Annotated in this window: 48 protein-coding genes and 2 pseudogenes (2 of these 50 only partly in view); 19 read left to right on the forward strand and 31 right to left on the reverse strand. The window is 69.8% G+C overall.

What is annotated here, in order from left to right; genetic code table 11:
* On the forward strand, positions 1–44 hold the 3' portion of the coding sequence (locus ACZ4UV_RS30470) for a hypothetical protein (RefSeq protein ID WP_390035952.1). It extends 208 nt beyond the left edge of the window; only the last 44 of its 252 coding nucleotides appear in the window; its start codon lies beyond the left edge, outside the window; it ends in the stop codon at positions 42–44.
* A 151-nt stretch (positions 45–195) separates the two neighbouring features.
* On the opposite strand, the gene ACZ4UV_RS30475 is transcribed toward ACZ4UV_RS30470, so the two are convergent.
* Positions 196–870, reverse strand: coding sequence for an ATP-binding protein (locus tag ACZ4UV_RS30475; RefSeq protein ID WP_451021023.1), 675 nt, complete (start codon positions 868–870; stop codon positions 196–198).
* A 327-nt stretch (positions 871–1197) separates the two neighbouring features.
* Here ACZ4UV_RS30475 and ACZ4UV_RS30480 point away from each other — a divergent pair, with 327 nt between their 5' ends.
* From ACZ4UV_RS30480 to ACZ4UV_RS30490, 3 genes are all read left to right on the forward strand, one after another.
* Positions 1198–2073, forward strand: coding sequence for a helix-turn-helix domain-containing protein (locus ACZ4UV_RS30480; RefSeq protein ID WP_390035948.1), 876 nt, complete (start codon positions 1198–1200; stop codon positions 2071–2073).
* Between the two features lies 1 nt (position 2074).
* Positions 2075–2311, forward strand: coding sequence for a DUF397 domain-containing protein (locus tag ACZ4UV_RS30485; RefSeq protein ID WP_177233215.1), 237 nt, complete (start codon positions 2075–2077; stop codon positions 2309–2311).
* Positions 2312–2431: 120 nt separating this feature from the next.
* Entirely contained in the window at positions 2432–3247 is an 816-nt protein-coding gene (locus ACZ4UV_RS30490; protein ID WP_390035946.1) for an SAM-dependent methyltransferase, read from the forward strand.
* Between the two features lie 168 nt (positions 3248–3415).
* Here the strand turns inward: ACZ4UV_RS30490 and ACZ4UV_RS30495 are convergent, their stop codons facing one another.
* Positions 3416–4201: an NPP1 family protein gene (locus ACZ4UV_RS30495; protein ID WP_467842166.1), complete on the reverse strand. Its 786-nt coding sequence runs from the start codon at positions 4199–4201 to the stop codon at positions 3416–3418.
* A 232-nt stretch (positions 4202–4433) separates the two neighbouring features.
* On the opposite strand from ACZ4UV_RS30495, the gene ACZ4UV_RS30500 reads away from it, so the two are divergent.
* On the forward strand, positions 4434–6083 hold the full coding sequence (locus tag ACZ4UV_RS30500; RefSeq protein WP_467842169.1) for a carboxylesterase/lipase family protein: 1650 nt from the start codon (positions 4434–4436) through the stop codon (positions 6081–6083).
* Between the two features lie 6 nt (positions 6084–6089).
* On the opposite strand, the gene ACZ4UV_RS30505 is transcribed toward ACZ4UV_RS30500, so the two are convergent.
* Positions 6090–7259 (reverse strand): PP2C family protein-serine/threonine phosphatase, encoded by a 1170-nt coding sequence (locus ACZ4UV_RS30505; RefSeq protein WP_467842172.1) that lies wholly within the window; start codon positions 7257–7259, stop codon positions 6090–6092.
* Between the two features lie 92 nt (positions 7260–7351).
* Complete coding sequence (locus ACZ4UV_RS30510) at positions 7352–8341, reverse strand: aldo/keto reductase (RefSeq protein WP_390035938.1); 990 nt, start codon at positions 8339–8341, stop codon at positions 7352–7354.
* Between the two features lie 148 nt (positions 8342–8489).
* On the opposite strand from ACZ4UV_RS30510, the pseudogene ACZ4UV_RS30515 reads away from it, so the two are divergent.
* Positions 8490–8582, forward strand: a pseudogene (locus ACZ4UV_RS30515) (LysR family transcriptional regulator); the annotation flags it as partial.
* A 241-nt stretch (positions 8583–8823) separates the two neighbouring features.
* On the opposite strand, the gene ACZ4UV_RS30520 reads toward ACZ4UV_RS30515, so the two are convergent.
* The 6 genes from ACZ4UV_RS30520 to ACZ4UV_RS30545 form a co-directional block, all read right to left on the reverse strand.
* Positions 8824–10050 carry a cytochrome P450 family protein gene (locus tag ACZ4UV_RS30520; protein WP_467842175.1) on the reverse strand — a complete coding sequence of 409 codons (1227 nt, stop codon included), beginning with the start codon at positions 10048–10050 and terminating at the stop codon, positions 8824–8826.
* Positions 10051–10130: 80 nt separating this feature from the next.
* Positions 10131–11339, reverse strand: coding sequence for a cytochrome P450 (locus tag ACZ4UV_RS30525; protein ID WP_451022267.1), 1209 nt, complete (start codon positions 11337–11339; stop codon positions 10131–10133).
* Positions 11336–11962 carry a GTP-binding protein gene (locus ACZ4UV_RS30530; protein ID WP_390035930.1) on the reverse strand — a complete coding sequence of 209 codons (627 nt, stop codon included), beginning with the start codon at positions 11960–11962 and terminating at the stop codon, positions 11336–11338. Before ACZ4UV_RS30530 ends, ACZ4UV_RS30525 begins: the two co-directional genes overlap by 4 nt.
* The gene (locus ACZ4UV_RS30535; protein WP_390035928.1) at positions 11943–12290 is read right to left on the reverse strand and encodes a DUF742 domain-containing protein; all 348 of its coding nucleotides are present in this window, start codon (positions 12288–12290) and stop codon (positions 11943–11945) included. Before ACZ4UV_RS30535 ends, ACZ4UV_RS30530 begins: the two co-directional genes overlap by 20 nt.
* Positions 12287–12694, reverse strand: a complete 408-nt coding sequence (locus tag ACZ4UV_RS30540) for a roadblock/LC7 domain-containing protein (protein ID WP_451022266.1) — start codon at positions 12692–12694, stop codon at positions 12287–12289. The genes ACZ4UV_RS30535 and ACZ4UV_RS30540 overlap by 4 nt, the downstream gene beginning before the upstream one ends.
* Positions 12691–14262 (reverse strand): sensor histidine kinase, encoded by a 1572-nt coding sequence (locus ACZ4UV_RS30545; protein ID WP_467842182.1) that lies wholly within the window; start codon positions 14260–14262, stop codon positions 12691–12693. Before ACZ4UV_RS30545 ends, ACZ4UV_RS30540 begins: the two co-directional genes overlap by 4 nt.
* Before the next feature lie 690 nt (positions 14263–14952).
* Between ACZ4UV_RS30545 and ACZ4UV_RS30550 the strand changes: the two genes are divergently transcribed.
* Positions 14953–15600 (forward strand): cysteine hydrolase family protein, encoded by a 648-nt coding sequence (locus tag ACZ4UV_RS30550; RefSeq protein ID WP_467842184.1) that lies wholly within the window; start codon positions 14953–14955, stop codon positions 15598–15600.
* Between the two features lie 103 nt (positions 15601–15703).
* Here ACZ4UV_RS30550 and ACZ4UV_RS30555 read toward each other — a convergent pair whose 3' ends face one another.
* The 4 genes from ACZ4UV_RS30555 to ACZ4UV_RS30570 form a co-directional block, all read right to left on the reverse strand.
* Positions 15704–16024, reverse strand: coding sequence for a hypothetical protein (locus tag ACZ4UV_RS30555; protein WP_451022263.1), 321 nt, complete (start codon positions 16022–16024; stop codon positions 15704–15706).
* Complete coding sequence (locus ACZ4UV_RS30560; protein WP_467842187.1) at positions 16021–16701, reverse strand: MBL fold metallo-hydrolase; 681 nt, start codon at positions 16699–16701, stop codon at positions 16021–16023. Before ACZ4UV_RS30560 ends, ACZ4UV_RS30555 begins: the two co-directional genes overlap by 4 nt.
* 586 nt (positions 16702–17287) lie before the next feature.
* On the reverse strand, positions 17288–17863 hold the full coding sequence (locus ACZ4UV_RS30565; RefSeq protein WP_467842190.1) for a TetR/AcrR family transcriptional regulator: 576 nt from the start codon (positions 17861–17863) through the stop codon (positions 17288–17290).
* Between the two features lie 119 nt (positions 17864–17982).
* Positions 17983–18696, reverse strand: coding sequence for an MBL fold metallo-hydrolase (locus ACZ4UV_RS30570; RefSeq protein ID WP_451021649.1), 714 nt, complete (start codon positions 18694–18696; stop codon positions 17983–17985).
* Between the two features lie 515 nt (positions 18697–19211).
* Between ACZ4UV_RS30570 and ACZ4UV_RS30575 the strand changes: the two genes are divergently transcribed.
* Positions 19212–19346, forward strand: coding sequence for a hypothetical protein (locus ACZ4UV_RS30575; protein ID WP_451021650.1), 135 nt, complete (start codon positions 19212–19214; stop codon positions 19344–19346).
* A gap of 12 nt (positions 19347–19358) precedes the next feature.
* Positions 19359–19556, forward strand: a complete 198-nt coding sequence (locus ACZ4UV_RS30580; RefSeq protein ID WP_467842194.1) for a hypothetical protein — start codon at positions 19359–19361, stop codon at positions 19554–19556.
* Between the two features lie 799 nt (positions 19557–20355).
* Here ACZ4UV_RS30580 and ACZ4UV_RS30585 read toward each other — a convergent pair.
* From ACZ4UV_RS30585 to ACZ4UV_RS30615, 7 genes are all read right to left on the reverse strand, one after another.
* A complete protein-coding gene (locus ACZ4UV_RS30585; RefSeq protein ID WP_467842895.1) occupies positions 20356–25962 on the reverse strand; it encodes a DNRLRE domain-containing protein in 5607 nt (1868 codons plus the stop codon).
* Positions 25844–26575 (reverse strand): hypothetical protein, encoded by a 732-nt coding sequence (locus tag ACZ4UV_RS30590; protein ID WP_467842197.1) that lies wholly within the window; start codon positions 26573–26575, stop codon positions 25844–25846. Before ACZ4UV_RS30590 ends, ACZ4UV_RS30585 begins: the two co-directional genes overlap by 119 nt.
* A 576-nt stretch (positions 26576–27151) precedes the next feature.
* A complete protein-coding gene (locus ACZ4UV_RS30595) occupies positions 27152–27655 on the reverse strand; it encodes a hypothetical protein (protein WP_467842199.1) in 504 nt (167 codons plus the stop codon).
* Positions 27652–28176 carry a hypothetical protein gene (locus ACZ4UV_RS30600; RefSeq protein WP_467842202.1) on the reverse strand — a complete coding sequence of 175 codons (525 nt, stop codon included), beginning with the start codon at positions 28174–28176 and terminating at the stop codon, positions 27652–27654. The genes ACZ4UV_RS30595 and ACZ4UV_RS30600 overlap by 4 nt, the downstream gene beginning before the upstream one ends.
* 32 nt (positions 28177–28208) lie before the next feature.
* Positions 28209–29825 (reverse strand): hypothetical protein, encoded by a 1617-nt coding sequence (locus ACZ4UV_RS30605; protein WP_467842205.1) that lies wholly within the window; start codon positions 29823–29825, stop codon positions 28209–28211.
* Entirely contained in the window at positions 29822–31618 is a 1797-nt protein-coding gene (locus tag ACZ4UV_RS30610) for a hypothetical protein (RefSeq protein ID WP_467842207.1), read from the reverse strand. The genes ACZ4UV_RS30605 and ACZ4UV_RS30610 overlap by 4 nt, the downstream gene beginning before the upstream one ends.
* The gene (locus ACZ4UV_RS30615; RefSeq protein ID WP_467842210.1) at positions 31615–33075 is read right to left on the reverse strand and encodes a site-specific integrase; all 1461 of its coding nucleotides are present in this window, start codon (positions 33073–33075) and stop codon (positions 31615–31617) included. The genes ACZ4UV_RS30610 and ACZ4UV_RS30615 overlap by 4 nt, the downstream gene beginning before the upstream one ends.
* 58 nt (positions 33076–33133) lie before the next feature.
* Here ACZ4UV_RS30615 and ACZ4UV_RS30620 point away from each other — a divergent pair.
* Positions 33134–33421 (forward strand): annotated as a pseudogene (locus ACZ4UV_RS30620) (LexA family protein); the annotation flags it as partial.
* Positions 33422–33777: 356 nt separating this feature from the next.
* Positions 33778–35223: an aldehyde dehydrogenase family protein gene (locus ACZ4UV_RS30625; RefSeq protein ID WP_467842213.1), complete on the forward strand. Its 1446-nt coding sequence runs from the start codon at positions 33778–33780 to the stop codon at positions 35221–35223.
* A gap of 705 nt (positions 35224–35928) precedes the next feature.
* On the opposite strand, the gene ACZ4UV_RS30630 is transcribed toward ACZ4UV_RS30625, so the two are convergent.
* Positions 35929–36678 carry a glucose 1-dehydrogenase gene (locus tag ACZ4UV_RS30630; protein ID WP_467842216.1) on the reverse strand — a complete coding sequence of 250 codons (750 nt, stop codon included), beginning with the start codon at positions 36676–36678 and terminating at the stop codon, positions 35929–35931.
* A 235-nt stretch (positions 36679–36913) separates the two neighbouring features.
* Between ACZ4UV_RS30630 and ACZ4UV_RS30635 the strand changes: the two genes are divergently transcribed.
* Together ACZ4UV_RS30635 and ACZ4UV_RS30640 are read left to right on the forward strand one after the other, a co-directional pair.
* Positions 36914–37501, forward strand: a complete 588-nt coding sequence (locus tag ACZ4UV_RS30635) for a TetR/AcrR family transcriptional regulator (RefSeq protein ID WP_451017664.1) — start codon at positions 36914–36916, stop codon at positions 37499–37501.
* A gap of 508 nt (positions 37502–38009) precedes the next feature.
* A complete protein-coding gene (locus tag ACZ4UV_RS30640; RefSeq protein WP_190172138.1) occupies positions 38010–38453 on the forward strand; it encodes a VOC family protein in 444 nt (147 codons plus the stop codon).
* Positions 38454–38623: 170 nt separating this feature from the next.
* On the opposite strand, the gene ACZ4UV_RS30645 is transcribed toward ACZ4UV_RS30640, so the two are convergent.
* Positions 38624–39451 (reverse strand): alpha/beta fold hydrolase, encoded by an 828-nt coding sequence (locus ACZ4UV_RS30645; protein WP_451017665.1) that lies wholly within the window; start codon positions 39449–39451, stop codon positions 38624–38626.
* Positions 39452–39794: 343 nt separating this feature from the next.
* On the opposite strand from ACZ4UV_RS30645, the gene ACZ4UV_RS30650 reads away from it, so the two are divergent.
* From ACZ4UV_RS30650 to ACZ4UV_RS30660, 3 genes are all read left to right on the forward strand, one after another.
* Positions 39795–41282, forward strand: a complete 1488-nt coding sequence (locus ACZ4UV_RS30650) for an FAD-dependent monooxygenase (RefSeq protein WP_451017666.1) — start codon at positions 39795–39797, stop codon at positions 41280–41282.
* A gap of 773 nt (positions 41283–42055) precedes the next feature.
* Complete coding sequence (locus ACZ4UV_RS30655) at positions 42056–42865, forward strand: hypothetical protein (RefSeq protein ID WP_451017667.1); 810 nt, start codon at positions 42056–42058, stop codon at positions 42863–42865.
* Between the two features lie 192 nt (positions 42866–43057).
* The gene (locus ACZ4UV_RS30660; RefSeq protein ID WP_467842222.1) at positions 43058–46432 is read left to right on the forward strand and encodes a pyruvate carboxylase; all 3375 of its coding nucleotides are present in this window, start codon (positions 43058–43060) and stop codon (positions 46430–46432) included.
* 54 nt (positions 46433–46486) lie between these two features.
* On the opposite strand, the gene ACZ4UV_RS30665 is transcribed toward ACZ4UV_RS30660, so the two are convergent.
* The 6 genes from ACZ4UV_RS30665 to ACZ4UV_RS30690 all read right to left on the reverse strand — a co-directional run bounded on the left by ACZ4UV_RS30665 (position 46487) and on the right by ACZ4UV_RS30690 (position 51987).
* Entirely contained in the window at positions 46487–47461 is a 975-nt protein-coding gene (locus tag ACZ4UV_RS30665; protein WP_467842225.1) for an SMP-30/gluconolactonase/LRE family protein, read from the reverse strand.
* A 163-nt stretch (positions 47462–47624) separates the two neighbouring features.
* Complete coding sequence (locus ACZ4UV_RS30670; RefSeq protein WP_390035917.1) at positions 47625–48080, reverse strand: hypothetical protein; 456 nt, start codon at positions 48078–48080, stop codon at positions 47625–47627.
* Between the two features lie 41 nt (positions 48081–48121).
* Positions 48122–48919, reverse strand: coding sequence for a DUF4389 domain-containing protein (locus tag ACZ4UV_RS30675; protein WP_467842229.1), 798 nt, complete (start codon positions 48917–48919; stop codon positions 48122–48124).
* 85 nt (positions 48920–49004) lie between these two features.
* On the reverse strand, positions 49005–49781 hold the full coding sequence (locus ACZ4UV_RS30680; RefSeq protein ID WP_390035914.1) for a polysaccharide lyase family 7 protein: 777 nt from the start codon (positions 49779–49781) through the stop codon (positions 49005–49007).
* 131 nt (positions 49782–49912) lie between these two features.
* Positions 49913–51127 carry a carbohydrate-binding protein gene (locus ACZ4UV_RS30685; protein ID WP_467842233.1) on the reverse strand — a complete coding sequence of 405 codons (1215 nt, stop codon included), beginning with the start codon at positions 51125–51127 and terminating at the stop codon, positions 49913–49915.
* A gap of 116 nt (positions 51128–51243) precedes the next feature.
* On the reverse strand, positions 51244–51987 hold the full coding sequence (locus tag ACZ4UV_RS30690; protein WP_467842236.1) for a YqjF family protein: 744 nt from the start codon (positions 51985–51987) through the stop codon (positions 51244–51246).
* Positions 51988–52601: 614 nt separating this feature from the next.
* Here ACZ4UV_RS30690 and ACZ4UV_RS30695 point away from each other — a divergent pair.
* The 3 genes from ACZ4UV_RS30695 (at position 52602) to ACZ4UV_RS30705 (ending at position 55762) form a co-directional block, all read left to right on the forward strand.
* Positions 52602–53705: a GNAT family N-acetyltransferase gene (locus ACZ4UV_RS30695; RefSeq protein WP_451017672.1), complete on the forward strand. Its 1104-nt coding sequence runs from the start codon at positions 52602–52604 to the stop codon at positions 53703–53705.
* 141 nt (positions 53706–53846) lie between these two features.
* A complete protein-coding gene (locus tag ACZ4UV_RS30700) occupies positions 53847–54674 on the forward strand; it encodes a PP2C family protein-serine/threonine phosphatase (protein ID WP_451017673.1) in 828 nt (275 codons plus the stop codon).
* 86 nt (positions 54675–54760) lie between these two features.
* The gene (locus ACZ4UV_RS30705; protein WP_451017674.1) at positions 54761–55762 is read left to right on the forward strand and encodes an MASE1 domain-containing protein; all 1002 of its coding nucleotides are present in this window, start codon (positions 54761–54763) and stop codon (positions 55760–55762) included.
* Positions 55763–55823: 61 nt separating this feature from the next.
* On the opposite strand, the gene ACZ4UV_RS30710 is transcribed toward ACZ4UV_RS30705, so the two are convergent.
* Both ACZ4UV_RS30710 and ACZ4UV_RS30715 read right to left on the reverse strand, forming a co-directional pair.
* On the reverse strand, positions 55824–56315 hold the full coding sequence (locus ACZ4UV_RS30710; protein WP_451017675.1) for a peptidylprolyl isomerase: 492 nt from the start codon (positions 56313–56315) through the stop codon (positions 55824–55826).
* A gap of 80 nt (positions 56316–56395) precedes the next feature.
* A protein-coding gene (locus ACZ4UV_RS30715; RefSeq protein WP_390035900.1) for an RBBP9/YdeN family alpha/beta hydrolase crosses the window boundary here: on the reverse strand, positions 56396–56849 show its 3' portion. 92 nt of this gene lie beyond the right edge of the window; the window shows 454 of its 546 coding nt (coding positions 93–546); the start codon falls outside the window, past its right edge; its stop codon occupies positions 56396–56398.

A 56849-nucleotide genomic window follows, 5' to 3' on the forward strand; every position in this document is an offset into this window, starting at 1 on the left:
TGCGGGCGGCCGCGACCGCGTTGCTGGCCCACGCGGCGGAGTGAACGGCGGGCCTCGACCGGAGACGCGGCGCGGCCGGGACGCGTCCGTCCCGGCCGCGCCGTGGTGTCGGCGGCTCAGCAGGCCGGAGCGGCGTGGGGTTGTTCCGGGCCGGGCTTGGGGCGGGTGCGGGTCCAGGACGGGTCGGCGGCGGGGTCAGGAGTGGGGGGACGGTCCATGGGGCGGGGGGCCTCCTGGGGCGTGGGGGGAGGTGAGCGGTGTGTCCGGTGCCGTCGACAGCTCGGCCCAGACGACGCGGGCGGTGGGCCGCCCTTCCGGCGCGGCCGTGACGCCCCAGTCGAGACTGAGCGCGTCGACCAGGAACAGGCCGCGCCCGTTCTGCTCGTCGGGTCTGGCCCGCCGGGGTGCCGGCAGCGTGATGCTGCCGTTCTGGTCCTCGACCTCGATGCGGATCCGGTCGGCGCCGGCGTGCACCCGGCAGACGATCCGCCGGCCGGCCGAGTGCACGATCGCGTTGGTGACCAGTTCCGAGGTCACCAGGACCGCGTTGTCGCGGGCCTCCTCGCCCACGCCCCACGAGCCGAGCAACTCGCCCACGCTCCGGCGGGCGTTGCCCACCGCGCGCGGCGTCGGCGCCAGGTCGAAGACCCGGCTGCGCGGGGCGGGCCGGTCCCCGGAGGCGAACCGGTCGAGGCCTTGCGGCCCAGGGAGTCGACCGAGGCGTTCGCCTCCGGGTGGTCTGGGGATGCCCGTCACGTCCGACGGGCGGTACGGGCCCTCGGCGGCGGCCGCCAGGGCCGGCCGGGGCAGGCCGGGTATGTGGTCCTCGGGCAGTCGGTCGAGCGGCTGGGGGAGAGAGGGCGGGGCCATCGCCGTGCGCCTTTCGTCCGGCTTCGCAGCGTGGGGGCTGAGCTGTCGCGTCCGCTCCGGGCCACGCGGGGGCAGACGACGACCCGTGCCTGGGCGGCGCCGGGCCGCAGCTCAGTCTCCCCCAACTGGACTGCTTCGCCTGCTCCTTGGTCGGTCGGAGCAGTGAGTCCACTCTGGCATCTGCCAACATCGCCTCGCAACCAGCAAGTTGAAAATTGCAAGAAGTGAAGTGCATGCTGCTCCCGACAAGAAGTGATCGAACCCGTGCGTGAACGATCACGAGTACGTGAGACGGTGACCCTGAAACCTGGTGCGAGGGGGTAGGGCGTGACCTCGGAGACCGACTGGGGCGGAGCCCCTTCCGTCCTGCGGATGATCCTCGGCCGGCAGCTGGAGGAGATGCGCACCCGGGCCGGCCTGAGCTACGAGCAGGCGGCCGCCGCGATCGGGGTCAGCCACTCCACGATCCGCCGGATGGAGGCCGCCAAGGTGGCCCGGCTCCGGCTGGCCGACGCCGAGAAGCTCCTGCAGGTCTACGGCGTGACGGACCGCCAGGAGGTCGACACCTTCCTCCAGTCGGTGCGCGAGGCCAACAAGCGCGGCTGGTGGCACACCTACCGCGACGTGATGCCGGACTGGTTCGCCGCGTATCTGAGCCTGGAGCAGGCGGCGTTGCAGATCCGCGCCTACGAGAACGAGTTCGTGCACGGCCTGTTGCAGACCCGCGAGTACGCGGCCGCCCTGCTCGGCGCCGGCAACCCGCACGCGCCGACCGAGGCCACCGAGCGCATGGTCGCGCTCCGCATGCGCCGCCAGGAGCTGATCACCCGGGAGGCGCCGCCGCGGCTGTGGGTCGTGATGGACGAGACGGTGCTGCGCTGGCCGGTCGGCGGCTCCGGGGTCATGCGGGCCCAGGTCGACCACCTGATCGAGATCAACCGGCTGCCCAACGTCACCTTGCAGATCATGCCGTTCGCCAACGGCCCGCACCCCGCCATGCGCGCGGGTGCGTACCACCTCTTCCGGTTCAAGGCTCCGGAGCTGCCCGACATCGTCTATCTCAACGGCCTGGTGGGCGCCGTCTACCTGGACAAGAGCGACGACGTCGTGGTCTATCGCGAGGCCCTGGACCGGCTGGGCGCCCAGGCGGCGCCCGCCAGAAAGACCGAGGCCCTCCTCGGTGCGATTCGCAAGGAGCTCTGACGTGCACCACCCCATACGCAACGGCATCCCGTCCCGGCAACTCGGCGCTCGCGGCTGGTCCAAGCCGTGGAGCGACGACGCCGGCGGCGCCTGCGTCGAAGTGAAGAAGCTCGCCGACGGCCGGGTCGCGGTACGCCAGTCGACCGACCCCGACGGACCGGCGCTGGTCTTCACGCCCCGTGAGATGACGAGTTTCCTGTCCGGAGTGAAGGCGGGTGACGCCGACTTCCTGATGTGATCGGATCTCCCGGAACTTCCTTGCTATGGCTGATCGTTCAACCAACCCCCCACCCCCGACGCACCACAGCGCAGCCCCCCGAACACCCCCGCATCCCTCACCTGAATGGGAGACACGGCGTTGCCCGACAACGGATGGCCGGCCGACCGCATCGACACCGAGAACGCGCACTCCGCACGGATCTACGACTACATCCTGGGCGGCAAGGACTACTACCCCGCCGACCAGGAGGCGGGCGACGCGATGTCCCGGGAGTGGCCCGCGCTCCCGATCCACATGCGCGCCAACCGCGACTGGATGAACCGCGCCGTACGCTGGCTCGCCGAAGAGGCGGGGATGCGCCAGTTCCTGGACGTCGGGACCGGCATCCCCACCTCCCCGAACCTCCACGAGATAGCCCAGTCGGTGTCCCCGGACTCCCGGGTCGTCTACGTGGACAACGACCCCATCGTCCTCACCCTGTCCCAGGGCCTGCTCTCCAGCACGCCCGAGGGCCGGACGGCGTACATCGAGGCCGACTTCCGGGACCTGGCGGACCTCTTCGACGCCCCCGAGCTCCGCGAGACCCTGGACCTGGACAAGCCGGTCGCCCTCACGGTGATCGCCATCGTCCACTTCATGCTCGACGCGGACGACGCCGTGGGTGTCGTACGGCGGCTGCTCGAACCGCTGCCGTCCGGCAGCTACCTGGCGATGTCCATCGGCACCGCCGAGTTCGCGCCCGAGGAGGTGGGCCGGGTCGCCCGCGAGTACGCGGCCCGCAACATGCCGATGCGGCTGCGCACCATCGACGAGGCCCACGAGTTCTTCGAGGGCCTGGAGCTGGTCGAGCCGGGCATCGTCCAGGTCCACAAGTGGCACCCGGACGGCACCGGCGAACAGGGCATCCGCGACGAGGACATCGCGATGTACGGAGCGGTCGCCCGCAAGCCGTAGCACGGGTTCCGTGCCGGGGCCCGGCTCACCTTCCGGGCCCCGGCACGGTCGTTCCACGGGGTACCGGTGACGGTCACCCGTACCGGGGCGGACGGCGCCACGGAGGTCGGGGTCCCGCACGAGGACCTTCCCGAAGGCATCCGCCCCGAGGGCCGGGCCCCGCCCTGCTCAGGCGTTCGGGTCGAACGAGATGCCGGACGGCATGGAGTACCCCAGGTTGGCGTTGAACGAGCCGTCCTTGATCTTGATGGTGGCCTCGCCGAAGTCCGCGTTCATCAGCTTGTCGCGGTAGCCCGCCGGGTAGCCGTCCCAGCCCACCAGGCGCGGGAAGAACCAGCCGCCGGTCACGTTCTCCGGCGGGTCGTCGTTGGAGTTGGCGAACCGGAAGTCGTGGGTGGACAGGCCGTCCTTGTGGTAGACGATCTTCGGGTGGGTGCCGTCGAACCGGATCGCCGAGGCCGGCTGCACCAGGTAGCTGCTGTGCTGGGACACCGAGACGTACTGCACCTGGTTGTTCTGGGTCCACACGATCACGTGTTCCCAGTCGTGCCGGTGCCCGATGGCCAACGGCCCGTACGTCGCCTGGTCCTTCTCGAAGTAGCTGGCGTACATCACTGCGCACCAGCCGTTGTTGCACTTCTCGCGCGAGTAGGTGTTGGCGTTGGCGAGCTGCGCGTAGTCGTGGCAGTGGCCGTTGACGTCGCCGCCGAGCTTCAGACCGGGGTTGATGGTGCCGTCGGCGCCGATGGCCGCGGTGGCGTAGCAGCCGTCGCCGTCGTAGTCGTAGGCCGGGGAGAACGTCTGCTCCAAACCGTCGGCGTTCTGCGGCAGCAGCGTCAGGACGTCGGCGTGCGCGGTGGCGGGCACGGCGACGACCAGCGCGAGCGCGCCGAAAGCTGCGGCGAGGGCCTTGCGGAGCGGCCGTCTGCGGGTGGGGGACTGCAGTTCGGTCATGGGGACTCCCTGTCGGTGGAAGGCGCAGCGGAGTCTCGCAGTCGGCTCCTGCCGACGACCACCCTTACGACTTAACTTTGACCCAAAGACAATTGAACAGCTCGCCCGACTCGGTTGCTGTCAGACGCTGTTGACGTGCTGTGAGTCCCCCGGATGTGGTTGCCGCAGGGTGTGACCGGGGCCAGGCTGCTCGTCGGTCCTTCCGCCCCCCACCACCCGAGAGGGAACCCCCGTGAGCGACACAGACATGCCTTCGGCCCCGTTGAACCGGCGCGGCTTCCTCGGCGCCGCCGCCGCGGCCGGGCTGCTCGGCACGCTGCCCACACCAGCGGAAGCGAAGACCGCGGCCGCCACAGTGATATCCACGGAGTCCGGCCAGGTCACCGGAGTCCAGGGCGGCCTGCGCGGCGTCACCGTCTACAAGGGCATCCCGTACGCGGACACCACCGCCGGCGCCAACCGCTGGCGCCCGCCGCAGCCGGCCCCCGCCTGGGACGGCGTCCGCGCCGCCGACTCCTGGGGCCCCGCCTGCCCGCAGCCGGTCACGGGCGTCCCCGCCGACCAGGTGCCCGCGTTCGGTGAGGACTGTCTGAACCTCAACATCTGGACGGCGGCCACGGGTTCGGGAGACAGCCGCCCCGTCCTGGTCTGGCTGTACGGCGGCGATCGGGCCCTGTGGTCGGGCCAGGAGATCTACAACGGCTCCCTGCTCGCGTCCAAGGGCCTGGTCGTCGTCACCCTCGACTACCGCGTCGGCCCGCTCGGCGGGCTGTCCCACCCCGAGCTCACCGCCGAGTCCGCGTACGGCGGCTCCGGCAACTGGGGGATCCTGGACGTCGTGGCGGCGCTGGAGTGGGTCCGGCGGAACATCGCCGCGTTCGGCGGCGACCCGGACCGGGTCACCCTGGCGGGCTGGGCACTCGGCGCGTCCATCGTGCACATCCTGCTCGCGTCCCGGCAGGCCAGGGGCCTCTACCACCGCGCGCTGCTCTCCTCGGGAGTCCGGTACACGAAGGACCCGGCCCTCGCCCGGGGGCCCGGCCGCTACCGGACCCTCGCCGCCGCCGAGGCCGACGGCGCCGACTTCGCCGCCCGGTTGGGCGCCGCCGATCTCGCCGGCCTGCGCGCGCTGGACGCCGACGACATCGTCGGCGGAGCCGCCGCCGACACCGCCGCCGACTTCGGCCACGTCCTCGACGGACACGTCCTGCCCGACGCCTACACCGCCGTCCTGGAGGCCCGCGCCGAGACCGACGTGCCCGTGCTGACCGGCGTCTGCAAGGACGCGAACGGCGCCTCACCCGACCTGAAGCTGACCCTCGACGCGTTCCAGGCCTACGCCCGCTCCGAATTCGGCCCGCTGGGGCTCGCGGACACCTTCCTGGACCTGTATCCGGCGGACGGCGACACGGCGGCCGCCCAGCAGTTCAGCGCCTACGCCCGGGACGAGGAACGCGTCTCCGCCTTCCTGTGGGCGACCCAGTTCAAGGACACGGCCGCCGACTCCAGTGCCGTGCACACCTACTTCTGGACCCGGGTCCCGCCCGGGTACGACGACACCAACCCGGTCATCGGCACCGCCGCGACCGGCGCCTTCGAGGGCTCGGACGTCTACTACCTGCTCGGCTACCTCTACAACACCGGCCGCCCCTGGACCGCCAAGGACTACGACACCGCCGACACCATTGCCGCCTACGTCGCCCGCTTCGCCGCCACCGGCGACCCGAACGGCAACTCCCTGCCCACCTGGCCCGCCCTCGCCACCGACACCCCGCAGACCATGGAACTCGGAGGCAACCCCGGCACGCTCGCGCTGGCCGACAGCGACGCGAAGCTCACCTTCCTGAAGAGGTATCTGGAGTCGCAGGCCACGGAGTTCTGACGCCCGTCACGCCTGCTGGGCCCGCGCCGAACCGTGGCCGAGGACGCTGTGGTGGTGACGGCGGTGCACGGCCAGGGTGCGGTGCAGGGCGATCAGGGCCGCGTCGTCGCCGAGGCGGCCGCCCGCGTGCGCCAGCAGGTCCCGCCGGATGTGGTGCATCAGCGCCTCCGGAGCGACGTCCGTCCACTGCGCGACCCGCTCCGCGAGCGGGTAGAAGCGGCCCTGCGCGTCCCGGGCCTCGACGACACCGTCGGTGTACAGCAGCAGGGTGTCACCGGGCTCGAACGAGAACACGTCCAGGATGCGCTCGGTGCTGCCCGCCCCGGGCACACCGAGCGGCGGCGACGGGTGCAGGCTCGGCACGGTGACCACGTGCCCCGGGCTCAGCAGCAGGGGCGGCAGATGGCCGGAGCTGGTCATCCGGGTGACCGGGTCCTCGTCGGGGATCTCGACCAGCAACGCGGTGGCGAACCGCTCGCCCGCCTCCTCCGGCGGCTCCAGGTCCGCCGCGTACCGCTGCACGCTCTGCTCCAGGGCGGCGGCGAGGTCCGGCAGGGTGACATGCCGGTGGGCGGACTCCCGGAAGGCGCTCAGCAGCAGTGCCGCCTCGCCGATCGCGGACAGGCCCTTGCCCCGGACGTCGCCGATGAGAACCCGGACCTCGTCGTTGCAGCGGGTGGCCGCGTACAGGTCACCGCCGATCTGCGCCTCGTCCTCGGCGGCCAGGTACAGCGAGGCGATCCGCAGCGGGCCGATGTGCTCGGGCAGCGGCCACATCAGGACGTGCTGCGCGGCCTCGGCGACCGTGCGGACCTGGGCCAGCTGGGCGCGGCGCCGCTCGCGGACCGCGCTGTAGACCACCACGATCACCGAGAGCACCGCCAGCGTGACGATCTGCACGATGTGGTTGGCGGTGGCCAGCCCGCCGTGGAACACGGCGATCACCACCTGGGCGGCCACCGCCAGCGCCCCGACCAGCGCGGTCGCCCGGGGTCCCGCGAAGGACGGGGTGAGCGCCGGTGCGATGACCAGGGCGGGGCCCAGATGGATGTCCTCCGGCGTGCGGAGGTCCGCCACCGTGATCACCACGATGAGCAGGACAGGGAGCAACAGCAGCGCGTGCGACGACTGCCACGACCGCCGCAGCCCCGTCGCACAGTCCTGCAGCTTGCTCATGCCACCAGCGTGCGCCACCGCCTGGCGACCGGCCACCGCGAGCCGGACGGCTCCCCGGAGGCCGCACGGCACCCGGGGAGGTGTCCTGCTCCCTAGAGGTTCACGGACCGCATCCCGGCCTCGTCGTAGCGCTCGCCCGCCGCCCGGGGCACCTCGGCCTCGATCCGGGCCAGGTCCTCCTTGGTGAGCTCCACGTCGACCGCGCCCGCGTTCTGCTCCAGGTAGCCGACGCGCTTGGTGCCCGGGATCGGCACGATGCCGTCGCCCTGGGCCAGCACCCAGGCGAGGGCCAACTGGGCCGGGGTCACGTCCTTCTCGGCGGCGATCTCCTTCACCTTGGCGGCCAGCCGCTGGTTCGCCTCCAGGTTGTCGCCGGTGAAGCGGGGACCGGTGCGGCGCCAGTCGTTCGCGTCGAGGTCGTCCGGGGAGGTGAACCGGCCGGCGAGGAAGCCGCGGCCCAGCGGCGAGTACGGCACGAAACCGATGCCCAGCTCCCGGCAGGCGGGCAGCACCTCGTCCTCCGGGTCCCGGGTCCACAGCGAGTACTCGGTCTGCACGGCCGCGATCGGGTGCACGGCGTTGGCGCGCCGGATCGTCTCGGCGCTCGCCTCGCTCAGCCCGATGTGCCGCACCTTGCCCTCGGCGACCAGCTCGGCCAGGGCGCCCACGGTCTCCTCGATGGGCACGTTCGGGTCGACGCGGTGCTGGTAGTACAGGTCGATGTGGTCGGTGCCCAGACGCTGCAGCGAGCCGTGGATCGAGCTGCGGACGTGCTCGGCCGAGCCGTCCTGCGGGCCGATGCTGCTCATGTCACCGGGGACGGCGTCGTCCATCCGGTAGTTGAACTTCGTGGCGATCACGTACTCGTCCCGGTGTCCCCGGATCGCCTCGCCGACCAGCGACTCGTTGGTGAGCGGTCCGTAGAGCTGCGCGGTGTCGAGGAAGGTGACGCCGAGTTCCCGCGCGCGGTGGATGGTCCGCACGCCCTCGTCCTGGTCTGCGGTGCCGTAGAAGGCGGACATGCCCATGCAGCCGAGGCCGATGCTGCTCACCCGAAGATCCCGCAGATTGCGCTGTCGCATGTGACTCCCAGCCTTTCCCGCTGACTCGTTCTCGTCATGGACGCTACGACTTGAAGAGCACTCGAAGTCAAACGGGCGCCGCCCATCCGGTACACCTGGACCCGGAGCCGTACGCCGAACCGTCGCCGAGACCTCCCGCGGAGGCCGCATGCTGCTGCGCCAGCTCGAATACCTCGTCGCGCTCGCCCGGGAGCGGCACTTCGCCCGGGCGGCCGCCGCCTGCCACGTCTCGCAGCCTTCCCGGCCCGTTACGCGGCCGGCACCCGGGAGATCCTGGAGTCCTGGCTGGCCGGCCGGCCGATCCGCGACGAGTACCTGATCGTCGACGGCGGCCGGCTGGCCGGCACGGGAGCCAGGTCGTACTCGGTGCACACCCGCTGAGCAAGCGCCCCTGAAGGGGCGCTGGGGGTACCCCCGGCCGAAGGCTGGGGGAGGAACTGCGCGACCAGCCACGACGGTGCAGCAGCCGACCGACGGCAAACTCAGGGATTCAGCCGGACCGGCAGCTCGAAGAGGTCGTTCTGGGTGACCACCGGCTTGTTGCGGAGCTCGGACGGGGGTACCGCGAGGTCCAGGCCGGGGAAGCGGTCGTACAGCGCGGGCAGCGCGACGCCCGCTTCCAGCCGGGAGAGCGCCGCACCCGGGCACACGTGCGGGCCGTGCCCGAAGGAGATGTGCCGGTTCGGCGACTCCCGGGTGATGTCGAACTCCCCGGCGCTCGGCCCGTGCGCCTCCTCGTCACGGCCGATCGCGGCGTACGACACGATCAGCGCGTCGCCCGCCGGGAGCACCTTGTCGCCGACCGGCACGTCCTCGGTGGCGAACCGGATCAGCACGTGCGAGGTCGGGGTGGACCAGCGCAGGGTCTCCTCGACCACCGCCGACCAGTCCACCTCGCCGGAGAGCACCTTGGCCCGCTGCTCGGGGTGGGTGGAGAGGTTGACCACCGCGTTGACGATGAGGGAGATCGTCGTCTCGTGGCCGGCCGCCACCATCAGCTGGAGGGTGGAGACGATCTCCTCGTCGGTGAGGTGGTCGCCGTCCTCGGAGGCCAGGATCAGCGCGCTGGTGAGGTCGTCGCCGGGCTCGGCCCGCTTGGCGGCGACCGTCGCCGCCATGATCCCCGCCAGCTCGGTGAGGGTCGCGACGACCTCCGCCGGCGGCGTCTGGGTCGAGAAGAACTTCTCGAACAGCACCTTCAGACGCGGCAGTTCGGCGTCGTCGATGCCCATCAGGTCGGCGACCACGTACATGGGCAGCGGGTAGGCGAAGGCCGCCTTGAGGTCGACGGTCCCGTCGTCCGCGGGGAGCGCGTCCAGCAAATCCTGGGTGAGCTTCTGGATCCGCTCCCGCATCTGCTCCACCCGGCGCGGGGTGAGCGCCTGCGCGACCAGCGTGCGCATCCTGCGGTGGTCGGCTCCGTCGACGGTCAGCATCGAACGGCCGGGGTTGGCAAGGCCGATCAGCGGCCAGTCCGGCGCGATCTCCCCGCGCTGCCAGGCACCCCACACGTTGATGTCCTTGACCAGGCGCGGGTCGGTGAGCAGCGCCTTGGCCTCGGCGTGCCGGGTGACCGCCCAGACGGGCACCCCGCCGGGCAGCTCCACGGCGGCGAGCGGACCGGCGGCGCGCAGCCGCGCGCTCTCGCCGTCGAGGTCGGTGACGAAGGGGTCGAGGGCGATCCGGGCTTGTTCGGTACCGGTCGTCATCGTGACGTGCCTCCCAGGGCAGGGTCGGGTAACTGCGCCATTCGGTGTGCTGCGCCGGTCTGTCGATGCGGAGGTGCGGATCAGAGGGCGGGTACGGGCGTGAACCTGACGGGCAGTTCGGTCAGCCCCCGCAGCCACGGCGAGGGCCTGCGGGTGAGGGAGTCGGCGGGCACCGCGAGGTCGATGTCCGGGAGCCGGTCGAGGACGACCTCGATACCGGTCCGCGCGACCACCTCGGCGACCTCCTGGGCGGGGAACGGGCAGCGGTGCTCGCCGTGCCCGAAGGAGAAGTGCGCGTTGTTGCCGCCGGTCAGCGCGGAGGCGTCGGTGCGCACCTGCGGATCGGAGTTGGCGCCCTGCAGGCCGAGGATCAGCAGGTCACCGGCGCGGATCCGGCGGCCGCCCAGCTGGGTGTCGCGGGACGCCCAGCGGCCGGCGATGTTCTGGCTGGGGGTGTCCTCCCACAGCACCTCGTTCATCGCCTCGGCGACACTGTTGCGGCCGCCGAACAGGGAGGCGGCGAAGCGGTCGTCGGTGAGCATCAGCCGCAGCGAGTTGCCGATCCAGTCGGCGGTCGGCTGGTGCCCGGCCGCCATCATGACCATCAGGTCCTGCATGATCTCTTCGTCGGTGAAGCCGCTCTTGTCCTGGAGCATCCGCGACACGACGTCGTCGGCCGGGTCCGCCTTCCGGTCGGCCAGCAACTGCGCCATGGACGAACCCAGATGCTGCTGCCCGGCGATCGCCCGCTCGCGCCCGTCGATCATGTCGTTGAGCGCGGTGACCAGACCGGGGCCCTCCTCGTCGGGGAAGCCGTACAGCCGGGCCAGCACCCGTACCGGCAGCAGCATCGCGTACTGGCCGATCAGGTCCGCCTCGCCGCTCGTGCACAGCCCGTCGATCAGCTCGTCCGCGAACCGCTCGGCGTGCCCGCGCAGGTCGAACGGGTCGACGGCCTCCAGCGCGTCGCTGATCATCCCGGCCCGCTCGCGGTGCCGCTCGCCGACCGTGTAGAGGATCGACGGCTGCTTGCGGCCGATCATCGGCAGCAGCGGCCAGTCTTCGGGGATCATGTCCCACTGGTTCCACAGGTCCGAGTCCCGGCTGAACAGCACCGGGTCCCCGGTCACCTGGTGCAGCTCGCGGTAGCCGACCACCAGCCAGGCCGGCACGTCCCCGTCGAGCACGACGGGGGTGACGGCACCGTGGTCGCGCCGCATCTCGCGGTACAGACGCGCCGGTTCGGTCTGGAACCGGGGGCCGCCGAGCGGCACTGCATCGGGGGTCACACGAACTCCTGTCGGGGCAGGTCGGCCGGTGCGGACGGGCCGGCGTACCGGTTCTTGACGTGCTGGACGAGCGTGATCAGCACCTGCTTGCCGGACTCCCGGGAGCGGGCGTCGCAGTTGACCAGCGGGACGTGCGGGTCCAGGTCGAGGGCGTGCCGGACGTCCCCGGGGGTGTGCACGGGGCCGCCGAAGTCGTTGCAGGCCACGATGAACGGGGTGCCGTGCTTCTCCAGCCGGTCGATGGCGTACCAGGAGTCGCCGATCCGCCGGGTGTCGACGAGCACCACCGCGCCGAGGGTGCCGGAGAACAGCCGGTCCCACAGGAACCAGAACCGCTCCTGGCCCGGCGCCCCGAACAGGTACAGCACGTTGCGCGCGTCCAGGGTGATCCGGCCGAAGTCGAAGGCGACGGTGGTCGCGGACTTGCCGCGCACCTCCCGGATGTCGTCGACTCCCTCGCCGGCCTGGGTCATCGTCTCCTCGGTGTTGAGGGGACGTATCTCGCTGACCGAGCGGACCAGAGTGGTCTTGCCGACGCCGAAGCCGCCCACGACAACGATCTTGAAACCGTTGTCGGCGGAGGCACCCAACGGGGTGCGCGCGTCAGAGGTTGCGGAGTCCAACGAGCACCTGCTCCAGGATGTCGGGGTCGGTGATGGCCGGCCGGTAGGGGTGGCGGGCGCTGACCCGGCCGGCCGCCTGCAGGTCGCCCAGCAGGACCTTGGTGATGCTCACCGGCAGCTTCAGCTCCGCGGCGAGCTCCACCACCGAGGTCGGGAACTCGGCCAGGCGCAGGATCGCCGCGTGTTCCGACTGCATGCCGGGCGTCGGCTCCGACTCGGCGACGACCAGGGTGACCAGGTCGAAGGGGCTGTCGGGGCCGGTGCCGCTGCGGCCGCCGGTGATGGTGTACAGGCGGTCGGGCGCGTCGTCCCTGCCCGGGCGGCTCATGACGTACGGGGCTGGGCGGTCAGGTACTCGCCGAGCTGCTCGACCAGTTCGCTCATGTTGTGCCCGACCAGCCCGGGGTCGGCGTCCTCGCTGGTCACCACGGCCAGATGGGCGCCCTCGCCGGCCTCCACGATGAACAGCACGCCCCCGTAGAACTCGGTCATCGCCGACCGCACGCCGCCGCTGCCGTCGCCGAACTCGACGGAGGCCCCGTGCGACAGCGACTGGATGCCGGCGGCGATCGCCGCGAGCTGGTCGGCCTGGTCGACGGAGAGCTCCGGGGTACGGCAGAGTTTCAGCCCGTCACGGGAGAGCACCAGGGCGTGCCGCGCCCCGGGGGTGCGCTCCAGGAGGCCCTCGATGAGCCAGGTGAGCTTGGAGTCGGCGGTGGTCCTGCCGGTCATGAAGTGGGGTCGCCTTCCGGGTACGCATGCGGGTGGGACGTGGGCTCTGGACCGGACTCCGGGTGGGGCGCGGGGGCCGGGTCGTGCGCGGGGGTGGGGGCGTACGGGGCGGTCGGCTCGTCGGCCGCGCCTGCGGAGTCCGAGTCGTGTGCGGCCGGGCGGACGGCCTGCCGGAAGCTGTTGAAGCGGGCGGCACGGACCTGGGCGTCCGCGGCGGCGGGCGCGGGGCGCGGCTCCGCAGGCTGGGGCGCCGACCGGCGCTCGGCCTCGGCGAGGGTCCGGCCGCGGCGCCGCCTGGGCAGCCCGGTGGGCCCTTCCTCGTCCTCGTCCGGCTCGGCGGCGGACTCGTGCACGGGTACGGGGTCCGCCGCGACCGGCACCGGCTGGGCCGGCTCTGCCGCCGACTCCGTGGCGGCCGCGGGTTCGTCGGCGACGGGGCGGGTCAGCAGGTCCTGCGGGACCAGCATCAGCACCCCGGTGCCGCCGCGCGCCGACGGCCGGAACGACACCTTCAGACCGTGCTTGCGGGCCAGCCGGCCCACCACCGCGAGCCCCAGCCGGGTGCCGGTGAGACCGCCCAGCTCGGTGCTGTCACCGGCGACCGCCCGCTCGGCGCGGCGCAGCTGCACGTCGCCCATCACCAGCCCGCTGTCCTCCACGGACACGATGACCCCGGCCGGCACCTCCTCCACGTACACGTGGACCTCGGCCGTGGGGGGCGAGAAGTTGGCCGCGTTGTCGAGGAGTTCGGCAAGCGCGTGCATGACACCCTCGGCGGCGTGTCCGGCGACGGCCGTCTCGCTCACCGAGTGCACCCGCACCCGGCGGTAGCCGCTGATGCGGCCCATCGCGCCGCGCAGGATCGACTCCATGCTGATCGGACGGGCCCAGCGGCGACCGGAACGCGCCCCCGTGAGCACGGCGATGGAGTCGGCGAGCCGGCCCGCCTGGGCGGTGCGGTGGTCGAGTTGGAGCAGGTCGGCGAGCACGTCCTCGTCGGTGTGCCGGTCCTCCATGGCCCGCAGGTCGGCGAGGGTGGCGGTGGCCAGGGCCTGCATCCTTCCGGCCGCGTTGCCGGCGGCGGCGATCGCGGCGGCGCGTTCCCGCAGGGCACGCTCCAGTTCGTCGGTGAGCCGGGTGTTCTCCTGCCGGTACCAGTCCAGTTCCTGGCCGCTGTCCTGGTGGATCCGCGCCCGCTCCTGCTCGAAGGAGTCGGCGAACTCGCTGCGCTGCTGGGCCAGTTCGTCGATCAGCCGCTGCTGCTCCTGGCGGGCCTCCTCGGTGGTCCGGGCCTGCTGCTGGAGGAGCCGCCCGATGTCCTGGCTCACCGCCTCCAGCCGGCGCCGGGCGGCGCGGGCGGCCCGCGCCGCGTGCACGGCCCAGGTCACCGCCGCGCACAGCAGCAGGGCGGCCGCGCTCGCGCCGAGGGCGAGGGGCGTGCGTACCGAGTGCGGCGCGGCGGCCGCCGCGGCGACGACCGCGAGGGCCGACACCACCGCGGTCAGCGCGAAGGTCGGAACGAGCGTACGCAGGGAAGGTCGTTCGCCGGGATGCGTGGGCGCGGTCATCGGTCCGGTCTGGTCCTCGGAGCAGGAAGGGATGTGAGTCCGGTGAAGGAGGTGTGACGCTCGGTGCTGAACTGGGCGTCACTATACGAGAGTTCGTGATCGAAACAGAACGGTTCCGGTCTCATCGCGGAAAACCCGCTGCCGGGAAGGTGACTTGCTGTGCTCCGGCTGTGAGCGATCTTGTGCGCCGCCCCGCCCGAAGGCGTCCGCCACGATCGCCGCGGCCTTACTGACCAGCGCAGAGTCGGCCTCGGCGGCGGCGCCGGCGTGGGCGGAGAGGACGGCCGCGACGAGCGGCGCGCGGCCCGGCGGCCAGGCGATCGCGACATCGCTGGCGGTGCCATGGCCGCCCGTTCCGGTTCTGTCGCCGACCGTCGCCGGGCAGCCCGGCGCGGATCCGTTCGCCGTCGGTGGTGCCGGCGAGCAGCCACTCGTATCCCCCTCCCCACGGCCGTTGACACCTCCGGATGGCTGCAGCGGCCGAGGTGGCTCACCGATGCAGAAGGTCCCGCGATGGGGCAAAGTGGACGGAGAGCCGAAATGGCGGGGACAGCGCCTCCTCGGGGCGCGGGCTCCAGGGTGCACGTGGAAAAACCACTGGTCACCGGACCGAAATGCGCTCCAGAAGGGCACCCGCTGCACCAATGCCCATCAGGCCAGTGGCCTGTTAACCGCATGAGGAGCGGGCAAGTGGAATTCAATAAGACCGACACGGCAGTTGTGTTCATTGATCCACAGAACGACGTGCTGAGCGAGGACGGAGCGAACTGGGACGCGGTGGGGGCGAGCGTCACAGAAAACAGGACCGTCGAGAATATGGAGAGAATCTTCGAGGTGGCGAAGGCGGCCGGATACGAGGTCTTCATCTCGCCCCATTACTTCTACCCGACCGACAACGGTTGGCGAATGAACGGTCCGCTGGAGGCGAACGAACTGGAGACACGTACCTTCGCACGGGCGGGACAGCTCGATCTGGCGGGATTCCGGAACTCCGGGGCGGACTGGCTGGAGCGCTTCAAACCCTATATCGAGGACGGTAGAACGGTGGTCGCAAGCCCGCACAAGGTATTCGGGCCGGAAACCAACGACCTGGTACTACAATTGCGCAAGCGAAAAATTCAAGGAATTATTCTTGGTGGGATGTTGGCGAACATGTGCGTTGAGTCCCATATGCGCCACCTCATGGAGGAGGGGTTTGAAGTCGCCGTGGTCAGGGATGCAACAGCTGGACCCCGACACCCGGTCTGGGGCGACGGTTATCAGGCAGCCGTGATCAACTACCGCTTCTTCGCCCATGCTTTGCTGTCGACGGACGAACTGTTCGACCTGATGCACTGAGGGGGGCGCCGCCGGTACCTGGACCAGGACGTCCCGGACCCGGCCGAAGAGGGCAGCGAACTCCTCGTCGGCTGGCGTGTCCGTGGGCTTCTTCATGCCCGCATCATGCCGTTGTGGACGGTTGGCGCGTGCGCGTGCGGGGGCGTCTGGCTTCCTCGGCGAGCTGGTCGAGGTGGATGGCGGCGAGTGTTTTCTTGGTGATGCGTTCGGTGCCGTCGCAGATGGCGGCGATGGCTGCTTGGCGGATGAGGCGGGCGAGGCTTCCGATGCGGTCGGCGGTGCGCTGGTGGAGGTAGGCGGCGTGGTGGGGGAGTGTGCCGGGTGGGCGCCGGTGAGGTCGAGGACCTTCGCGGATCGCCCGGGTGGTCTTGGCGATGTGGTGGGTTTGCCGGCTGGAGCACCTGGTCGGAAGGGTGCGGCTCATGCCGGCTGTGTGTTGGCGCTCCGCAGACGCTGAGCCAGTTTGGCCAGTGAGCGTTCCTGCAGGCGACCGAAGTGCGCGACGCGTACGTCGCCGCCGGCGGCGTCGATGATGGCGAGCTGACTTCGCCGGGCTGTGTCCAGGTCGTCGGCGAACAGCGGGCGTTCGGCGCCGTGCCGCGGGAAAAGGGCCTCGCCGAAGGCGTCCCCGGCCAGGACGGTGCCGGTGGGCAGTTGCACGCTCGCCGAGCCGGGGGTGTGGCCGGGGGTCCAGAAGGACCGGCCGATGCCGCCGTGCTGGGTGAGGTCCTCATCGTCGTCCAGTTCGATGTCAGGGGTGACCGGTGCTTTCAACCCGCGCATGACGCTGGGGGCCAGTACGCGGCCAAGGGGTCGCCGCGGGGTCACGTGCAGCTGGCCGCCGGCGTGCAGCGCGCCGGCATCGGCATGGTGGATGGCTACGCGGGCGCCGGTGGCCTCGCGCAGGGCGTCGGCAGCGCCGACGTGGTCGTAGTGGAAATGTGTCAGCACGATCAGGTGCAGCTTGGCGTGGGTCTCGGTGAGCTTGGCGAGCACCTTGGGCGCGAGAGCCGGGGTGGCGGCGTCCACGAGCATCGCCGTGCCGTCGTCGATGACGAGGTAGGCGGTGGATATACCGTCCTTGATCGGGTGGATGTCCATGGTGGTGGCCTCCGAGGTGTTGTTGTCAGTGCTTACTTGCGTCGCTCTGCCGGAAGGAGTTGGCAGTGGCGACTGGATCGGCGGACGAAAGGGCTGAGCCGGCCGCGATCCGCAAACCCCTGGCCGATCGCCTGGGCTGCGAGGCGGTCGACCCGGTATGCGCGGGAGGCTCTGGTGCTATGTCTTGCGTGAGGTCCAGCGGTGCGCAGGCCTCTCGTCGGCCGCGGCGTACCGTCACTTCCGCGGCCGCGATGCGCTCCTGCCGGCGGTCGCCCAGGAGTGCGCCGGGATGCTCGCCGACCACATCGCCACCGCGCTGGAGGGTGTGGCGCCGTTCACCGGCGAGCCCGCTGCGGTACGGCGCGGACTGCTGGCGGCCGGCGTGACCTACCCGGACTGCGCCACCGGCGGCACACAGCTCAATCCGTGGGACCCACTGCCTGTCCGGGTGGACCGCCACGGCCTGGCGGCGCTGCGCCTGGACGCCGTGCTGCTTGTCCTGCGCGAGGGGGTCAGAAAGCCAGGACCGTCCGCACGGCCAGGGGGGACGCGCTTTGAAACGGTGAGAATGAGAACCGCGGTCTTGTCAGTCGGTCTTGCGGAGTCTCGCGATGGAGCTGATGAGCTCAACCTCGGCTCGGGCAAGGTCCGGCCAGGGGAACTGGTAGCCGTTGCGCAACAGAACAAAGCCGTGCATGGCCGCCCACAACTGCGTTGCGGTGGAAAAGACGTCTGTCACCTCGGAGGATCCGTCGGCGACGCAGAGTCGGAGGCTTTCCATGAGGTAGGCGAACGGCCCGGCGTCGGGGTTGCGGGAGTCCGGTGCGTCCGCGGGGGTGGGGCGGGGTTCCGTTCCGCGAAGGAGCCGGTTGCGCTGGAAGAGCAGTCCGTACAGATTCGGGTTGTCAAGTCCGAATGCCATGTAGGCGCGGCAGCCGGCGATGAGCCGGTCCCGGGGTGCCTCGATTCCTTCCTTCGCATCCGCGATGAAGCGGCCTAGCTGGGCGAAGGTCTCGACGGTGACGGCCTGCACGATCTCGTCCGGGCCTGCGAAATGCAGGTAGATCGACTGGGGTGCAATGCCGATCCGCCGTGCCAGCCCACGCAGGCTCACCGAGCTCGCGTAGCCGTCCTCGATGAGGATCTCTCGGGCGGCCGACACGATGTCGCCGCGTAGGGCCTGCCCCGCACCCCGGGGGTTGCGTTGTCTGCTCCCGGTAGCCGCTTTACTCACAGCCGTAACCTTACGCCGATGCCGGTTCGGCGCGAGCGGAGCGCGGGTCAGCCGAGAGGGTCGGGAACCTCGTTGGCGGTGGCCGCTTCGCGCAGCAAGGCAGTGTCCTCGCCGCGTAGCGGCTGACCGTGGCCGAAGCAGACGGTGTCGGTGTCGATGTCGGCGAAGCGCCGGAAGGATTCACGGGCCTGCGCCCGGTCGAGGTTGAACGGCCCGAGTACGACTTGGCCCCCTTGCTCGGTGGCAATGTCACCGGTGAACAGGACAGCCTCGTTCGGGAAGTGCAAGGCGATGCTGCCGTCGGTGTGGCCGGGAGTCGACAGGACGCGGGCGTCGATCTCCTCGAGGATCTCGTCGTCGTCGAGCTCGCGGTCGACACGAGAAGGCGCGGCGTCGGGGATGGTGCCGGCGATGTGGGCGTAGAACTCCTCCTCGGCGTGGGTGAGGGCGGGAAGCGAGCTGTAACTGCTGCCGCGGATGATCGGGGCATCGTTGCGGTGTGCCCAGACGCGAACGTTGGGCCAGGCGGCCAGTTCGGCAGCCGACCCGGCATGGTCGGGATGCCAGTGCGTCAGGACCACGTGGGTCAGCGACTCCCGGTCCAGGCCCCAACCACGCAACGCCTCGGTGATGACTTTGCCTTGCCCGGCGATGCCGGTGTCGACCAGCACCGCGTTCGACCCGCGGCGCAGTAGGTAGGCCTGTCCGGGCCCATCGTCGAGCACCATGCGCAGGTCGGGGCGCACATCAACGATCTTCATTTCGGTCTCCCTTGGCCAAACCGGCTGGATGTACCTGCAGTGACCGCGCGCCTCAGCAACCTCACGGCCGTAACCTCACGGGTGTGAGGTTACGGGGTGCAGTCTTGGATTGGCAATACCGCGCTGACGCATGCCATTGCACCGATGGTCCGAATTGTTGACCCATCGCTCTCTCCGGTATGCGCCGCCTCAACCCGGAATCAGGCCCTTGACCTGTATCAGCTGCAGCACGCCGCAAGGGGCGACGGGCGAACCGCCGACTTGTGTAGGGGCAGCGGGGCGCGGTCGGGTTGGCCGCTCGCGGCGTGCCGTAGGACGCTGGGCCGGGTGACTCGTGAACCGTCTGCCGCTCTTCGGGGCCGGCTCTCCCGGGGTATGTCGCCGGTCCGGCGTCCGTCCGCGGTCTGACTCAACAGAGGCGTGTCCCGGGCCAGGTTGGTTCCGAAAGTCGGCGTGTCGACCGTGGCTGCCCCTGTCGTCCGACCATGAGGAACCCAGTCCCGTGATACTGCTCGATGTCGATCCCCAAGTCCCCCCATACCGCCACCGCCGTCGTGCAGACTTCGAACCAGCAGGTCGGGTCGATGCGGATCGAGGCCAGTCTTGCGGACTACCGGCGGCTGCCGGCCTGGGCCAAGCGGTGGCCGTAGCGGAAGTGGGCTGTGGAGAATGCCAACGGCCTGGGCCGGCATCTCGCCCAGTGGCTCATCGCCCGCGGTGCGAGCGTCGTCGATGTTCCTGCCGCAGCGACCAGCCGAGTGCGTGAACTTTCCCGCGGCGGCCGGCGTAAGAACGACCGTATCGACGCAGCGGCCGCAGGACGTCCTGTCCCTGCCCCGCCACTTCTGTGTCAACTCTGAGCGTGTTGCTGACACCGTTACATGGGTGCCCCGGTTGGCGGAGGCTTGTTGAATCGCAATCACCTGTAGAGCGTCACTGCGCACGATCTGTTCGGCCGTGCATCGGTGTGCAAGGGATACCAGTAGGTGCCAGTAGGGCGGACGGGCCATGGGCGGTCGCGACGTACCGCAGCTCCACCATGTACGCCGGTTCGTCGCAGGTGCGTGGCGCGAACTCGCGCAGGATGCTGTCAGCGTGTCCGGAGGCTGGACGGCAGTGTCTTGTGCAGAAGCGGCCTTCGGGGTGATCCCTTGTCATGGCTGGCGCCACTGGACAGGCTGCTGAGAAGACTCCCCACAAAACACGGAACGTGTTGACGGGGCGGCCACTGGGGGGAGCACTCGGGTGGGGTTTTGGAGGAGATGGCCAAACTCAGCTGTGAGGATGGGTGCGTCACACTCCTCGGGTTCTGCAGGCCGTTGTCCAGGGATGATCGATGGTACCGATCTTGTTTCGTTCGTGGACGGCATGAGAACGGCATGAGAGGTGATGCGGGGCCGCTTCCGGCCCCGCATCACCTCTCCGGTTGTCAGTCCGGCAGCTTGTGCTTCTTCCTTCGGCGCCTCTCACCAAAGGAGGTCAGTGTGAAGATCGCTCCGATTACGACGGCGAAAGGTACAGTCCCGAGAGGGTCGCCGGTGGCCAGGGTCTCCACGAGGTAGAAGAGCCCTCCGACGATCAATCCCATGTAGATCGGATGCCTGGAAGCCCATCTGCGTGTGTATACACGCGGGTCTGTGAGCACTTTGGTTCCGTCCATCAGAAGTTGGGCCATCGGTGCGTGAAGGCCCCGTGGCCTCCCCGCCACCAAGTACGGACGCTTCGGATACCGGTCCGCACACCGCGGTAGTACTTCGCGCCGTTTCCGAACGAGTATCCCAGTAGTCCATCCCGGGCTCCACGCCATGTGCTTGCCCAGTAGCCGCCTATGTGGCGCTTACGCTTTTTGGTCCCGTAGTGGTAGGCGAGCCAGCCAGTGGCGGCGCCGGCGCCAGCTGCGCATGCGGCTGCGTACCATCCCTTTGTGGCGAATGAGCAGGCGAAAGACGTTGCGTATGGCATCCAGCTCTGGTGCCGTGCCACGAAGCGCCCAACGCTGCTCCACCAATGGCGTCCGTCGAGGTCGTACTTGTTGATGGGGTCGCCGTTGCAGTATTCATAGGCGTTGGCGTTGCCGCCTGCGACGGGGTCGATGGACAGGAATCGCCCAGTGGTGGGGTCGTAGAGGCGGACTCCCATGAGGGTGGCGCCTGTGACCGTTTCACTGGAGCGTTGCTTGCCTCCGAGCCATCCGTAGCGGACGGCGGGGGTGCTGTCCTCGGCGTTGCCGAATTCGTCGTAGGACTGGGACGTCGGGGCGACGCTGGTGTCGAGCGGAAGCTGGACGGTGGCGTCACCATGGATGTCGGTCAACTGGAGGACGACGCTGCCGGTGGCGCTGGTGGTGGTTCCCAGGTTCGAGCCGATGTCCTGGACATTGCGGGTGAGGGTGGTGCTGGTCTCCTGGATCCAGTCGGGGCTGTCGCCGTCGGAGCCGTAGTGGTTGGTCTTGGATCCGGTCTGCGTCCAGGTGCCGCTGCTGTTGGATTCGGTGGTCCAGGAGGCGAGGCGGCCGGCCGCGTCCAGGTTCCAGGTCTGCCGGCTGGTGCCGGAGGTCTGCTGGTGGACGAGGTCGTTGGTGTAGTAGCCGATGGTGGCGCCGGATGCCTGGGTGGTGGTGCGGCCGAAGGCGTCGTAGACCGTGCCCGACGTGGTGAGGCGGTCGGCGCTGTCGTAGGAGTACGAGGTGGTGGTGGCGCCGGTCGAGGTGCAGGCCGCGCCGACGTCGCTCGTGGAGGTGGCGAGGGCGGTGCGGTTGGTGTTGTTGTCGAAGGTGTAGTCGCGGCGGGTGCAGGCCCCGTCCGGGTCGGTGTCGTCCGCTCTGGTGAGGCGTCCGGCTGCGTCGTAGCTGTAGCTGCGTGCCCGGGTCTGGCCGGCGGTGTCGGTGTCGTCGACGACCTGGCCCTGGACGCTTTCGTCGGTGCTGTCGGAGGCCACGACCGTGCCGTCGCTGTCCTGGGTGTAGACGCGGGAGGTCTCGGCGCCGGTCTCGTCCTGGCCGATGGTCAGCGTATAGCCGCCGGGCAGGGACTCGGTGGTCAGGTCGCCGTCCGCGTCGTAGGTGGCGGCGAAGGTGCCGGCGACCGAGTCGGTGCGGGAGGTCTCAAGTCCGCGCGGGTCCTTGGCGGTGTCGTAGGTGTAGGTGGTGGTGGACGGGGCGGAGTCGGTGGTCTGCGTCACGCGGTCGAGCGCGTCGTACTGCGAGGCGGCGGTGTTGCCCGCGCCGTCGTTGTAGGAGATCTCCCGTCCGAGCTGGTCGTAGGTGTGGGTGATGGTCTGGCCGTTGGAGGTGACCGTGGCTACGGCGCCGCTGTCCGCGTCGTAGGTGGTGGTGGTGTCCGGCACCGCCGTGCCCACGCCGCCGCTGACGGACACGGTCTTGATGCGACCCGCGCTGTCGTAGGTGTTGGTGGTGGTCCGGGTGACCGAGTTGGCGGTCTCCGTGACCTTGGCTGTGTTGCCCCACCGGTCGTATTCGACGGTCTTGGTGGGCAGTTGGGTGGGGTTGGATCCGCCGCCGGTGATCGCAGCGGCCGGGCCGGTGGAGCAGACCAGATCCGCCCACTCCGGCTTGCCGTTGCACGCGCCGGTCCCGGTGGCCGAGTAGTACGTGGTCACCGTTGCCCCTGCGTCCGTGCCGGACGACTTAGGCAGAGTGGTCTTGGTGATCCGGCCCTGGGAGTCATACGAGATCGTGATCTTCAGCGCCAGACCGGACGGATCGTTGGTCGTGGCCGTGGGCAGGCCCTTGACCCAGTCGTACTCGGTCTTCGTGGTGCGTACGTCCCCGTCCGACGGGTAGCCGTCCACGTAGGCGCCCACCTTGGCGGTGGTGACCTGGTTGGCGACGGTGGCCGTGCCGTCGGTCGGACGGCCCTCGTCATAGGTGTTGACCGTGTGCTGTCGGGCCGGCCACTCGGTGCCCGCGGGCAGGTCCGTGCCGCCGGTACCGGCCTGCAGCGCCGAGGTCAGGGTCACCTCGTGGAGCGGGCCGTACTCCTCTGTCTCACGCAGACCGTCGCTGGAGTAGTAGGAGCGGGTGGCGAGCAGCTCGGCGCGGTCGGCGGAGGTCATCTGGTCGATGTTCAGCGCCACTTGCTCGGCCTGGCCGGCACCGCTGGTGGCGAGGGCCAGTTCGCGGTTGGCGGCGGTCAGCTGACGCACCGTGTTGCCGAAGCTGTCATACCCGGTGGTGGTGATGTGCCCGCCCGGAGTGGCGGTGTTCACCTCCCGGCCGGAGGCGTCGGTGTAGGTGACGGTCGCCCGCTTGTAGTCGGACGCGGCCAGGTCACTGCCTGTGTGGGACGCCGGAACGGAGTCCGCGGGGAAGACGGCGGTCGCGTCGGTGGGGACGTCGTCCTGGTCCCAGGTGGCCACGTCCGAGGTGCCCATCGCGTTGGGTGCCTTGGCCCCGGTGAGAGGCACGTCGTAGACGACGCTGGTGACGGCGTTGGTGCCGTCGGTGGTGCTCTTGCTGCCTGCGGTCAGGTTCGGGCGGGATGCCGAGAGCAGCATGCCCGGGCCTGCGGTGGCCGCGTTGCCGGCCGTGTCGTAGGCGAACGTCCACGGCAGCTCGCCCGGCGGGGTGAGCGTCGTGACGCGTCCAGAACTGTCGTAGGCGTACGTGGTCTTCAGCGCGGTGCTGTTACGCGGGTCCCACTGCTCGCGGAGCCGGCCGGAGGTGTCGTAGGCGTACTGGGCGACGGCCGTGGCGGTGGTGGTGCTGTCACCGGGTGTGACGGCCCAGAGTTTGATCTGCTGGACTTGTCCGGTGTAGTTGCCGAACGCCGAGCTGGTGGCTGTGGTCGAGGTGGCGTAGACGTACTGCAGGACCCGGCAGCCGGTGGTGTCGCTGGCGTTGGTGAACCAGTCGTGGCCGGCGGCGATGGCGGTGTCGATGGCGGTCTGACACTTGTCGGCGGTGACCGCGGTGGTGGGGGCGATGAGGTACTTCGGGCGGGCCAGGGTGCTGCCGGAGGAAGGCTCTTCCGAGACCACCTTGGTGGTGGAGTTGTCGGTCGGCAGGTAGGTGCCGGAGACCTGCCAGGTCGTGGCCGCCGCGTCCACCTTCGTGAACGTGGTGGTCGTGCCCTGGTCGTCCTTGAGAGTGAAGGAGCCGGTCACCGACCCGGTCAGAGTCAGGTCCTCCGAGCCGGGCTCGGGCTTCCAGCCGCCCGAGTTGGTGGCCGTGAACCCGGTCTCGTCGCCGTCCGCGTCCACCACCGCGACCGAGGTCGCGGAGGTCGGGGAGGTCACGGAGGTCTCGCGGAGGTAGGCCCAGTCGGAGTCGGTGATCTCCGCGGTGGTGCCGGAGGTCCACTGCGGGCCGAAGATGGCCACCTGGCCATCGGCGTCCGACCCGGCGGTCGGCCGGCGCGAGGACGCGGTCCGCGACACCGCCAGGCCGAAGGCGGAGGCGTCGGTGCCGGACAGCGTGTAGTCACCGGTCAGCGTGTTCACCGAGCCGGGCCCGACCTCGGCACTCGGGGCGGTACCGGCGTTGCGGTCCACGGTGATGGTGTGCGGCTGCGAGTAGACGGTGGTGGTTCCGTCGGTGAAAGCCGCCCGGATGTCGATGGCACCGTCCTGGGACAGGGAGTCGGTGACGTTCCACGTCAGCGCCGCCGGTGAGCCGCCCGACATGGCGAGCGGCCAGGCCGAGATCGCGGAGCCGTCGGAGGACTTCGTGACGTTCGTGGCGGGGACACTGGTCCAGGTGTCGGTCTCACCACGCCGGTACTGGTAGGTGACACCCGTGTAGATGCTCTTGCCGGTCGAGGTCAGGCTGACCCTGCGGGCGGCGCTGTCGCCGTCGCCCGGGGTGAGCAGCCCGACGCCGCCTCCGACACCGAAGTCATACTCCGTCGCCGCCGAGGAAACGTTTCCGCCGGAGTCGACGGTCTTGGCGTACAGCTTGTGCCAGTCCTCACCCGGCTTGATCGTGATCGTCAGCGGGTCACCGCCGTTGCCGTCGGCGGTGTCGTAGACCCGACCCGGCACCGACGAGTCGTCCAGGCCCCAGTAGTAGCCCATACCGTCGGACGAGGACGTGTCCAAGGTGCAGGTCGCTCCGCTGTCCGCCTTCGCCGTCCAGGTCTGCGCGGTGTACGGATCGCAGGAGATCGTCGGGGCGTTGGGCTTGGCGACGTTCGGCACGAAGTAGATGTAGGAGGACCAGGCCCCGTAGTCCGTGCCGTCGTAGCCGCGCACCCGCATCCGCAGGTGAGACGCGGCAATCTGGCTCGCGCTCGGGATGGCCAGCGTCGCGGTGCTGCCGGAGGCCACCGAGGACGAGGTTCCGGTGTAGGAGTACGAGGTCTCACCGGTGTACGACGGATCGTTGGTGATCTCGAACTGCGCCTTGACCGTGGAGCCGTCCGCGTCCGTCACCTTCGCCGACACCGTCGGCGTGTACGTCGTCACATACCGCTTGCCGCTGTACGCGTTCACCGAACTCGGCGAGATCGCCAGCGAACTCGTCGTCGCGTACGAGTTGTAGGTCACCGACAGCTTCGGCGCGTACCCGGAGGTGGTGTAGTTCGCAGACCGGAAACGCCGCCAGGTCGTCGAGTCCGTCTCGTCCGCGCTGCGGATCTGCAGACCGTAGTTCGTGGAACCGTCTGCCCACGCCTGCGTGATCGTCTGCAGGTTCCAGTTCGACCAGGCCGCCGGGCAGGACGATGAGTAACCCCAGTGACCGGTGTTGGTCGCCACCCCGGTCGTGGTAGTCGAGGGCTGCGCACCCCACGTAATCGACGACGAGGACCACGTCGACGTGATCCGCCGCGCCTGCGTGGCGGCACCGGAGGTGGAGCAGGTCGCCGAGTAGTAGTTGTACAGCGACATCGTCGCCGACGTGATGTGCTTACCGGCGAACTTCGACACGTCGAACTTCAGATACGACCGCGCCGTGTCCGTACCCGAGTCGTAGGTGCCCGACTTCAGCTCCTGCGAGGAGACCTGCGAGTCGGGGTAGTCCGGGTTCTGCACCCAGGTGTCCGTGGTCACCGCGAGGGTGGAGGTCGGGTCGACCGTCACCGGGTACGCCGCGGTGGCCAGGAACTCCTCGTCCGGAGTCAGCACCAGGGTCTGGGAACCGTCGTCGGCGGTCTCGATCTTCGTGGAGACCTGTTCCTGGTGCGCGGACTCACCCGAAGCCGGGTCCTGGGACGCATCCCACATCATCGGGGCCGGCGCCTCGGCGACCAGCTTCCCGTCGGGGTCCTTCAGCAGCAGGTGGCCCGAGTCGGCCTGCGACAGCTTCAGCCCGTCCAGATCCAGCGGGATCCGGTACGACACCGCGCCGTCGCTCGGCTGCTGGGCAAGCTTGATGTTCTCCGAGAAACCCCTGGGCCAGCGCCGTGACGGACAGGGTCTGGCCACTGCCCAAATCGTAGGAGGCGGTGCTGTCCTTGACGGTCGGGGTCGGGAGCTTGTCCTCCCAGCCCAGCCCGAAGGACTCATCACCTTTTGCCACCGACGCCAACTGTGTGTCACCGCCGTCGGAGACGGCGACGTCGGCCGCCGCCGCGGCCGGTGTGAGGTCGGAACCGGTGTCGGACAGCGACGTGTCGATGTCCTTCCACACGCCGTCCTGCTTCACCCGTACCGGACCGGCGTACGCCTCCGTCTCCAGCTCGCCGCTAGGCAGCGCATACGTCGTCGAATCCGTCGCCCGGGCGGACAACACCTCAATCTTCCGGTCCTGCAGACGCGCCATCAGCACCGCCGACGCCTCGTCCTGCGCCTCCGCAGGGCCTGACGCCTTGACGGCGTCCGACTGGGCGGACTCCACAGTCGCACCGGATGTCGGCGTGGCGAACGCGACACCGGTGTCCTGCGACACCAGCGCGGCCTCGGCCGCGAACAGCATCACCACACCGATAGCGATCTGCCGTAGCCGTCGCGCCTGGCGCGACCCGCCCCTACTCGATCTGTCATGGGCCACAGGTCTGTGACGCACGATCAGCTCCCTCCCTGACACTCCGCAACGCGGAGCCAATAGAACGAACTGATCTTCACCGAAGGTTCGCAGTACACCCATGAGCGTCGCAGGGGATGCTTAAGGTAAACCCTCAAGGTTCCCAAGGATCCCCCAAGCGGAGACAGGGGGCTCAGTCACGATTTTCCTGATTCAAGGCTTTTGTGAACCTGGGTTTGCTTGTGCCAGATGCCGCGAGGCCGCAAAGGGTTCCCTTGACCGATTCAAGATTTTCCCAAGGCGTGAAAGAAGAAGTGGATCAATCAGTAAGGATTTAATAAGAGTGCCAACGGGTCACCTCTCCGCCCTTACCTGGCGTAACGTACAACTCCAGGGCCTATCAGAGTTGGTGTCGCAAAGGGCGTGACAGGAGCTCCGCCCTGTCGCCGTGTTCCCGTTTGTGAGGGTTTCTGCGAGGCCGTGCGGCTCCAGGAAGAGTCCCAGATTCTGTGCGCAGTACACCGGGAACGCGTTTCATCGCTTGCGTGGCAGGACTCGTACCGCGGGTCCGCGGTCTGCTTGCCGCAACTGCTCGTTCTCCAGTTCCAGGACCTGGGTGATCCGGACGAGCTGCTGTACCTGCGTGATGAGGCTGTCGCGCTCGCGGCGGAGTCTGGCTGCCTGGTCCCGCAGGACGTCGTGCCGTTTCTGGAGGGTGTGCAGGGCTTGTGGCTGGTGGTCCTGCGCGCGGATGAGGGCGTAGAAGAGGTCTTTGAGGTTCGTGTGTTTGTGGGTCAGCTTGTTGCGTTTGAGTCCAGCTTCCTCGGCGAGGGCTTTCACGGTGAGCTGTCCGTCGGAGCGCAGTGGGACGCCGAGCAGAAGGCGGGTCATGGCCTCGGTGATGCACTGGATCTCGGCGGCGTCCGCAGGGGAGTGGGCCATCGTGGAGGTGGCGGCTTCGGCCACGGTGCTGATCACTGAGGCCATGCGCGCCGTGACGGCCGTGGCATCGTGGCCGGAGGCGGCCGGGCCGGTCATGACGTGGCCTGGCCGGGGGTGCGCCGGGAGTTCTCGTGCTGGCGGATCGTCTTCTCCAGGGTCTGGATGCGCTGGGCTTGCCGGCGGGCGATTGGCCCCGGGTTCAGGCCGTCCCCGAGTTCGTCCCGCAGCTGGTCCACCTCTCGTTGGGCGCGGGTGATGTGGGTGTCGGTGCGGGAGATGTTGCCGCAGGCCGGGTTGCAGCGGTCGACGCTCGGTGTGCGCTGTGGGGTGTCCCGGCCTCGGCCGGGATCGCACAGTGCCTTGTAGGGGTCGTAGTTGCACGTCAGCAGGGCGTCCGGGGTTTCGTAGAGCTGGAGTTGGAGGTCGTTGCCGAGGGCGCGGAGCTGGGTCCGGGTGGCGAATCCGCCGGCGTAGCGGGTCTCGAAGGTGCGCGTGGCGGTGACGTACCGGTCGGCGGCCGGGCCGCTGACACCCTCGCCGTCGGCGAGGCGGTCACTGGCTTCGGCGAGGGTGTCGGCCAGGGCGAGTTGGCGTTCGAAGTCGAGGACGGTGAGCATGTCCTGCTTGGTCCGGCCGCCGTACGCGGCGGCTAGGGTCTGACGGAGGTGGCCGTACTGGAGGCCGAGCGCGACGGGGCCGCCGGGCTGGCGGTAGATGAACCAGGCACGGTGCGACGGAATCGCCGCATGCTGACGGGGCCGCCCGGATCGTCCGGGATCATCTCGTGGTCCCTTCCCAGGCTTTCGGCCAGGGAGTTGGCGAAGGCGGCGAAGTAGGTGATGCGGTTGTTAGCCGTGTGCGTGGAGATGGCCGCCCCGCCGTGGGCATGCTGGCGCGCGTGGGGATTGGCCGACAGGCTGCGGGGGAACAGGAGGTCCTCGGTCGAGAGGTCTTCGAGGACGGTGACGGCCCGGTGAACCAGTTCGATCACCGTCCACGGTTCGGGGCGGATCTCACCTGCGGGTTTCGTGGCGCCGTCGGCGTCGAGGACGTTCTTGAAGTGCCGGCCGGTCAGGGTGTGGCGGACGGTTCCGTCGGCCCGCTCCTCACGCACGGCGCAGCCGCGTCGCAGGTGGAGGACTTCGGCCGGCCGCATGCCCGACAGGTACGCGATGGTGATCATCGCGGCGGTGGCGAGGTGGACGGCGAACTGGACGGCATCGGCGTGGTCGATCGACTCGCGCCACGGTTTGCCGTCGATCCGGCCGGTGAGCCGAATGTCGAGTGGGGCGCCGGGGGAGAAACGGATGCCGTCCAGGAGGGCTGGCTCGCGCATCAGTAGGTTGTCGATGGTGGCCGGAGTGATCGCCAGCAGCCCCGCGAGGTAGGCGCGGGCCAGGGGAGGGCGTCGGTTTGCGTGCCGGTCGTAGGTGGCCCGCTGCACTCCCGCGTAGGTGGGGAACGCGCCGCCCGTCGCGCGCAGTTCGTGGCAGAAGGCGCGTAGCCGTTCGCTGCCCTCCGGTGTGGAGGTGGCAGCCGTGTTAGCTGCGAGGCGCCGCCACTCGCGCAGGCCGGTGGTGATGTCAGGGGCCAGGTCGGTAACCATCCGCAGCGACCACACCAGCAGCGGCGACATCGTCGCCGGGTGGATCACCGGGGTATCGCACTCGCCTTCCTCCAGGTCCTGTGTGTCGAAGAAGTCGCGGATTGCGGCGCCGTCGTCCTCCCACGGCGGGATCACCAGGCGGTCGCCGGCCGGGAGGAACGGGGCGTAGGCCCAGGCCCGGGTGAGCTCGAACAGCTGGCGCCGCTTCTGCCTCACCCCGCCGGCCGCCGTAACGACCTTCCGCGCGTACGCCTCCAGCACCTGTGTATCCACGTCCTGGAGCCGGACGATGTTGTGCTCGGCGAGCCAGCGGGCAAAGTCCCGCCAGGCCCGCAGCGTCTTGTGGAACGAGGAGGCCGACAGGACAGGCCGGGTCGCGGTGTACCCGCGTTCCATGAGGATGGCCGGGGCGGGCAGATGCAGCACCGCGTAGGCGGTCCGTTTGAGCGGTGCCCGCAGCGGCTCGGGGACGTCCCACCACGAGAACGTCCGGCTCGCGGCGGTGTCGAGGTGGTCGAGGAAGGACAGTTGCCACACGTTGTCGCTCAGCCTCGGCAGCACGCCGGCCGGGGTGCCGGGCCGGACCCGCTGCGCGGGGAGGACCAGCGCGTCCGGCGGCGGGTCGACGAGCCGGTAGGCACGGTGCGGGGCAGTGGTCATGGGTCGAGCCTCCGGGCGAGCATCCGGTCGATCAGGTCCCGCTCGCGTGCGCCGAGCGCGCCCAGCAGCGCCGTCCAGCGGGAGGAGTCGGCGTAGCGTCCGAGGAGGTCACCGACCCGGGAGTGATGGGCAGCCCAGTCGGCGCTCCACACGGCGGGGCTGACAGCGGTCCGCAGCTGATCCAGGGCCTTGAACAGGTAGACGATCCGCGGCAGATGCCGGGTGGTGGCAATCGCGTTCGGGCAGGCGAAGCACAGCAGAAACGACACCGCGCACCGACCTCCGGCGGACAGCGGACTGTGCTCGAAGTCCGCGCACGCCCCCACCGCGGTGTCCAGCAGACCGGCCAGAACCTCCTCGGCACGCTGCTGCGGGATTCCCGCCTCGGCGGCCAGCACCTCTGCGGTCACGGCCCCGGCGTCTGTGCCTGTGAGGAACCGCATGCGGACCTGCTCGTGAGCGGCGGCCACAGCCTTGTCCAGGCCGACCGCGACGACGTCCCTGCCAGTGTCGATGACCGTCTTGTCGCGCCGCAGGTAGAAGTCCTCGTGGACCCGCTGCGTGTTGTTGCGCGCTCCGGCGAACACCTGCACCGCATGCCGCAGCCGTCCGGCGGTCAGGTCGGCCGGCACAGCCGCGCCGGCCGACCGCGACTGCGCTACCCAGGAGGAGATCCGATCGCCGAGATAGACCGACCCGTCCGCGGTCTTCGGCTCTCCATTGCTGGGCCCCCGGCGCCGGGTGACCAGCAGCAGATCGGTGGGCCGGCCGAGAAGGGCGGCGCTGGCCCGGGCGGGGCTGGTCATCACCAGGACCTGCTGCATGGCCCAGCCAGGGGTGTGCTCCCCGGCATCGACCAGGTTGTTGCTGTTGTGCCGCCGGCGCGTCCCGCGCCTCGGCTTGTCGGTGTCCACCCGGTAGATCGCCGGAGTGTCGCTGTCCTGGTCGGCGTTCGGCCACTGACCGGGAACCTTCATCTCCTGCAGCACCGACAAGTTCCACGCCTCGTGACAGACCAGCAGCACCGCCGCGGCCCCGATCTCGGCCTGGCTCGGGAACAACGCCAGCAGACCCTGCGGTACACCTCCCGTACCGAACCGCTCACGCAGCACCCGATCCGCCCAGGATCTCGCCCGTCCGCACGGCTGGCGTGGCAGATCGCCGTGGCGGATCACGAAGTCCAGCACCTGCGCCCAACCCTCCTCCGCGAGGCCGGCATCAAGCTCACCGGACCGCCATCGCTCCAGGAGCCGGGCGTTGCCCTCGATGCGCAGCCGGGCCGCCCGCACCGTCCGCGCGGCGGCGTCCCGCACCTGATGGACCGTCTCCTTCGAGTACCCCTCCTTCACCGCTGCCCTGCGCCCGCTCCCCAGCCGGCGCATGGTCACCGCATACCGGGTCTCCGGCGGCAGCCCGTCCAGCTCCAGCAGCAGCGACGACAGCCGCCGCCGTCCCAGGCTCGGCGCCAGCCACTCCTCCCACACCACCGGCGTGAGCTGCCCGACCCTCCGGACCGGACGCTCCCTGCCCGCGATCTCCTTGAGGAACAGCTTCAGATCGTTGGCATGCGTCCGGCAGCTCAGCGCGCTCGTCCACCGCACCCGCGTGCATCGCGCGAACGCCGACACCAGCGCCTGCCGCAGCTGCACCGGGCCAGGGCACGCGGTGAAGTCGTATGTCCCCAGGTCCCGGCCGTCCTGGCCCACCGCTCTCACCACCAGCCCAGAGCCGTCCACCACCTCCGGCCGCCGGTACCCCGCCGGGGGCTGTACCGCCGGCCTGCCCCGGCTCACGCGACATCCAGGACCAGGCCGGTCCGCTCCGCCAGCCGTGCCAGAACCTCACTGCTGCCAGGGTTGTCCACGTCCTCCAGCAGCGTCTCGATCTGCAGCCCCCGCACCGGCTCCAGGTAGATCTCCCGTGTCGTCTCCTCCGACCGATGCCCCAGCAGGTCCTTCACCACCGTCCACACCGACCCGTACGCGTCCTCGTACAGCCGCCGCTGAGACGGACTCAGCCCCAGACGCCGGTCCAGGGCATGGTGCAACGACACCAGAACACGAAGCGCCATCGAATGCCGCAGCATCTTCGGTGTCGCGAAGACCTTCACCCCGGCCCTCGCGCACCGCTCGCTTGCTCTCTCGAACGTCTTCGTCCAACTTCGGTACGCCATCGGCATCCCCGCCTCGGTCAGCCATAACATCGCCGGCTCCAGACCCTCCGGTCCCCGCACGAACATCCGCATCCGCTGCCCGGCCGTCAGCTCGTCCAGCGACCCCTCCCGCAGCCGCCCGTCTGTCTCACTCCACCGCGCCCGCCGCCCACGCCCGATCTCCTCAACGACCCTTCGGCCCACCACCCGTTCGTACACACCGGCCTGCTGCGCCCGCCGCACCGAGACCCGACGGGTGGAAGCCCGGTACACCTCCGTCCCCCTTAAAGCGGAATGGCTCACGTAATAAAAACGGCCCGCCCGCTTCGCCACCGCCCTGCCCACCCATCCCGCGTAGTACGAGCTCACGCCGGTCCCTGGCAACTCGACCAGGAGCACGGTCCCGGCCTCCCGCCGCCGCAGACCGCACGAGTACACGAAGTCCGCGAACGCCATGTCCCGGCCATCGTTACGCCCCGGCCAGTCCGGCCGCTCCAGACCATCCGGCCCGAGCCCGCCCAGTCCCACATCACGCCACAGCCGAAACGCCCGCGGCGTCAGCCACTTCACACACGACGTCCGCACATCCCCGGGAGCAAGCTCGGGCGATTCGACGACGCCCCTACCCGGCAAGACCACCGGGCGGGTCACTACGGGCGACACGGCCACGAACTGCAGCTTCCTCCCGATCCCGTACAGCAGTTGCAGCGCGGCGAGCTCCTTCTTCCACGTAGAGCCGGCGATCAGAGCCGGGTTCCCCTCGCCCCGCAGTCGCCAGTCCTCCCAGTCCTCCAGGTCCACGCTTGTCGCCCGATCCCAGTTCCGCCCCCGTCGCCACAAGAAGGTGAAGAACACCCGAAAGCATGGCGCGTAGGTCGCCCAGGTCCCCTCCGCCTTGCCAGCGAACTCTCGGTGCAGCAGGACCGCGCTCAACCTCGGATCAACCCGACCGTCCGGAGAAACCAGAATCGGCAGACCTTCCCGCAGCCCCAACGCTCGCTCCCGCGCGGCCAGATCGCCCCAATGACCGAGCGGACTCTCCGCCCCGGCATCCGGTGTGCCGCCATCGCCTACCCAGAACAGCTGCCACTCGGCCACAACGGACGCCTCTCCGACGGCAACACGACCTCCGACAACACGCGGACCGTACACAGAACGGCAGCTCGTCGGCGACGGCCAGCTGTTCGCGCTGAAAGTGCGGGGCCAGAGCATGATCGAGGCGGCGATCTGTGACGGCGACATCGTCACGGTCCGCCGCCAAGACGCCGCCGACTCCCGCGACATCGTCGCCGCCCTCATCGATGGCGAAGCCACAGTCAAACGGCTGCGCCGCACGGACGACGGCCACGCCTGGCTGATGCCGCACAACCCGGCCTACAACCCGATCCCCGCGGACACCGCGCCCATCCTCGGTAAGGCGGTCGCCGTCCTGCGTAACCTCTGACCGAGCGGTTCAGCAGCGGCCATAGACATAGCAGCGGCGCGAGTCCTCACCCGGAAAGTGCCGGTTTCGGTAGGAGGCGACTCGTTTCACCTCGCGACGGCCGAGCCTGCTGGATCCCCCAGTGGTTTATGGGGCTGTTGCAGATTCGGGTGAGGTCAGGTTGTCACCCGATCGTGCGGCAGACCCGAGTTTTCGGTCGAGGGATGGGCGATCGCACTCAAGGCTACCTTCGGGCATGCGCGTGCATGCGATCACTACACCACGTACAAGTCGTCCGTCACCTCGGCGGTCCTACGGTGTAACGGTTGGCGGATAAACGTCAGCGCACCTTCAGACGTAAAGGGCCATGACCGGACATGAATTCCACCCGCGCTTTCTGGCTCGCCGGCCGTCCGGCCAGCGGTGAGACGACCTTGGCTGTTACCTCCCCTTGGACCGGTCAGCTCATCGGAGAGGTCAGTGTGCCCACCGATGAGCAGGTGGAGGAGGCGGTGGCGGCGGCGTATGCCGTTCGCGATGAGTTCGCGGCTACTCCCGCATATGTTCGTGCCGCCGCGCTCGACCACGTGAGCAAGCGCCTTATGGAGCGCAGCGAGGAGATCGCGCAGCTCATCTCCGCGGAGAATGGAAAGCCGATCAAGTGGGCTCGCGTGGAGGTCGGCCGTGCGGTGTCCGTGTTCCGGTTCGCCGCGGAGGAAGCCCGCCGCTTCAATAGCGGTGAGGCTCAGCGGCTCGACACTGACGCCGGCGGCCAGGGCCGACTGGCGCTCACCCGCCGCTTCCCGAAGGGCGTTGTGCTGGGGATCACGCCGTTCAACTTCCCGCTGAACCAGTGTGCCCACAAAGTCGCCCCGGCTATCGCGGCCGGCGCCCCGATCATCCTGAAGCCGGCGCCCGATACTCCGCTCTCGGGTCTGATCATCGGTGACCTCCTTGCCGAGACCGAACTGCCGGCCGGTTCATGGAGCATCCTGCCGGTCGCCAATGACCGGATGCCGGGGCTGGTGCAGGACGAGCGCCTGCCCGTTATCTCGTTCACCGGCTCCGAGAGGGTCGGGTACGCCATCATGGACTCCGTTCCCAGAAAGCACTGCACGTTGGAGCTCGGCGGCAACGGTGCTGCCGTGGTGTTGGCCGACTTCACGGGCGACGAGGATCTTGACCGGGCCGCCGTGCGCATCGCTACGTTCTCCAACTACCAGGGCGGACAGTCCTGTATCTCTGTGCAGCGCGTGATAGCTGACGCCGCGGTGTACGACCGGCTGTTGCCGCGTATCGTCGCAGCCGTCAAATCTCAAATCACCGGGGACCCTTCCAATGACAGAACTGATGTGGGCCCGCTTGTCAGTGAGGACGCAGCGTGCCGCGTCGAGTCATGGGTCGACGAAGCCGTCGGTTCCGGGGCCACGCTGTATACGGGCGGCAAGCGGGAGGGCGCTTCGTACGCGCCTACGGTCCTCGCGGATGTGCCAGCAGACACGACCTTGGCCTGCGAGGAGGTCTTCGGGCCAGTTCTCACGGTCCTCAAGGTGTCCGGTGAGGCCGAGGCTTTCGCCGCTGTGAACGACTCCAAGTATGGCCTGCAGACGGGTGTGTTCACACGCGACCTGCAGGCTGCCTTCCGCGCACATCGGGCTCTGGAGGTCGGCGGAGTCGTGATCGGCGACGTGCCCTCCTATCGCGCCGACCAGATGCCCTACGGCGGGGTCAAGCAGTCTGGTGTCGGCCGCGAAGGAGTGAAGTTCGCCATGGCGGATTACACCTACGAGCGCGTGCTGGTCCTTACTGACCTCGCGATATAGCAGTTCGCTCACAGCCCCCTGCGAGGCGAACGCTCGCCGGGAACGGCGGTGCGAGGGGGCGTACGAAAGCCGTGCAGTACGACAGGACTGTGGGTGGCTCCGCCGTGCGGTTCGTTCCAGTCTGCGGACCGAGCAGCGCCAGTTCATCAGATGTCGTGCTGCATGCTCGGCGCCGGTGGTCGCGGAGGGCAGGCCGGCGTCGGGCTCGAACCCGCCGTCGCCGCCCCTTGTGCAGATCCGGTTGAGCAGTTCGGCATCCCGTGGTCTTTTCAGCCGGGCCGTGGACCGAAGGAGTCACAGTGGACCAAGTGATGGCGCACGAGGTCGACAACCATGTGTCCCCAGCTGCTCGTTCAGCTTTCGCACGCGCCTCGTTCGGTGCGTTTCATCGTCAAGACCCCTTGACTTGGTGGCGCCCGCCGTCCTGGTGCTGTGACTGCTCGGGTTCGTCACGCTCTACTCGCGCGCGGGTTGCGGCCGCGGACGAGCTCAGCGGTGGTGATCTGACTCGCACGGACCGAAGGAGTGGGGTCCGGCCGTTCACGGCCGGGCCCCACTCATGTCGCTTACGCCGGTGCCGGCACCCAGATCCCGCACACCGGCGGGGCTGCGCTCGCCCGAAGGTTCGGTGTGACTACCGGTGTGACCGCGACGCGGTCACACTCTCTCTTCGCTGGGACGGGCAAGCGCATCGTCTTGCGGCGCTCAGATCTGGTTGAGTCCGCCATCGACGAACAGCTCGGATCCGGTGACGAAGCTGCTCTCATTGCTGGCGAGGAACAGTGCTGCGGCTGCGGCCTCGTCCGGGTGTCCCATCCGGCCCAGCGGTATCTGGCTGGCGAAGGCGTCCCTCATTTTCGCGGCCTGGTCGGCGTCCGCGGCCAGGCCGGTGTTGCCCGGGGTGACGATCGGGCCGGGCACCAGGGTGTTCACTCGGATTGCGCGGTCGCTGAGTTCGTTGGCCCAGGTGCGGGAGAAGGAGCGGACCGCGGCCTTGGACGCGGCGTACACGCCGAAGGCGGCGCCACCTGAGGTGGCAGCAGTCGATCCGGTCAGGATCACCGAGGCGCCGTCGTTGAGCAGCGGAATTGCCTTCTGAACGGTGAAGAGCATGCCTCGCACGTTGATGTCGAAGGTGACGTCGAAGTGCTCCTCGGTGACCTGCTCAAGCGCCGCGAACTCACCGCCGCCCGCGTTGGCGAACAGTACGTCGATGGACCGGCCCCGCTCGGCGACAGCCGCGTAGAGGCGGTCGATGTCCGCGAGGTTCGCGACGTCGCCCCGGACGGCGGTGGCTTCCCCGCCGATCTCGGCCAGCGCGGCGTCGAGAGCCTCCTGCCGACGGCCGGTGATGAACACGTGCGCGCCCTCACGCGCGAATCGCTTGGCTGTGGCCAGTCCGATTCCGCTGTTGCCTCCAGTGACGACTGCCGTCTTCCCGTCAAGCTGTCCCATGATCACTTATCCCTGTCCGGTGCAAACGCCAAAAGTCGTGCACCATGTGTCGCTGCAGTGTTACAGCCCGGAGCGGACAGCCCCGGACCACTTATGGACTGTACGGTAAAGAACCACGTTATGGACCGATCGGGCAAAAACGTGGCTGCAGCCACACCGCCGAGCGGCGACGAGCCGGCCGACGCCGGTCCGCCGATCTGGACCGATAGGTCAAGAAGGACGTATGCTGTTGAACATGGGACGACCGCGGAATTTCGACGAGAACCAGGTTCTGGCGTCTGCGCGCGAGCAGTTCTGGAATCAGGGGTACGCGGCTACCTCACTGCAGGACCTGACGGACGCCACCGGACTGGGCAAGGGGAGCCTGTACGGGGCCTTCGGCGACAAGCGGCAGCTGTTCCTGCACGTGCTGGACGGCTACCGCGACGAACAGCTCAATGGCGTCCGGGCGGCCCTGACCGGGCCCGGTACCCCTTTCGAACGCCTGACCCTGCTCGTTGAGGGCGTGGCCAAGGGATTCACGGAGGACCCGCAGCGGCGCGGCTGCCTTCTGGTCAACAGCACGTCCGAGCTGCACGGCAATGATCCGGACGTCGTCTCCCGGGCCCGGAGCAGCTACCAAGCGGTCGAAGATCTTCTGATCGCCTGCGTGAAGGAAGCCCAGGACGAGGGGACGGTCGAACCGGGGGCGGACGCCCAGGAGGTCGGGCGGCTGCTCCTTGCCGTCATGCAGGGCATCGAGTTTCTCGCGAAGACCGGTATGGACGGCTCAGCTCTGCTGCAGATAAGCCAGGCCGCACTCAAGCAGCTCTCCCGACACTGACCATCCTGCGGGCCGGCACCCTTCACGGGTGACGTGCCGACCGGCAGGGACCCGGGTGGGCCCGCTTGGGTCGGCTGTGAGCACGCGCATTACCTGCCCTCCGAGCACCCCCACGTGTGGCCCCGGGCGTCCGCCCCAGCGCGGTTGACGGCCTGCCCCTTTCCCCATGCCCCTGAGCAGGCACTCCGGCCGGGCGGCTGCGCCGTCGACTGCGCCGCAACGCGGGCCGGACGACGCTCCGGCAGCCGACGGCGATTCGCCAACTGGTGCATTGATCCACTGACTTCGCAATGCACCTGAAGAGGACATAAGTTCTTGACTGTATGGTCCATAAGGTCTACGTTTGGCCTACGGCCCGCGGATTCGCTATTGCAAGTAGACGTCGGGTCGGCGGCAGACGGGCACAGACTTTTCCGCTGCACGGCACAGAGAAGCCGGGCGGAATGCGCGAGGGGTCTCGCGTGCCCCACCGCAAACGCCTGCACCCGCCCAACGAAAAGTGATCACCATGACCACCGCTGCCCAGCCGCCCTTCCCCTACAGCCTCCACAACGTGACGATTTCCGTCAGTGACCTCGACGCGTCGATCCAGTGGTGGAACCGGGTGTTCGGCCTCACCCTGCTGGCCAAGTCCCGCTTCGACGCCATCGGAGCGGACGTCGCCTTCCTGGAGGGCCCCGGGTTCCGGCTCGAGCTCCTCCAGCCCGCGGACGGTGTGCGGATCCCCGAACTGACGGCGGAGCCCCCCGCCCACATCCGCCCGATCGGCAACAAGGCCCTGGTCTTCCGCGTCGAGGACCTCGCCAGCGTGACCCGCACCTTCCGTGACCTGGGCGTGACGACCGTCTGGGAGCAGATGGACCTCGGCGACGGCAGCATCTCGACCGCGATCCGCGACAACGACGGAAACCTCATCAACGTCTTCCAGCAGGGCGCAAGCCCGATCGGCTGACACGGCGAACCCATCGCCCAGGCTGCCGAGCCAGTTTCAGGCGCTCCGGACATGGTCGCCCGGGACATCTTTGAACCGTCCCTCCCGGGCGGCCAATTTACGGCGCCACTGGCCGGCAGTGTCCTGGGTTGACGGCAGCGCCGCCGTTGACCCAGGACCGCGGGACGGCGCTAACTCCGCGCGAACTCAAGCAAATCTTTGTTGAAGATCTCGGCGTACTTGGGCACCATCGCAAGGCCATGAGGTGCGCCCTCGTAGACCTTGTACTGCGCGTCCTTGACGATCTTGGATGATTTGGCGCCCGCGGAGACGATGGGCACGATCTGGTCGTCGTCGCCATGCACGATCAGTGTCGGCACATCGACCTTCTTCAGGTCCTCGGTCGTGTCCGTCTCGGAGAACGCCTTGATGCAGTCGTAGGCGCCCTTGATGCCGACTGTCATGCTCCAGAGCCAGAACTCGTCACGCGTTCCCTGGGAGACGGTCGAGCCCTCACGGTTGGCACCGTAGAACGGGGCACTGAGGTCCTTGTAGTACTGCGAGCGGTCCGTGAGCACACCCTGGCGGATCTCGTCGAACACCTCGATCGGCAGGCCCTCGGGGTTGGCTTCCGTCTTCAGCATCAGTGGCGGGATCGCGCCGAGCAGGACCAGCTTGGCGACCCGTGCCGTGCCGTGCCGGCCGATGTAGCGGGTGACTTCGCCGCCGCCGGTGGAGTGCCCGACCAGAATGACGTCGTGCAGGTCTTCGGTTTCGATGACCGCGGCCAGGTCGTCGGCGTACGTGTCGAGGTTGTTGCCCTCCCAGGGCTGACCGGAGCGGCCGCCACCGCGCCGGTCGTGAGCGATGGCGCGGAATCCGTTGTCCACCATGAGCTTCATCTGGGGGTCCCAGGCGTCGGCGGTGAGCGGCCAGCCGTGGGAGAAGAGCACGGGCTGGCCCGAGCCCCAGTCCTTGTAGAAGATCTGCGTGCCGTCCTCGGCGGTGGCGAAGGGCATGGTTGCGCTCCTCTCGATGTCCGCTCGCGGGCCCTTTACGTCACGCCCTCCGGGGATGTGACGCGAAAGCGGCGCCGCATGAGGTCAACGTTAATTGCGGGGCAGCGATTCAGCGCGTCTGGAACCACCGCTTCGGTACGAGTGGGACGGTCGTTGCCTGACAGGCGAGGAAGTGGTCTGTCTCATACGGTGGTCCTTGCGGTCAGGAGAATTCACCGGTTACGCCACCCGAGTGAACTCCGGGCACAGTCACCCACTCGCCCTGGACATCATCACCGGTGGCGGGCGGCAGCCAGGTGATCACGGGTCGTTATTACTCGTTCTGTGACACGCGGAGGGCAGGATGGGATCCGACGTTGACGTGCTGGTCGTCGGTGCTGGTCCAGCGGGGTTGCTGCTCGCAGGTGACCTGGCCGAGGCCGGAGTGCGCTGCACCGTCGTGGAACGGCGAGAAGGGGAATCCCAGCTGACACGCGCATTCGCCGTTCACGCCCGAACGATGGAGCAACTGGACGCCCGCGGCCTGGCCGACGACCTGCTTCTGACCGGCCTCCGCAACCCGATCCTGCAATTTCTGCGGATCGATCTGTCGCACCTGCCGACCCGTTACCCCCACGTGCTCGTGACGCCCCAGTACAACACCGAGCGACTGCTCCTGTCCCGCGCCCTGACACACGGCGTGAACATCATGCGGGCCCACGAAGTGACTGGCGTCCAGCAAGACCCGAGCGGTGTCGACGTCACCGTGAAGACACCAGCCGGCACTGAACACAGCCTGCGCGCAGACTTCGTCGTCGGCGCAGACGGACGAAACAGCTGCGTGCGCCAGTCCCTCGGCCTCCCGTTCCCCGGCCGCTCCGCCGTTCGCTCCATGATGCTCGCAGACGTCCGGATGGCTGATCCGCCGAAGAAGCCGCCCACCGTGGCAGCGACCGGAGACGCCTTCGCCATTGTCGTCCCGTTCGGCGACGGCTGGTTCAGGGTCATGGCCTGGAACCGCCACCACCCCATGCCCGACACCGCATCGGTCGATCTGGAAGAAATCAAAGACGTCGCCCGCCAGGCGCTCGGCAGCGACTTCGGCATGCACGACCCTCGCTGGCTCTCCCGATTCCACAGCGACGAACGCCAGTCACCCCGCTACCGAGTAGGCCGCGTATTCCTCGTCGGCGACGCCGCCCACGTCCATTCCCCGGCCGGCGGCATGGGCCTCAACACCAGCATCCAGGACTCCGCAAACCTGAGCTGGAAACTCGCAGCCGTTCAGCGTGGCCGCGCACCGGACACCCTGCTCGACAGCTATCAGAACGAACGGCACCCGGTGGGACGCCGGGTGCTGCGGATGAGCGGGGCACTGCTCCGCGGCGTCCTCACCACACCACGGGCATTGTGCGGCCTCCGTGACCTGTCAGCGCGTACGGTGCTGCAAACCCCACCAGTGGCCAGACGACTGGCCATGGCAATCTCGGGAATCGACATTTCCTACCCCGCCGCGGTCGGCGCGCATCCCCTTGTCGGGAAGCGGGCACCTGACGTCCCCCTCAGCGACGGCCGCAGACTCTACGAAGCCCTCCGTAAGCGACGGTTCGTCCTTGTCACACCGTCCGACACGGAGCGCTTCCCCTCACTGATCACAGAGTGGGCCGGCGAGGTGGAGATCGTATCCCCGAAGGGCGCTACCAAAAAGAGTGTTCTGGTCAGACCAGACGCCTATATCGCATGGGCCATCTCGGACGAGTCACCTGAACATCGCATCGACGCGGCCCGTAAAGCATTGACCGAATGGTGCGGCACACAGGGCTCCAGCTCTGTAGCCCCTTCACCCGACTAGGGTCTGTCGTAAGTCACGCGACGGCGAAGACGCGGATTAGGAGGAGGCGAAAAAGGGCGGCCCGACCCCGCTGGAGGTGGCCGCGGTCACCTTCCTTTCTGATCCTGGTCGCGGTGTGGTGCTTCGCCGGAAAGTTCTTCGCCCCCGTCCGGTCGTCGCCAAGGCCCTCAGCCGCTGGGGCCACATTCTGCTGCCGCTGGTGCTGACCGCGATCTCTGGGCAGGCGAGCGAACGGCACAGCCCCGTCACCGCCACCGGACCACCCAGTTGCTCCAGCAACAGGTTCACCGCGGTGTCGTCGCGGTACGAGACCGAGGTCGCGCAGGACGGCGGCGACCGCGAACGGCTTGTGCGCCGAGCACATCGGGAAGAGTTCGCCGGACCGGTACCCGAGACGCGCCCCCGAACCGGTGTCCCGGGCGAACACCCCCAGCCGGGCCCCGTGTTCACGCTCCCGGGTGCGCAGTCCCGCGGTCGTCCCCGGGGCCCACGGGGTGGTCGCCGCCGCCCTCGGGGCCGAGGCCGGCACCGTGCCACGCGACAAGTTGCGCATGGCCGTTCCTTCACCGGGAAGTCGCTCAGGGGGACGCGATTGCGGCCGTGCGGGTTCAGCCGTGGACGGGTGATAAATCCGACGTCGATATCCGACCGGTCGTAGCTCCCGCATCGTCGCAAATGATCCAAACGTCTATACGATGACGCGTGGAACGGCCCGGGCGCGGAGAACCTCTTGAGGGGCGCAGGCCGACGACGGGGACGGTGTCGAGGGGGCGATGCCTTTCATGAAAGGCGACTGGAGCCGGGTGGCCGGGCGGGCGGTCCGCTTCGTGCGGCGCACGCTGCGCGACGAATGGCATGCCATCGTGATGGAGCCGGTACGGCAGCTGGTGCGGCGCGGGCTCTCCGGTCTCGTGCTGGCGTTCGTGGCCGCGTTAGGCGTCATCTTCTTCCACGGCATCGCCCAGCACCCCTTCGGCCGGAGGCTGGTGTGGCACCTCGGCGGCGTCACCGCCGACCTGCCCCTGTGGCTCTCCCTGCTGCGCACCCCGGTGTCGCTCTACGTCCCGGCGCTCGACCTGCCGGTCTGGGCGGGCATCACCCAGCTCTTCCTCGCCTTCGCGCTCGCCGAACTCACCCTCGGCCGCGGCCGCACCCTCGCCGTCGCGTACGTCACCACCCTGGCCGGCACGATGACCGCCCGGGTGATGGTCGCGCTGGGACCCGGCTGGGAGGGTTTCGGCCTGCCGCCGGAGGTCGGCCGGATCCTCGACACGGGCCCGTCCGCCGCCGTGGTGGGCCTCTTCACCTACCTCGCGGTGGTCCGCCGCGCACCCGTCGTCTTCACACTGACCGGCGGCTCGATGGTGTGGGAGTCCGTCGCCGTACCGAACCTCGCCGGCCGCGAACACCTGATCGCCGTGGCCGCCGCGATCGTCGTCGGCCTGCTGCACGGACGCCGGCTGCCGTTCCCCGTCCGCCTGGTGGAACGCCTCGACACCACACCGTCGCCGCCCCGGTCGGACCCGCCGATACCCCGACCGGGCCCACCGCGCCACCCCGTACCGTCCTTCCGCCTGCCCTGAAGACTCCCCAACCCTCCCGGCTTCCCCGAAAACCCATATGTCACGCGGCTGACCCGCCGAAGTGCTCAACAACGTCAATGTGATGGTTTTCGCACTTCAGCCGGTCAGGCCAACCCCTAATGTTGCGCGGGCTACGGCAGGGCGCGGCTGACACCATGGTGTTCGTCGCCGGCAGGCTGAAGGGATCCAGGGATGTTCCGCAAGGTGCTGGTCGCCAACCGTGGAGAGATCGCCATCCGCGCATTCCGCGCGGGCTATGAATTGGGTGCGCGCACGGTCGCCGTCTTCCCCTACGAGGACCGCAACTCGCTGCACCGGCTGAAGGCCGACGAGGCCTACGAGATCGGGGAACCGGGACATCCGGTTCGCGCCTACCTCTCCGTCGAGGAGATCGTGGGCGCGGCCCGGCGGGCCGGGGCCGACGCCGTCTACCCCGGCTACGGCTTCCTCTCCGAGAACCCCGAACTCGCCCGCGCCTGCGAGGAGGCGGGCATCACCTTCGTCGGACCCAGCGCCCAGACACTGGAGCTGACCGGCAACAAGGCCCGCGCGGTCGCCGCCGCCCGTGCCGCCGGCGTACCGGTGCTCGGCTCCTCCCAACCCTCCAACGACATCGACGAACTGGTCCGCGCCGCCGACGAGATCGGCTTCCCGGTCTTCGTGAAGGCCGTCGCCGGCGGCGGCGGCCGCGGCATGCGCCGGGTGGAGGACCCGGCCGCGCTGCGCGAGTCCATCGAGCAGGCCTCCCGGGAGGCGGCCTCCGCGTTCGGCGACCCGACCGTCTTCCTGGAGAAGGCCGTCGTCGACCCCCGCCACATCGAGGTGCAGATCCTCGCCGACGGCGAGGGCAACGTCATCCACCTCTTCGAGCGGGACTGCTCGCTGCAGCGCCGCCACCAGAAGGTCATCGAGCTGGCCCCCGCGCCGAACCTCGACCCCGGACTGCGCGACCGCATCTGCGCCGACGCCGTCCGCTTCGCCCGCGAGATCGGCTACCGCAACGCCGGCACCGTCGAGTTCCTCCTCGACCGCGACGGCAACCACGTCTTCATCGAGATGAACCCCCGCATCCAGGTCGAGCACACGGTCACCGAGGAGGTGACCGACGTCGACCTGGTCCAGGCCCAGATGCGCATCGCCTCCGGCGAGACCCTCGCCGACCTCGGGCTCTCCCAGGAGACGGTGACGCTGCACGGCGCCGCCCTCCAGTGCCGCATCACCACCGAGGACCCCGCCAACGGCTTCCGCCCCGACACCGGCCGCATCAGCGCCTACCGCTCCCCGGGCGGCTCCGGCATCCGGCTCGACGGCGGAACCACCCACGCGGGTACGGAGATCAGCGCGCACTTCGACTCCATGCTGGTGAAGCTCACCTGCCGGGGCCGGGACTTCAGGGCCGCCATCGGCCGCGCCCGGCGTGCCGTCGCCGAGTTCCGCATCCGCGGCGTGGCCACCAACATCCCCTTCCTCCAGGCCGTCCTGGACGACCCGGACTTCCAGGCGGGCCGGATCACCACCTCGTTCATCGAGCAGCGTCCGCACCTGCTCACCGCCCGCTCCTCGGCCGACCGCGGCACCAAGCTGCTCACCTACCTGGCCGACGTCACCGTCAACAAGCCGCACGGCGAGCGCCCCCACCTGATCGAGTCGACCACCAAGCTGCCCCCGCTGCCCGCCGGCGAGCCCCCGGCCGGGTCCCGGCAGCGGCTGGTCGAGGCCGGCCCGGAGGGCTTCGCCCGCTGGCTGCGCGAGTCGCCCACCATCGGCATCACCGACACCACCTTCCGCGACGCCCACCAGTCCCTGCTCGCCACCCGCGTGCGCACCAAGGACCTCCTCGCCGTCGCCCCGGTCGTCGCCCGCACCCTGCCCGAACTGCTCTCCCTGGAGTGCTGGGGCGGCGCCACCTACGACGTCGCGCTCCGCTTCCTCGCCGAGGACCCCTGGGAGCGCCTGGCCGCCCTGCGCGAGGCCGTCCCCAACATCTGCCTCCAGATGCTGCTGCGCGGCCGCAACACCGTCGGCTACACCCCGTACCCGACCGAGGTGACCGACGCCTTCGTCCAGGAGGCCGCCGCCACCGGCATCGACATCTTCCGCATCTTCGACGCCCTCAACGACGTCGGCCAGATGCGCCCCGCGATCCAGGCCGTACGCGAGACGGGCACCGCGGTCGCCGAGGTCGCCCTCTGCTACACCGCCGACCTGTCCAACCCGGACGAGCGGCTCTACACCCTCGACTACTACCTCCGCCTCGCCGAGCAGATCGTCGAGGCGGGCGCGCACGTCCTCGCCGTCAAGGACATGGCCGGCCTGCTGCGCGCCCCGGCCGCCGCGAAGCTGGTCTCGGCGCTGCGCAGCGAGTTCGACCTCCCGGTCCACCTGCACACCCACGACACCGCGGGCGGTCAGCTGGCCACCTACCTGGCCGCGATCCAGGCGGGCGCGGACGCGGTGGACGGCGCGGTGGCCTCCATGGCCGGTACCACCTCGCAGCCCTCGCTGTCGGCGATCGTGGCCGCGACCGACTACTCGGAGCGTCCCACCGGGCTCGACCTGCGTGCGATCGAGGACCTGGAGCCGTACTGGGAGAGCGTCCGCAGGGTCTACGCCCCCTTCGAGGCGGGCCTCGCCTCCCCGACCGGCCGCGTCTACCACCACGAGATCCCCGGCGGACAGCTCTCCAACCTGCGCACCCAGGCCGTGGCGCTCGGTCTCGGTGACCGCTTCGAGGACATCGAGGCGATGTACGAGGCCGCCGACCGCATCCTCGGCCGGCTGGTCAAGGTCACCCCGTCCTCCAAGGTGGTCGGCGACCTCGCCCTGCACCTGGTCGGCGCCGGGGTGCAGCCGGAGGACTTCGAGGCGACCCCGGACCGGTTCGACATCCCCGACTCGGTCATCGGCTTCCTCCGCGGCGAGCTGGGCACCCCGCCCGGCGGTTGGCCCGAGCCGTTCCGCACCAAGGCCCTCCAGGGCCGTGCCGCCGCCAAGCCGGCGCCCGAGCTGACCGCCGAGGACCGCGAGGGCCTGGCCAAGGAACCCCGTACCACCCTCAACCGGCTGCTGTTCCCGGCGCCGACCCGCGAGTTCGAGGCCCACCGCCAGACCTATGGCGACACCAGCGTGCTCGACAGCAAGGACTTCTTCTACGGGCTGCGCCCGGGAAAGGAGTACGCGGTCGACCTGGAGCCCGGCGTCCGGCTGCTGATCGAGCTCCAGGCCGTGGGCGAGGCCGACGAGCGCGGCATGCGCACCGTGATGTCGAGCCTCAACGGGCAGCTGCGGCCGATCCAGATCCGCGACCGGGCCGCGGCGTCCGACATCCCGGTCACCGAGAAGGCCGACCGCGCCAACCCCGGCCATGTCGCGGCCCCGTTCGCGGGCGTGGTCACTCTCGCGGTGGAGGAGGGCGCGGAGGTCGAGGCGGGCGCCACGGTGGCCACCATCGAGGCCATGAAGATGGAGGCCACCATCACCGCCCCGAAGGCCGGCCGGATCTCGCGCCTCGCCATCAACCGCATCCAGCAGGTGGAGGGCGGCGACCTGCTGGTCGAGATCTCCTGAGGCCGGACAGCCCCGGGGAGCGGGGGAGGGCCGGGTCCGCCCGGCCCTGCCCGGCTACGAGCGGGAGAAGTGCGTGCTCAGCAGGGCCTTCAGCAGGTTCGGGTCGCGCTGGGTGTAGTAGGCGGCGCTCGCCACGAACACGTCACGGCCGCGTACCGCCAGCGAGGTCGGGTTGGACAGACCCTCCTGCACCGTCAGCACGCCGGCGTGGCTGCCGTCCGGGGCGACCAGCGCGACCTCGTTGGACGAGCTCAGCGCGGCGAGCACGAGGTCCGAGTGCCCGGGGAAGACGAAGTCGTCGACCCCGGTGAGGCCGGTCGCCCTCGTCCGGACCGCTCCCGCCGCGCCGTCCGCGCCGATCGGGATGCGCAGCAGGGTGCCCCGGTCGGTGTTGGTCACCCACACCGCGTCCTTGTGGACCTTGATCCCGTTGGCGCCGAAGCCGGTGGCCGACGGGAGCCCGGAGAGCGCGGTGCCCGTGGCCCAGGCCGTGGGCGTGCCGCCGGACCGGGGGATGCGCCAGACCGTGCCCAGTGCCGAGTCCGCCGCGTAGAGCATGCCGTGCTTCTCGTCGAGGGCCAGCCCGTTGGGCAGGCCGGCCACCGGCAGCTGGGCGATCTGTTCGGGCGTGCCGCCGCCTGCCGGGATGCGCCAGACGCCGGTCCTGTCGGTTCCGGTGGCGTAGTTGACGTACAGCGTGCCGTCGTGCGCGCGGGCGAGGCCGTGTGTGACCGCGCTGTTCACGAGCGGTGTCCGGGGGTTTCGCTCGTCGGGCAGGGTGGCGAGGACACGGACCCGGCGCTCCCGGGTGACCTTGACCACCTGTCGGGCGAACGCGAAGGACATGTCGACCGCGCCGCCCTGCTCGGCGACGATGCTCTCGGGTGTCTGTCCCTGGGCCAGATCGAAATGGGCGACGGTGTGGGGGCGGGAGAGGACCGGCTCGTCGCTCGCGGCCGGAACCGCCGCGAGCAGGCCGATCGCGACCACGGCCGGGGCGACGCCGGCCCGGCGGGGGAATCGGGGCATGTGACCTCTTTCGACGGGAGCGCAAGGCTCCGGCGTACCGGTCACACCAACATGACGCTTCCCCGTCCCCGGGCAGCGGCAGCCGGGGCCGCTACGTCGCCCGCCCGGCGCACGGCGTGGCCCCGCATGCCGCGCAGCCGGGTGACGGCCCCGGCGGCCCCGCTCAGTTCCACATGGGGTAGTTCATGACCTGCGTGTATCCCTCAGGCCTGGCACCGGCGTAGGTCAGGTTCAGCCGCGTGAAGTGCTGCACGTCGGGGTGCTTCGTCCAGGCCGTCGGGCGGTCGAGCCGTACGGTCACCGGGTACTTGTGGAACTTGCCGGCCGCGCAGTACGGCTTGCAGTCGTTCACCAGGTTCACGCCCTGGGCGACCGCCGTGCTGTCGTTCCACTGGGTCCAGTGCATGCCGGTCAGGAGGCTGTTGCCGTCGCCGCAGGCCAGTATGAAGTCGGTCGGCCGGTACCGCTGGTGCCAGAGGCAGTCGACGAGCACCGGGTGCTGGGCCGACGCCCGCGACGCGGAGGGTGTCGGCGGCGTCGCCGAGGCCGTCGTCATGCCCGCCGTGAGCAGCAGGGCCGCCCCGAGTCCGATCGCCGTTCCCACCACTGGTCTGCGCATGGTCGCTCCCGCCCGTTCCGCCGTACACGTTCCCTTCGACGCTACGACCGTCCTGCGGGATGTACCACTTGCGGCGTATTCGCCAGTCCGTTCATGTCGTGGTCCCCGGTGGAGCGGGAGGCGATCTGGGTGATCAGGCCGAGCACCAGGAAGACCCAGATCAGGACCTTGGCGGCGGTGTCCAGGACCAGGGGCCGGGTGGCGGAGCGCACCTCCTCCCCGGCGGCCGGCCGGTCGCCGAGGAGTCCCTTCGGGTAGACGGGGGTCAGCATGGTGGTGTACGCGCCGAACCGCATCCGGTAGCGGGCGACCGCGGCCGTCGCCCCGAAGACGGGCCCGGGCAGCCGCCCCAGCACGATCCCGATGATCCAGAAGATCCAGCCGACCGCGAACCAGCCGGTCGCCGCGAGGTTCGCGACGATCGCCGCCGGGATCATCAGGATCAGCCGGAACAGCACCGCCAGCCGGTTCAGGGTGGTGGGCCGCAGCTCGATCTGCACCGGGTGGTCGGGGGCGGTGAGGGCGAACGGCGGATACCGGTCCACCAGGAGCATGGAGCTGGCCGCGATCCGGGTCTCGTAGGCGAGGTACTTGCCGAGGAACGAGGCGATCGGGTCGGGCAGCCGGCCCAGCACGAGCGCCGCGAACCAGCCGGCCACCGTGGCGAAGAACGCCGCGATGCCGAGAACGACGAGCACGACGTACTGCGGGATCAGCAGCAGCCAGCGCAGCAGCACCGTCCAGCGGCGCTGCCGCGCCGGCGCGGGGAGGTCGAGGGCGGGCCGCCATTCGGGGCCGTCCGCCGTGGCGGGAGGGCGTGGTCCCCAGCTCTGCGTCATGAGTCCTCCCGGCGTCCGGCCGCGGCGGATGGCCTCTCCATCGTGCGGCGGAGCGACGGCCCCCGCCAGGGTGGACCGGGCGAACTCAGCCGTGTTTGACGGTCAGGCCGTAGAACGCGACCCGGGCGCCGTTGGTCGTGCTGTCGGAGGACGACTGGTTGTACGAGCCCGCCTTGAAGTACTGCTTGTACTGGTTGAAGGAGGACGGGATGGCGTAGTGCGTCGTAGTGCCGTTGACGGTCAGGTCGATGGTGTTCCCGCCGGAGACCGCGATGGTGTACGTCCAGGTCTTGCCGATCGACACGTGGCCCACGCTGTGCGGGGTCTGGCCGCCGTCCGGGGAGTTCTCGGTGCCGAGGACGATGTCGCCGTCGGAGTGGTAGTACAGCTCCAGCAGCGGCTTGGTGGAGGAGCCGCCGGTGCCGAGGTGGATCTGGCCCACGCACACGTTCTTGGTCACCGAGACCACCCGCAGCGTCGCGCTCATCCGGTGGCTGCCGCCCAGCGACCAGTTGGCGGCGCTGCCGTCCCGGTTCATCTCGCGCAGTTCGGAGCGGGCGTAGTTGGAGTTCGGGGTGGTGACGCCCTTCTCGGGCGCCCAGAAGGTCATCGCCCCGTCGCGGGTGTCGGTGTAGAAGTACGCGTCCTGGTAGCCGTTCGCGCCCTGCAGCCGGGACGAGGGGATGGTGGTCGGCGAGCCGGGGGAGCCGACCGGTTCCTGGAGCTGCCATACGGACAGGTCGAAGTTGCCGCCGGGCGCGACGTCCGGGTTCGCCGCGTCCGCGCTGCCGCCGGACAGGACGGTGAGGGCGAGGGCGAGGCCCGCGGCGGTGGGCGCCGCGAGCAGCCGGGGACGGTTCACGTGGGGGGTCCTTTCGTCAGATGGCTGCGCCCGGAGCTCACCCACGGCCGTTCATGTGTGTGAACTCTGGATGCATCCGTAACCGCCGATGACCCGTGAAACTAAAGGTCCGGACCAGTCCCGTCAAGGGTTCAGCAGGCGCCCTCGTCCTGCCAGGGGCCCCACTCGGAGGCGCCGGGCACCTCGTTCTGGGTCCACCACTTGGCCTTCCAGTTGTGGCTGTTGTAGGAGACCTCGTTCCCGGCCGTGTACACGGCTGTAGAGCTCCAGGCGGTCTTGCAGGAGGTGGGCGTGGGTGTCGGCGTGGGGGTGGGGGTGGGTGTGGTGGTCGGCGGGGTGACTCCGGCGAACTTCACCGAGTACGTGGCGAAGTCCCAGGCGCCCTGTGCCACGCTGGAGCAGGTCCCGGACGTGGTGCCGTTGTTGTCGACCGGGGTGCACTGGCGGTCGCGGTTCAGGGACCAGAACGTGAAGCGGTCCATGTTGTGGCTCGTCGCGTAGTCGAGCACGGTCTGGAAGTCGGCCTGGGTGAAGTACTCGCCGGTGTCGCTGCGGCCGTTCATCCCGGAGAAGCCCTCGTGGGCGTAGGCGGTCGCCTGGTCCCAGCCGAAGGTGGACTGCAGGATCGAGTTGAAGTTGGTGAGCGCGCTGGTCTGCGAGGCCGCCCCGCTGAACCCGCCGTCGAACGGCATGATGGAGAAGTTGTTGGGCGTGAACCCCTGCGACTTCGCCTCCAGCAGCATCTGCTTGCCGAACCAGCCGGTGCCGTCCGCCGTACCGGCCGTCGTCACCGACACGTACAGACCCGGGTTGTTCTGCTGGAGGATCTTCGCGGCGCCGATCTCGTTCTTGATCGCGGCGGTGTTCTCGTACTCCGGCTCCTCCAGGTCGAAGTCGATGGCGTGCAGTCCGTACTTGGTGACGACCTGCTGGTAGGCCGCCGCGGTGGAGGCCGCGTCCGCGCAGGTCTGCCCCAGCTTGGTGCCGCCGTAGCCGCCGATGGAGACGGAGACGTCGCCGCCCTTGGCCCGGATCGTGTTGATCACCGACTGGACGGCGGTGTCCGAGGAGACCGCCGCCGTGCCGCCCCAGGTGGGCGAGCAGCCGCCGCCGTTGGGGGCCAGGACGAACGCCAGCTGGAAGGCCTTGAGACCGGTGGCGTCCATGATGGCGGCCGCGTCCGGCGGGTTGTTGTCCAGTGGCATCAGGTAGGGGGCGGCCGCGTACCACCGGTTGCTCAGTGCGGTGGTCGCGCCCGAGGCGTTGCTCGCGACGAGCGCGGTGGTGCCGGCGGCGGCGAGGGTGACGGCGGCAGCCGCGCCCAGACATGCGCGAAGGGGTCTCACTGGTGCCTCCAGGGGGCCGGGGAGGTGGGGTGGGTCCCAGCTTCCGGAGGTGTCGCGGTCACGTCAATGAATTGGACTGGACCAAAGCCCACTTTGGACTAGACCATACGATTTCTTTACTTGGCGGGGCGGAGCAGTTCCAGCCTCCCGAACCGCACCTTCACGCCGGGTGACCAGAGCACGCTGACCGGCGGTCCCGGCATCGCCGGCAGGCCCGCTGCCTCCATCAACTCGTCGTCCAGGCCGAGGAGTTCCGCCCGGTGCAGCGGCCAGGGCGCATGCTCGTTCGGCAGGTGCGCGGTACGGCCGTGCCAGGTCGCGTGCAGCCCCCAGCGCGCGGTCAGGAAGTGCTCCAGCGGCGAGGGCTCGGCGATCGGCGCCCCGATCCGCACGACCGCCCGGCTCGCGGCCGCCGGGCGTCGCCGGCGGCAGGTATAGGTCACGACATCGCCCTCGCGGTGCAGCCGCATCGCTGACCAGAGGTACGGCAGCCGGAACCCCAGCCGCCCCACCAGTACCGGGAGCAGCCGGGTCGCGTCGAGCGACCTGAACACCACCCCACGGCGGCCGTGCCCGTCCACCGAGTACAGCCGTACGTTCGTCTCGCAGAAGGTGCCCAGATACGGCAGCCCCGGCCCCGGCCCGAAGCCCGTGCCCCGCATCAGGAACGGGACGAGCCCGACGTAGGTGACCCCGTCCAGGGTGTCCGGCCGGGTGCCGGCGGGCAGCAGTCCCGCCACCTTCTCCGGCTCCACCGGCCAGTGCAGAAAGGTCAGCTGGTGCCACCCCTGCACCATCGTCGGCCACCGTACGGGCCGCGGGGTGGACGGGGTTGTGGGCTCGGTCGCCACGGTCTCCATGGCACCGGTGATAGCACGCCAGTGCGATCCGATGGGAGCGTTCCGGGCGGGCGCGGCGGAGCCGGTCCGGTCGCCGCACAGCTCTTCCGTGGCGGGCCGGCCCGCCGGATCCGGCTCGCGACCGGCCCGCGGTCCGGTCGCCGCTCCCGCCTTGGGCTCACCCGCAAGACCTTCGGCGGCCTCCGGACCGGCCTCTCCGGACGCGTCCTGGACAGCGGCGGCTCAATCCGTCCCCGGCCGGTACGCGGCGGGTGAGGTCGCCGGCTCCGGCGGCGGCGACCTGACGGCGGTCCGGCGGCGGTCCGACGGAAAGGGCCGGGAAAGTACGGGTCTCTCCACCCCCAACCTGCCCCGGCAGTGGCACCCTTGACAGCGTGCGTACTGTTTCGCGACGTTTGAGCGACACCTCCGGACCGGCGACCCCGTCGCCGGTTCCGGAACGAAGGTGTACAGCGGGGAACAGGAGCTGTTCGTAGAAACGGCAGAACGCGGAAGACGCGTTATGGGGGGAGCGGTCGCCATGCGATCCAGAGGCCAGTGCAGAGGTCCTTCCGGGAGCCGGCCCGGAAGCCATGCTTCAGACATCTCGTCAGCCGAAGGGCGGTTGATCTGAGGTGGACATCACGATCCACAGACCCGGCGAGCTGACCGAGCCGCTCCGCCGGGCCTGGCACGGCGCGATGGACGAGTCGCCGGAGTACGCCAACCCCTTTCTGGCCCCGGAGTTCACCATCGGCGTCGGCAGACACCGGGCCGGCGTACGGGTGGCGGTCCTGCGCGCGGACGGGGAGCCCGTCGGCTTCCTCCCGTACGAGCGCAACGCCCTCGGCGTCGGCCGGGCCGTCGGCCTCGGCCTCTCCGACTGCCAGGCGCTCGTGCACCGGCCCGGAGTCACCTGGGACGCCCAGGAACTGCTGAGCGCCTGCGGGATGTCCATCTTCGAGTTCGACCACCTGGTCGCCGAGCAGAGACCTTTCGCCCCCCATGTGACCGGCACCTTCGCCTCGCCGGTGATCGACGTGAAGCCCGGCGACGGCGGATACCCCGAGTGGCTGCGCGCCACCTACCCGGGCCTGGCGAAGACGACGCTGAAGAAGGAACGGCGCCTCGGCCGCGACATCGGCGACCTGCGCTTCGAGTTCGACGAGCGCGACCCGGCGGCCCTGCGCACCCTGATGCGCTGGAAGTCCGCCCAGTACCGGCGGACCGGCCGCATGGACCGCTTCGCCCGCCCCTGGATCGTCGACCTCGTGGACCACCTCTTCCACGTCCGCGAGGAACACTTCACCGGCGTGCTGTCCGTGCTCTACGCCGGCGACCGGCCGGTGGCCGCGCACTTCGGCCCGCGCTCGGCCACCGTACTCGCCGCCTGGTTCACCGCCTACGACCCCGAACTGCACTACTACTCACCGGGGTTGATGATGCATCTGCGTACCGCCGAATCGGCTGCGCGCGGCGGTGTCACCCTTGTCGACCTCGGACGCGGCGACAAGGAGTACAAGGACTGGCTCAAGACCCGCGAACTGCGGGTGGGGGAGGGGTTCGCCACCCGAACCCACCCGGTGGCCGCGGCGCACCGCCTGTGGCGCCGGCCGGTCCGCGGCCTGCGCAACACCGTCCTCGCCCATCCCCGGCTGCGCGAACCGGCGGACCGGCTGCTCAGGACGGTCGGCACGCTGCGCGCGTCCCGCCGCCCGGACGGCCTGCGCAAGGGGTGAACCGACCCGCGCGGCGGCGGCCGGCGATGCCCGTCCGTCGCCGCGTGGCGGACCGCTCGCCCGCCGTTCGCACTATGATCCTGTAAAGGTGAGAACCAGGGGTTTGCCCTGCTAAGGATGGAGCCTCGGCCGGAGTGATCCATGCCCCGCAAGCGTTCAACGGACGACGACGAGCTGCTGGCCAGACTGAGGTCGCTCACCGCCCAGGCACGCGAGCGGGCCGAGTACCAGCGTTCCCAGGTCGAGCTGGCCGTCGCCCTCCAGCGTGGCATGCTGCCCCGGGACCTGCCCGACACCCCCCGCTTCCATCTGGCCGTCCGGTACGCGCCCGCCTGCTACGGGCTGAACGTGGGCGGTGACTGGTACGACGCCTTCACGCTGCCCGACGGCCACATCGGCCTGACCATAGGCGACGTCCAGGGGCACAACATCGAGGCGGCCGCCTTCATGGGCCAGGTCCGGGCGGCCCTGCGGGCGCTGGCCTCGGTGACCGGCGAGCCCGCCGAACTGCTCGCCCGCACCAACGACCTGCTGGTGTCCCTGGGCACCGACCTCTTCGCGACCTGCACCTTCATGCGGCTCGACCCGGAGACCGGGGTCCTGGAGAGCGCCCGGGCCGGCCACGTCCCGTTCGTGTGGGCCACCGCCGACGGGAAGTCCGGGCTGGGGGAGGACGAGGGCGGACCGCCGCTGGGCATCGAGCCGGGCATCGAGTACCCCGTGGCCCGCCACCGGCTCACCACCGGCGGCATGGTCGTGCTGCTCACGGACGGGGTGGTGGAGGGGCCGTCGATGCCCATCGAGGAGGGCCTCGACCAGGTGGTACGGCTCGCGGGTGTCGCCGCCGTCGCCGGTCTCGAGGCGCAGTCCCTGGCCGCCGCCGTGATCAAGGGCGCGGAACGGGTGGGCCACGAGGACGACGCGGCCGTGCTGGTCATGGGCCACGACGACCTGGACCCCACGCCGTAGCCTCCGGGACCGGCGCGCACCCGCCGGGCCGGCCGCGGACGGCTCCCGCCTCGCCGGGACGGCCGCCGCGGTGTGTGATGGCTGGTGTGGTGGGTAACCAGGAGCTGCGCCGGGCGGCCGTCTTCGCCCTGCGGACGCTGGCCGTCGCCACCTGCTACTTCGCGGCGGGACGGCTCGGCCTGCTGTGCCGGCTCACCGTCGAGGGCGCCGTCTTCACCCCCATCTATCCGCCGACCGGCGTGGCGCTGGCCTGTCTGCTGGTCCTCGGCCTGGGCTGCTGGCCGGGCGTCACGCTCGGCGCCCTCCTCCTCGTGCTGTCGATCGGCCCGCCCGGGCCCGACCTCCTGGGCATCCTCGTCGGCAACACGGCCGGCCCGGTCTGTGCCTTCGTGCTGCTGCGCCGGGTCGGCTTCCGCACCGACCTGAGCCGATTGCGCGACGGCCTCGCCCTGGTATTCCTCGGCGCGCTCGCCGCCATGCTGGTCAGCTCAACCGTCGACGTGGTCACGCTGATCCTCGCCGGCAAGCTCGACGCGACCCACTTCTGGCCCATCTGGCTGGCGTGGTGGGTGGGCGACGCGATGGGTGTCCTGCTCGTCACCCCGGTCCTGCTGGTGCTGTTCGAAACCCGTCGGCCCCCGTCCACGGCCCGCTGGAAGGAGGCCCTGGCCCTCGTGGTCGTCGCGGCCGGCCTGCTCCCGCTGGCCACGCTCAGCTCCTTGAGCGCGCTGTTCCTCGCCTATCCGCTGCTGATCTGGGCCGCGCTGCGGTTCCGGCTGGCGGGGAGCGTGCTGTGCGCCCTGTTCACGTCGGTCGTGGCCGCGGTCGCCGCGACGGACGGGGTCGGCGCGTTCGCGCACCTGTCCCCCGTCGAGGTGATGCTGAAGCTGCAGCTGTTCAACGGCTCGCTGGCCCTGACCGCACTGCTGCTGTCGGTCGTCATCACCGAGCAGCACAACACCCGGCACTCCGTCGCGGAGGCCTGCAAGGAGCTGGCCGAGGCCCTGGAACACCTCACCGCGCACGAGTCCCCGGCCGGGCGCGCCCCGCCGCAGGCGGAACGACGGCGCGAGCGCGGCGCGCGGTGACCGACGGCACGGGGGACCGGGCGAGCCGCCCGGTCCCCCGGTGGAAAACGCCGGTCCGGGATCAGACGGTGCCGCTCGCCGTGATCTCGACCTTGGCCTTGGGGGCGCCGCTCTGCGAGCCGTAGCTCTCGATCCTGTCGACGATGTCCTGACCCTCGACGACCTCACCGAAGACCACGTGCTTGCCGTCCAGCCAGGACGTCACGACGGTGGTGACGAAGAACTGCGAGCCGTTGGTGTTCTTGCCCGCGTTGGCCATGCTGAGCAGGTACGGACGGTCGTGCTTGAGGTCGAAGTTCTCGTCCTTGAACTTCTCGCCGTAGATGCTCTTGCCGCCGGTGCCGTCACCCCGGGTGAAGTCACCGCCCTGGAGCATGAACTGGGGGATGATCCGGTGGAAGCCGGAACCGGCGTACCCGAAGCCGTGCTGCCCGGTGGCGAGCTCACGGAAGTTGCGGGCCGTGTCGGGCACCACCTTGTCGAACAGGCTGAACACGATCCGGCCGACCGGCTCGTTGTTGATCGAGATGTCGAAATAAACGTTGTCGCTCATGCAGGTCAACCTATCGCGAACCGTCCCCCGGTCCTCCCCATGGGGCCGCACAGCCCGGGGTGTCGGGGTGCGGGGGCCGCTCAGGGGCCCACCAGGGTGTCCAGGAGCTCCCGGCCGGCGGGCCAGTCGCCGAGCCCGCTCGCGGAGTTGAGGTGTCCGTGCGTCCCGACGGAGTGCCTGCGCGCACCCCATCCCGCGGCCAGCGCGGCGGAGGCCGCGGCGCCGCCGTACGGGTCGTCGTCGCTCGCCACCACCAGGGCCGGGCCGGGCAGCGGGCGGGCGGTCAGCTCCAGGAAGGTCGGCGCGGCCGCACCCGGGAACGCCGGTCCCCGCGGGTCGGGCGGCGCGGCCAGGAACGCCGGGACCCGGCCGGGCCGGGCCCGCGCCAGCCACTCGGCGGCCGCCCAGCAGCCGAGGCTGTGCGCCACCAGCGCCACCCGGCCGTCCCGTGCGACGGCGACGTCATGGGCGGCCTGCACCGCGGCGACCCAGTCCCGCAGGTCGGGCCGGGTCCACGAGCCCGGGGCGATGCGC

The sequence above is a fragment of the Streptomyces sp. NPDC028289 genome (genome assembly GCF_055565975.1).

Bases quoted from the DNA above. Each gene is read 5' to 3' on its own strand.
- ACZ4UV_RS30560 (WP_467842187.1), bottom strand. From the start codon at position 16,701: ATGGACATCCACCCGATCAAGGACGGTATATCCACCGCCTACCTCGTC.
- ACZ4UV_RS30475 (WP_451021023.1), bottom strand. From the start codon at position 870: ATGGCCCCGCCCTCTCTCCCCCAGCCGCTCGACCGACTGCCCGAGGAC.
- ACZ4UV_RS30655 (WP_451017667.1), top strand. From the start codon at position 42,056: ATGCCTTTCATGAAAGGCGACTGGAGCCGGGTGGCCGGGCGGGCGGTC.
- ACZ4UV_RS30495 (WP_467842166.1), bottom strand. From the start codon at position 4,201: ATGACCGAACTGCAGTCCCCCACCCGCAGACGGCCGCTCCGCAAGGCC.
- ACZ4UV_RS30600 (WP_467842202.1), bottom strand. From the start codon at position 28,176: ATGCTCACCGTCCTCGACTTCGAACGCCAACTCGCCCTGGCCGACACC.
- ACZ4UV_RS30595 (WP_467842199.1), bottom strand. From the start codon at position 27,655: ATGACCGGCCCGGCCGCCTCCGGCCACGATGCCACGGCCGTCACGGCG.
- ACZ4UV_RS30665 (WP_467842225.1), bottom strand. From the start codon at position 47,461: ATGCCCCGATTCCCCCGCCGGGCCGGCGTCGCCCCGGCCGTGGTCGCG.
- ACZ4UV_RS30640 (WP_190172138.1), top strand. From the start codon at position 38,010: ATGACCACCGCTGCCCAGCCGCCCTTCCCCTACAGCCTCCACAACGTG.
- ACZ4UV_RS30670 (WP_390035917.1), bottom strand. From the start codon at position 48,080: ATGCGCAGACCAGTGGTGGGAACGGCGATCGGACTCGGGGCGGCCCTG.
- ACZ4UV_RS30535 (WP_390035928.1), bottom strand. From the start codon at position 12,290: ATGAGCCGCCCGGGCAGGGACGACGCGCCCGACCGCCTGTACACCATC.
- ACZ4UV_RS30645 (WP_451017665.1), bottom strand. From the start codon at position 39,451: ATGCCCTTCGCCACCGCCGAGGACGGCACGCAGATCTTCTACAAGGAC.
- ACZ4UV_RS30540 (WP_451022266.1), bottom strand. From the start codon at position 12,694: ATGACCGGCAGGACCACCGCCGACTCCAAGCTCACCTGGCTCATCGAG.
- ACZ4UV_RS30605 (WP_467842205.1), bottom strand. From the start codon at position 29,825: ATGACCACTGCCCCGCACCGTGCCTACCGGCTCGTCGACCCGCCGCCG.
- ACZ4UV_RS30625 (WP_467842213.1), top strand. From the start codon at position 33,778: ATGAATTCCACCCGCGCTTTCTGGCTCGCCGGCCGTCCGGCCAGCGGT.
- ACZ4UV_RS30650 (WP_451017666.1), top strand. From the start codon at position 39,795: ATGGGATCCGACGTTGACGTGCTGGTCGTCGGTGCTGGTCCAGCGGGG.
- ACZ4UV_RS30700 (WP_451017673.1), top strand. From the start codon at position 53,847: ATGCCCCGCAAGCGTTCAACGGACGACGACGAGCTGCTGGCCAGACTG.
- ACZ4UV_RS30510 (WP_390035938.1), bottom strand. From the start codon at position 8,341: ATGCGACAGCGCAATCTGCGGGATCTTCGGGTGAGCAGCATCGGCCTC.
- ACZ4UV_RS30520 (WP_467842175.1), bottom strand. From the start codon at position 10,050: ATGACGACCGGTACCGAACAAGCCCGGATCGCCCTCGACCCCTTCGTC.
- ACZ4UV_RS30575 (WP_451021650.1), top strand. From the start codon at position 19,212: ATGTCGATCCCCAAGTCCCCCCATACCGCCACCGCCGTCGTGCAGACT.
- ACZ4UV_RS30570 (WP_451021649.1), bottom strand. From the start codon at position 18,696: ATGAAGATCGTTGATGTGCGCCCCGACCTGCGCATGGTGCTCGACGAT.
- ACZ4UV_RS30545 (WP_467842182.1), bottom strand. From the start codon at position 14,262: ATGACCGCGCCCACGCATCCCGGCGAACGACCTTCCCTGCGTACGCTC.
- ACZ4UV_RS30710 (WP_451017675.1), bottom strand. From the start codon at position 56,315: ATGAGCGACAACGTTTATTTCGACATCTCGATCAACAACGAGCCGGTC.
- ACZ4UV_RS30555 (WP_451022263.1), bottom strand. From the start codon at position 16,024: ATGAGCCGCACCCTTCCGACCAGGTGCTCCAGCCGGCAAACCCACCAC.
- ACZ4UV_RS30675 (WP_467842229.1), bottom strand. From the start codon at position 48,919: ATGACGCAGAGCTGGGGACCACGCCCTCCCGCCACGGCGGACGGCCCC.
- ACZ4UV_RS30635 (WP_451017664.1), top strand. From the start codon at position 36,914: ATGGGACGACCGCGGAATTTCGACGAGAACCAGGTTCTGGCGTCTGCG.
- ACZ4UV_RS30630 (WP_467842216.1), bottom strand. From the start codon at position 36,678: ATGGGACAGCTTGACGGGAAGACGGCAGTCGTCACTGGAGGCAACAGC.
- ACZ4UV_RS30505 (WP_467842172.1), bottom strand. From the start codon at position 7,259: ATGAGCAAGCTGCAGGACTGTGCGACGGGGCTGCGGCGGTCGTGGCAG.
- ACZ4UV_RS30660 (WP_467842222.1), top strand. From the start codon at position 43,058: ATGTTCCGCAAGGTGCTGGTCGCCAACCGTGGAGAGATCGCCATCCGC.
- ACZ4UV_RS30690 (WP_467842236.1), bottom strand. From the start codon at position 51,987: ATGGAGACCGTGGCGACCGAGCCCACAACCCCGTCCACCCCGCGGCCC.